Raw genomic sequence first — 56907 nt, forward strand, 5'->3', positions numbered from 1 at the left:
CTCCGCCGCTGGATCCACGGCCAGCACCGCGCGTACTTCAGCTCCTTCGCGAGCCGCCGGGTGGTCCTCGAGGCCTTCCGCGCCTCCATCTCCGGGACCGTCCGGGACCGCGCCCGCGACCTGCAGCTGCCCGTGCTGCTCGTCGCCGCAGCGGAGGACGACATCGGGTCGGTGGCGAGCCAGCGGGAGCTCGCAGCGCTCATGCCGACCGCGACCCTCGAGATCCTTCCCGCCGTCGGCCACCTGGTCCACTACGAGAAGCCGCGCGAGGCGGCGCTCCTGATCGGGAGATTCCTGGAGGCCGTCCCCGCATGAGGGTCCTGTTCGACGCGCGCTTCACCCGCACCGACCACCACGACGGCATCAGCCGGTACGGCGCGAGCCTGATCGCCGCACTCGCCGCCACCGACGACGTCGTGATGCTCATCAGCGACCTGCGCCAGCTCGCCCTCCTGCCGGAGGTCCCGCACGTCCTGATCAACAGCCCGCTCTCCCCCGCCGAGCTGTTCGTCGCCGCACGCATCAACCGGCTGGAGCCCGACGTCGTCGTCTGCCCGATGCAGACCATGGGCTCCTGGGGCCGCCGGTACCCCCTCGTGCTCACGCTGCACGACCTGATCTACTACCAGAATCCGACGCCGCCGTCCTTCCTGCCGCTGCCGGTCCGTGTGCTCTGGCGGCTCTACCATCTGGCGTACTGGCCCCAGCGGCTCCTGCTGGACCGGGCGGACGTCGTCGCCACGATCTCCGCGACGACGGCGGGGCTGATCGGCCACCACCGCCTGACCCGCCGGCCCGTCGTGCTGGTGGGCAACGCGCCCCAGCCGACGCAGCGCCGTCGCGACCCCGCCGCCCCGCGGTCGGCGTCGCTGCTCTACATGGGATCCTTCATGCCGTACAAGAACGTCGAGACGATCGTCCGCGCCATGGAGTTCCTCCCCACGCACACCCTGCACCTGCTGAGCAGGATCTCGCCCGCGCGCCGGTCGGAGCTCGAGGCGCTCTCCCCCGCGGCGGGGGGCGTGGTCTTCCACGACGGCGTCACCGACGCCGAGTACGAGGATCTGCTCGGTGACTCGACCGCGCTCGTGACCCTCTCCAGGGCCGAGGGCTACGGTCTCCCGCTCATCGAGGCGATGGCTGCCGGCACGCCCGTGATCGCCAGTGACATCCCGATCTTCCGCGAGGTCGGCGGAGCAGCAGCACTGTTCGTGGACCCCGATGATCCCGGCGCGCTCGCGGACGCCGTCCGGTCCCTCGACGAACCCGGCCGCTGGGCCGCGGCCTCCCGTGCGGGGCTCGAGCGGGCGGCCACGTATTCGTGGGGGGATTCTGCCGGCCAGCTCAGGGACGCCTGCCGCCGAGCGGTCGCGGAATACGCACGACGACGGACCACGCGGTCGTTCCCTACGCCGTCCCGGATGATGTCCCGCACGTCATCCGGTGCGTCATCCGGTGCGTCATCCGACACGTCGTCCGGGAGGACCGCCCCTTGACCGATCTGCAGTGCCCGGCCACGGCGATCCTCCTCGCGGAGGGCGCCGAGCCGCCGTCCTGGCTGGACCGCCGCAGTGTCGCCGCGCGCTTCGAGCTCGCGGATCCCTGTGACGTGTCCGCCGTCGTCGAGGAGACGGCGGACCGGTTCCGGGGCGAGACATTCGTCATCGCTGCGCCGGCCGAGGCCATCGCGCGCGCCCTCCGCCGCCGGGGGCTGCCGGGCGGACCGCCGCTGATGGTGGACGTCGACGCGGAAGGCTGGCGCCTCGCACCCTGACCGGAGGAGGCCCCCACGGTCGTGAGGCCGGAGGCGTGCAGGACCGATCCGGGACCCGGCTACGGCCGCGCGGAGGTCCACCCGCGGGCATGGAGGCCCTCGACGCCGTCCAGCAGCAGGTCCAGGGCGAACTCGAACTCGAACTGGTCATCGCAACCGCGCCCCACCACGCCCTCGCCGTGTGCCGATGCCGTCGCGATCCGCAGGATGTTCGGGAACCGCCGGGCCATCTCCTCGAGCTGGGCTGATCCGGGCTGGGCCGGCCCGGACTGAACGGATCCGGGCTCTGGGGCGTCGAAGAGTTCCTGGGTGAAGCCCCACATGCGGCTGCCCAGGGCGTGCATGACGTGGTGCGTCAGATCGACGGAGAATCCGCGGTCGAGGAACATGCCGATGAACGAGTCCGTGTAGGCCAGCACCGCAGGAGTCCTGGTGGTTCTGGTCTCCAGGACCTGGCGTGCCCAGCGGTGCCGCTGGAGCACGGTCCTGGCCGAGAGGATCCTGCTCCGGACGGTGGTCCTCCACGCCCGCTCCCCGAGTGGCGGATCGATCTCGGCCACGATCACGTCGACCATGCCGTCGAGCAGGTCCTCCTTGCTGGAGACGTGCTTGTAGAGGGCCATGGGGACCACGCCGAGCTCCTCGGCGAGCGTCCGCATGCTCAGCCGGGCCACACCCTGCTCGTCCGCCAGGGCGACGGCGGCACGGAGCACCGCCTCCCTGCTCAGCCGCATCCGCGACGACGTCCCGCGTCCTGCCACCGTCAACCACCTTCCATTCCCGACCGAGGACCCCTTGACGGGTGTACAACGTACACCTATGGTGGGGCGCAAGAAGTGTACGCCGTACACTCTACGCCACGCCGGTGGCCCCCGGACCAGGATCGGCAGCACCGGTGGACACCAGGGAAGGGCAGGACGACCGTGAAGAGCACCCGACGATCCGAGCAGGCCACGACCACGACCGCGCCGCCGACCCGCACCCCGGGCAGGCCGTCCTGGCTGGTGCCCGTGGGCCTGATCCTGCTCAGCCTCATTCCCGTCCTCGCAGGCGCCGCCCGCCTCACGGAGCTGGCCGCCGGGCCCGAGGTCACCGTCCGCAATGCGCGATTCGTCGCATTCCCCGTTCCCGTCGTCCTGCACATCCTCAGCGCCACGCTGTACACCGTGCTGGGGGCCTTCCAGTTCGTCCCCTCCCTGCGGCGAGGCGGGCGGACCTGGCACAGGGCCGCCGGCAGGATCCTCTTTCCGGCGGGACTGGTGGCGGCGCTCACGGGCCTCTGGATGGCCTCGTTCTCCGCGCTCCCGCCCAGCGACGGCCGGCTGCTCCTCGCCTTCCGGCTCCTCTTCGGGACCGGGATGGTCCTCAGCCTCCTCCTGGGCGTCCGTGCCGTGATGCGCGGCGACACCAGCACCCACGGCGCATGGATGACCCGCGCCTACGCGATCGGCCTCGGCGCCGGGACCCAGGCCCTCATCCTCATCGTCCCGGAGCTCCGCGGCACACCGCCCGATGTGACGATGCGGGCCCTGCTGATGGGTGCCGGATGGATCATCAACCTGGGCGTCGCGGAGGTCGTCATCCGCCGGCGGGCCCGGTCGCGGGCTCCCCGTCGACCCTCCGGCGGCGATGGCCCACCCCCGGGCGGGCGACGGCCACCGCATGTCGGGTCGCCACCTGTCCGCGGCCGGCAGTACGGCTAGAGCACGTCGAGTGCGTCGAGCCGGACGTGGACCGGCTCGCCCGTCCGCCTCGCGGACAGCGCCGCCCGGCGGGCCCGCAGCACCCTCGTGACGCCCGCGGCCGCGCGGTAGGAGAAGAACAGCAGCATACGATGGCTGCCCTGCCCCGCCAGCGCGTCCGGTGCGGCGTTGCCGCGGTCGGTGCCGCGCTTCGGGCCGGCGAGGGCGCGGGCGGCCAAAACGGCGTCACGGCGGACATCGGGAGGGACGGGCGCCGGACCGACGACACGCACGGTGCCCTCGGTGCCCTCGGTCTCCAGGCCGTCGAGGAAGTGGGTGAGGGCTTCCCTGGTCCCCGTGAGCACCGCATACCGGACAGCCGGCGGAAGCCCGAGTTCGTGGCGTTCTGCCAGTTCGCGGGACGCTGCTCCCGCCGGATCCCACCGTACGAGGTGGCCGACGGCGACGTCGTCGTCGCCGGTGATCACCACCGTCCCGCCGGCGGTGGCGGGACGCGCGAGGATCGCCGCGGAGAACCAGCGACGCAGCGCGTCCTCCCCGGCGCGCATCGATTCACGGCTGAGCATGGCGTTGCCGTCGAGCAGGATGACGGCGGCGTATCCCCCCGCGGCCACGGGTTCCGCCCCCGGGGTGGCGACGACGACGGCGGGCACGTCCCGGACGTCGTCGACGATGTGCTCGCCCGCCGAGGAGATGACCGGGACCCCGGGGAAGGCCCGTCCCAGTTCCTCGGCGGTCCGGGTGGCGCCCGTGACGGTGGACCGCATCCGGGTGCCGCCGCATTCCGGGCAGGCCCAGTGGGGGTCCGGGCGGCCGCACCACCGGCAGGCGGGCGGTGCGTTCCGCCCCGACTGCGCCAGCGGCCCGGCGCAGACCGGACAGCGGGCCGCGTGGCGGCACCGGTCGCAGGCCAAGGCCGGGGAGAAGCCCGTGCGGGCGACCTGCAGGAGGACGGGGCCGGTCTTCAGCCCGGCCTGCGCCGCAGCCCAGGCGGCGTGGGGGATACGGGCCTGGGCGGCCAGCGGGTCGCGCTCCATCTGGTAGGCGTCGGCGGCGTGGAGGACGCGGGGCGCCGAACGGCGCACCTCGCTGCGGTCGGCCTGGATGGCATGCGCCCAGCCGGTGTCGACGAGGCGCTGCGCCTCGGTGGTGCGGGCGAAGGAGGAGAGCAGCATCGCCGCCCCGGCCTGCTCGGCACGCAGCAGCAGGACGTCGCGGACGTGCTGGTACGGCGCGCGCTGCTCGACGTGCTGGTCGTCGCCGTCGTCCCACAGGCAGACGAGCCCGAGGTCCCGCACGGGCGCGTAGGCGGCCGACCGCGTACCGACCGCCACGGTCGCCGTCCCGTGGAGGATGCGCAGGAAGTTGCGGTACCTGGGGGTCGCGCCGTCCTCGCCCGTCAGCCGGGCCACCGCCGGTGCCCCGAGGCGGCCCACGAGGGCGGCCTCCATGCGCGCCAGGTCCCGCTGGTCGGGGACCACGACGACCGCTCCCCTGCCGGAGGACACCGCAGCCGCGACCGCGTCGGCGATCTCCTCGTGCCAGGCCGTGGCACCGTACCCGCCGAGGCTCGTCAGCACGGCCCGGGGCGATTCGCCGGAACAGAGGTGCTGCAGGTAGGCGGGGCCGTTCGGGTAGCGCCGGAAGCCGCCGGAGGGCGGCGGTTCCGCGGCGACGGGCAGCACCGTGGAGGACGTGCCCGGGGCGCCTCCGACGCCCGATGCGGCGGCCGCCCCGGAGGGCCGCGGCATGGACTCCCCGTGGGCCGCGGCGGCGGCACCCGGGTCGTCGAACTCGGCCTCGACCCGGGCCATGCGCGGGGGTACGGCCGACCGCAGGACGTCGCTCACGGTGCCGACCGACCGCGCGGCGACCGCCGTCGCGAGGGCGAGGACCTCGGGGGTGAGTACCCGCTGCGGGGAGAGGACCTTCGCGAGCGGCAGGAGTGTCGCCGTCGTGCTGGCCTCCTGGATCCGCTCCGCGAGGAAGCCTGCGTGCTCGCGCCCGGCGAACCGCACCTTCACCCGGACGCCGGGCTGCGCCTCGGCGTCCATGGCGGCCGGGACCGCGTAGTCGAAGTACCGGTCGAGATGGGGAAGCTGCGCGTCCAGGATCACCCGTGCGATAGGCAGTGACGACGCCCGCGCGGGATCGGCCTGCGGCAGCTGGGCGGCCCCAAAGCCGTGCAGCAACGACAACTGGCCGTCCGTGCCATCCGGCAGGCGGGTGGTGTGCGTCATGATGCTCCGGCCGGGCCTACGGCCGCCTCCTCCCGTGTCAGGCGTTGAAGTAGCTCCTGAGCTTGTCCACGCGGTCGGTGCGCTCCCAGGTGAAACCGTCCTCCTCGCGGCCGAAGTGGCCGTGGGCCGCGGTGCGCTGGTAGATCGGGCGCTTCAGATCGAGGGCGTGGATGATGCCGAGCGGGCGGAGATCGAACACCTCGCGGATGGCGGCACCGATCTTCAGCGGGTCCACGGTCTCGGTGCCGAAGGTCTCCACGTAGATCCCGACGGGCTGTGCCATGCCGATGGCGTAGGCGATCTGGATCTCGGCACGGCGGGCGAGCCCGGCCGCCACGACGTTCTTCGCGACCCACCGCATGGCGTAGGCCGCCGAACGGTCCACCTTCGACGGGTCCTTGCCGCTGAACGCGCCGCCGCCGTGGCGGGCCGTGCCGCCGTAGGTGTCGACGATGATCTTGCGGCCGGTCAGTCCGGCGTCGCCCACGGGGCCGCCGATGACGAAGGCACCGCCGGGGTTGAGGATGTGGCGGACCGACGAGGCGTCGAGGTCGGAATCGGCCAGGACCGGGGTGACCACGTGCTCGACGAGACCGGCGCGCAGCTCCTCGAGGGACACCTCGGCGGAGTGCTGGGAGGAGATGACCACGGAGTCGATCGAGACGGGGCGGTCGCCGTCGTAGCCGATGGTGACCTGCGTCTTGCCGTCCGGGCGGAGATACGGGAGGGTCCCGTCCTTGCGGACGGCGGTGAGGCGCTCGGACAGCCGGTGCGCCAGCCAGATGGGGGCGGGCATGAGCACGGCGGTCTCGTCGCTCGCGTAGCCGAACATGATGCCCTGGTCCCCCGCGCCCTGGGCGTCGTAGGGGTCCAGGCCCGTCCCCTCACGGGTCTCGAGCGAGGTGAACACGCCGGAGGCGATCTCGGCGCTCTGCTGCCCGATCGAGACGGACACGCCGCAGCGGGCGCCGTCGAAGCCGTTGGCCGAGGAGTCGTAACCGATGCCGAGGATGGTCTTGCGGACGATGTCGGGGATCTCGACGTACGCCTCGGTGGTGACCTCGCCCGCGACATGCACGAGCCCGGTGGTCACGAGGGTCTCCACCGCGACGCGCGAGTCGGGATCCTGGGCGAGCATGCCGTCGAGGATGGCGTCGCTGATCTGGTCGCAGATCTTGTCGGGATGGCCCTCCGTCACCGATTCCGAGGTGAAAAGGCGCAGGGGGGAATCGATGCTGGGAGAATTCACGTGCTCACTCTACTTGGTTGGAGGGACAGTCCTGCATGGATCAGCGGGACAGCAGGCGCGCGGCATGGGCGATCACGGCGTCGGCGACGACCCGCTTGGAACCATGCACCGCGGCTGGTTCGCTGCCGTCCGCGTCGAGGATGGTCACCTCGTTGGAGTCCTTGCCGAACACCCGGTCCGCGCTGACCACGTTGAGCACCAGGAAGTCGCAGCCCTTCCGGGCGAGCTTCGCGCGGGCGTGCGTGAGGGGATCGGCGGCGGCGTCGCCCGTCTCGGCCGCGAAGCCGGCGATGACCTGCGGCTGTGCGCCGGCGTCCCGGGCGAGCACCGCCTCGCGGAGCACATCGGGGTTGCGGACGAGGGTGATGACAGGGTCGGTCCCGTCGTCGTTCTTCTTGATCTTGGTGGTGGCCGGCTCCGCGGGACGGAAGTCCGCGACGGCGGCGGCCATGACCAGCACGTCCGTGGTGGGCAGCGCGTCGAGGACGGCCTCGCGCAGCTGGAGGGCGGACTCGACGCGCACGACGTCGCAGCCGGCGGGCGGCGCGACCTCGGCGTGGGCGAGGACGAGGGTCACCTGGGCGCCCTGGGCGAGGGCCGCCTCGGCCAGCGCCATGCCTTGCTTGCCCGAGGACCGGTTCCCGAGGAACCGGACCGGGTCGAGGGCCTCGCGCGTGCCGCCCGCGGAGATGGTGACGCGCCTGCCCCGCAGGCTGCCACCGTTCCCGGCGCGGGTGACGACGGCGATGGCCGCCGCGAAGATGTCCGCCGGCTCCGGGAGCCTGCCGGGGCCGGAGTCCGCACCGGTGAGACGGCCGGTTGCCGGTTCGAGGACGGTCACGCCTCGCGAACGGAGGGTCTCGACGTTCGCGCGGGTGGCCGCGTGCTGCCACATCTCGGTGTGCATCGCGGGAGCCATGACCACGGGGCCGCGCGCCATGAGGAGCGTGCCCGTGAGGAGGTCGTTCGCGAGACCCGCGGCGGCGCGCGCCAGGACGTCCGCGGTGGCAGGCGCGACGACGACGAGATCGGCCTCGTGCCCGAGGCGCACGTGGTTCACCTTGTCGACGTCGTCCCAGACGCTGTTGCTCACGGGATGGCCCGAGAGCGCCTCCCAGGTGGCGGTGCCGACGAAGCGGGTGGCGGCGTCGGTGGGGATGACGGTGACGTCATGGCCCGACTCCGTGAAAAGACGGAGGAGGGATGCGGCCTTGTAGGCCGCGATCCCTCCTCCGACACCGAGGACTACGCGCACCGGCGGTCCGTGTTCCGGGCTGCCGTGATTACTCGGACGGTTCCATCGGCGTGGACACCAGCATGCCCTCGTTGATCTCGCGCAGGGCGATGGAGAGGGGCTTCTCGTTCAGCCGGGTGTCGACGAGCGGGCCGACGTACTCGAAGAGGCCTTCGTGGAGCTGGGAGTAGTACGCGTTGATCTGGCGGGCACGCTTGGCACCGTAGATCACGAGGGCGTACTTCGAGTCCGAGGCCTCCAGCAGAGAATCGATCGGCGGGTTGATGATGCCTTCGGGCTGAGTTGACACAGAGTTCTCCAAAAAATAAGGCGGGACCGGCCGGATCAGCGCTCCTCAGCGCTCCAGCGGACGCAGTCCCATCAGTGATACGAGCTCGTCTGCCGCATGCTCCACGGTGTCGTTGACGACGGTGTGGTTGAATTCCGGCTCGGCGGCAAGTTCCAGTTTAGCGGTTTCCAGCCGCTGCCGCTGTTCCTCGGCCGTTTCGGTGCCGCGTCCCGCGAGCCGGCGCACCATCTCGTCCCAGCTGGGGGGCGCGAGGAACACGAAGGTTGCCTCCGGCATGGTCTCCTTCACCTTGCGCGCTCCCTGCAGATCGATCTCCAGGAGTACGGTCCGGCCCTCGTCCATCGCGGCCTGGACGGTCCGGCGCAGCGTACCGTAGCGGTTGCGGCCGTGGACCACGGCCCACTCCAGCAGCTGCTCCTCGCCGACGAGCCGGTCGAACTCCTCCGGGGAGACGAAGAAGTAGTGCACGCCGTCGATCTCCCCCGGGCGCGGCGGGCGGGTGGTCGCCGATACGGACAGCCACACCTCGGGATAGTTGTCCCGGATGTAGGTGGACACCGTTCCCTTGCCGACCGCCGTCGGGCCCGCCAGGACTGTCAACCGGGGCTGTGACACTACCGCTTCCTTACTTTCTGGCCGAGCCAGACTGGTGTTGTTCGAGATAGGTGACGAGGGCCTTGCGCTGGTGGATGCCGAGCCCGCGTACGCGACGGGTCCCCGCGATGCCCACCTCCGCCATGATGGCGGCTGCCCGCACGTCGCCGACGCCGGGCAGGGCCTTGAGGAGGTCGAGGACTTTCAGGCGGCCCACGGCGTCGTCGCCGTCGGGATTCTCGATCACATCCGCCACGGAAAGCTTACCGGTCCTCAGCCGGGACTTGACGTCCGCCCGCACCGCGCGCGCCGCCGTCGCCTTCTCGCGCGCCCGCGTCCGCTCGGCATCCGTCAATGGCTTCAGGCTCACTGCTGCTCCCTACGCTGGACGGCACCAGGGATGGCGGCGACCGCTCGTCGTGTGGCTGGGTCGGGTGGATCGGCGGACACGCCTGGACGTCATCCGGGGTCGGTGGGGGGCCGGCAGGCCCGGTGGAACGAACCTACCGGGCCTGCGCCTCCGAAATCAATGCGGCCCCGCGCTCAGACGAGCAGGTCGCGCGTCCGTTCCGCCTCCGCGCGCAGTGCTGCCGGGTGCGGGCCCGCGGCGAGGATCGCCCGGCTCGACGTCGGCAGCACGAACGGCAGCGCCGCCCCGAACGCGGTTTCCAGTTCGCGGCGCCCGGCGCCCTGGGCGCCGACCCCGGGGGCGAGGACGGGGCCGTTGAGGGAGGGCAGGTCGAGGCCGAGGCGCTGCGCGGCATCGCCGACCGTGGCTCCGACCACCAGCCCCACGTGGCCCGGCCCGGGACCCGCGTTCTCGGCGGCGGCCGCATGCGCGACGGACCGTGCCACGGACGCGCGCCCACCCACGTGCTGCACCGAGCGGCCTTCGGGATTGGACGTCAGCGCGAGGACGAACACCCCGCGTCCCGTCGCGGTGGCGAGGTCGAGGGCGGGCCGGAGGGATTCGAACCCGAGGTACGGGTTCAGGGTGACGGCGTCGGCGGCCAGCGGGCGGCCCTCCCCCAGCCACGCCTCGGCGTAGGCCCGCATGGTGGACCCGATGTCGCCACGCTTGGCGTCCGCGATGGTCAGGACCCCGGCATCGGCCGCGCGTGCCAGCAGCGTCTCGAGGACCGCGAGTCCGCGCGCGCCGTGTCGTTCGTACAGTGCGACCTGCGGCTTGAGGGCCGCGGCGACCGGCCCGACGGCGTCGAGCACGGTGAGGGAGAACCGCTCGAGGCCCGCCGGGGAGTCCTCCAGCCCCCAGGCAACCAGCAGCCCGGGATGCGGGTCGATGCCGACGCAGAGGCTCCCCCGGGCCGCCCGGGCCGCCGCGAGCCGTTCCCCGAAGGGGGCGCGGGGCACGGCTGCGCCTGCCTCAGGAGGCATCGCGGGCCGCGGTGGACGCCCGGAGGTTCGCCGCGTGCTCCTGGAGGCTCGTCACCGACCACTCGTAGGAGCGCATGGCCTCGATCGCCTGCACGGCGGCCCCCACCTCGGGGATCGTCGTGATGACCGGGAGCCCGTAGGAGGTGGCGGCCGCGCGGATCTCGTAGCCGTCGCCGCGCGCCTGTCCGCCGGACGGCGTGTTGATGATCATGTCGATCCCGCCCTCGGTGATGAGGTCGACGACGGTGCCCTCGCCGTGGGCTCCTGCGCCCTCGGCGACCTTGCGGACCGTGGTCGCCTGGATGCCGTTGCGCCGCAGGACGTCGGCCGTGCCGCCCGTGGAGACGATCTCGAAGCCGAGGTCCACGAGCCGCTTGACCGGCATGATGATGGCGCGCTTGTCCCGGTTGGCGACGGACACGAAGACCTTGCCCTGCACCGGGAGGGCCGCGTTCGCGGCGGCCTGGCTCTTCGCGAAGGCCGTGTCGAAGTACTTGTCGATGCCCATGACCTCGCCCGTGGAGCGCATCTCGGGCCCGAGCAGGGAGTCGACCACCGTGCCCTCCGGTGTGCGGAAGCGGCTGAAGGGCAGCACGGCCTCCTTGACGGAGACCGGTGCGTCCAGCGGCAGGGAGCCGCCGTCGCCCCGGGCCGGCAACAGGCCGCGCCCGCGCAGTTCCGCGACCGTCACCCCGGTGCCGATCAGGGCGGCACCCTTGGCCAGCTGCACGCCGGTGGCCTTCGAGACGAACGGTACGGTCCTCGAGGCACGGGGGTTGGCCTCGAGGACGTACAGGACGTCGGAGGCCAGCGCGAACTGGATGTTGATGAGTCCGCGCACCCCGACGCCCTCGGCGATGGCGAGGGTCGCCTCACGGACGCGCTGCAGGACGTCGGCGCCGAGGGTGATGGGAGGAAGCACGCAGGCCGAGTCGCCGGAGTGGATGCCGGCTTCCTCGATGTGCTCCATGATCCCGCCGAGGTACATCTCCATGCCGTCGTAGAGCGCGTCGACGTCGATCTCGATCGCGTCCTCGAGGAAGCGGTCGATCAGCACGGGGTGAGCCTCGGTGATCTCCGTGGCGTTGGTGATGTAGCGGGACAGGTTCGCCTCGTCGTAGACGATCTCCATGCCGCGGCCGCCGAGCACGTAGGACGGACGGACCAGCACGGGGTAGCCGATGTCGTCGGCGATCTTCTTCGCGTCCTCGAAGGACACCGCGGTGCCGTTCTTCGGGGAGATCAGGCCCCCGGCGTCGAGCACGCGGCTGAACGCCCCGCGGTGCTCGGCGAGGTCGATGGCCTCGGGGGACGTGCCGAGGATCGCGATCCCGGCGTCGGCCAGTTCCTGGGCGAGCTTGAGCGGTGTCTGCCCGCCGAGCTGGACGAAGACGCCGAGGACCCCGCCGGTGCGCTGCTCCGCCGCGATGACCTCGAGGACGTCCTCGAGGGTCAGCGGCTCGAAGTACAGGCGCGTGGAGATGTCGTAGTCCGTGGAGACCGTCTCGGGGTTGCAGTTGATCATGACCGTCTCGTGGCCGGCCTCGCGCAGTGCCATCGTGGCATGGACGCAGGAGTAGTCGAACTCGATGCCCTGGCCGATCCGGTTGGGCCCGGAGCCGAGGATGATCACCGAGGGCTTCTCGTGCTGCGCCACCTCGTCCTCCTCGTCGTAGGACGAGTAGTGGTAGGGCGTGTAGGCGGCGAACTCCGCCGCGCACGTGTCCACGGTCTTGAAGACCGGGCGGATGCCGAGCGCGTGCCGCACCCCGCGCACCACGGCCTCCGGCGTGGAGGTGAGGGAGCCGATCTGCTCGTCCGAGAACCCGTGGCGCTTGGCATGCCGCAGCACCTCCTCCGTCAGGTTCGGCGCCGAGCGCACCTCCTCGGCGATCTCGTTGAGGAGCACGAGCTGGTCGAGGAACCACGGGTCGATCGCCGTGGCCTCGTAGAGCCGCTCCACGGTGGCACCGCCGAGCAGGGCGCGCTGCACCTGGGAGAGCCGTTCGGTGGTGGGACGCCTGGCCGCCTCGACGAGGGCGTCGACGTCGTCGGCCGGGACGGGCGCGAAGGACAGCTGCGAGCCCTTCTGCTCGAGGGAGCGGAGCGCCTTCTGCAGCGCCTCGGTGAAGTTGCGGCCCATCGCCATCGCTTCGCCCACGGACTTCATGGTGGTGGTGAGCGTGGGGTCCGCGGCGGGGAACTTCTCGAACGCGAACCGCGGGACCTTGACCACCACGTAGTCGAGGGTGGGCTCGAAGGACGCCGGGGTCTTCAGCGTGATGTCGTTGGGGATCTCGTCGAGCGTGTAGCCGAGGGACAGCTTCGTCGCGATCTTGGCGATGGCGAACCCGGTGGCCTTCGACGCGAGGGCGGAGGAGCGCGAGACGCGCGGATTCATCTCGATGACCACCACACGGCCCGTGGACGGTTCGATGGCGAACTGGATGTTGCAGCCGCCCGTATCGACGCCGACCTCGCGGATCACGGCGATCGAGATGTCCCGCAGGCGCTGGTACTCGCGGTCCGTGAGCGTCAGGGCGGGCGCGACCGTGATGGAGTCGCCGGTGTGCACGCCCACCGGGTCGACGTTCTCGATGGAGCACACGACCACGACGTTGTCGTTCCGGTCGCGCATCATCTCGAGCTCGTACTCCTTCCACCCGAGGATGCTCTCCTCGAGGAGGACCTCGCTCGTGGGGCTGTATTGCAGGCCCTGGCCGACGATCCGGCGGAGGTCCTTCTCCGTGTACGCGAGGCCGGAACCCAGGCCGCCCATCGTGAAGGACGGCCGCACCACCATCGGGTAGCCGAGGTCCTCGGCGGCCGCCAGGGCCTCGTCGATGGTGTGGATGATCGAGGACCGGGCCGATTCGGCGCCGCACCGTGCAACGACGCCCTTGAACTTCTCGCGGTCCTCGCCGAGCTCGATCGCGGCGATGTTCGCGCCGATGAGCTCCACGCCGTACTTGTCAAGGACACCGTTCTTGTCGAGGGCGATGGCCGTGTTCAGCGCCGTCTGGCCACCGAGGGTGGGCAGCAGGGCGTCCGGGCGTTCCTTCGCGATGATCTTCTCGACGACGTCGGGGGTGATCGGCTCCACGTAGGTGGCGTCGGCGAACTCCGGGTCGGTCATGATGGTGGCCGGATTGGAGTTCACGAGGATGACGCGCAGTCCCTCCTCGCGCAGGACGCGCAGTGCCTGCGTGCCCGAGTAGTCGAATTCGGCGGCCTGCCCGATGACGATCGGCCCTGAGCCGATCACGAGCACGCTCTTGAGGTCGGTTCTGCGGGGCATCAGTTCTCTTCCTGGGTTGTGCTGTCGGGGCGGGGCTGGGTGGCCGCGCCTTCCTTCTCGGACCGCATCAGGTCGATGAAGCGGTCGAAGAGGTACGCCGAGTCGTGCGGGCCGGCCGCCGCCTCGGGGTGGTACTGGACGGAGAAGGCGGGGAGGTCCAGGCACGCCAGTCCCTCGACGACGTCGTCGTTCAGGCTCACATGGCTCACCTCGACGCGGCCGTAGGTGCCGGCGGGCGCCTCGACGGGGCCGTCCAGCGGTGCGTCGACGGCGAAACCGTGGTTCTGCGACGTGATCTCGACCTTGCCGGTGCGGCGGTCCAGGACCGGCTGGTTGATCCCGCGGTGGCCGTAGCGGAGCTTGTACGTCCCGAAGCCGAGCGCGCGGCCGAGGATCTGGTTGCCGAAGCAGATACCGAAGAACGGCACGCGCGCATCCAGCACACGGCGCAGGAGGTCCACCTGGGCGTCGGCGGTCGCGGGATCGCCGGGCCCGTTGGACATGAAGACGCCGTCCGGCCGGGCGGCCATGACGTCGTCGAACGACGCCGAGGCGGGCAGGACGACGGTGCGCACGCCGCGCTGGGCGAAGTGCCGGGGCGTCATCGTCTTGATGCCGAGGTCCAGGGCCACGATGGTGGCCACCGCGTCGCCGGTCCAGCCGTGGTCGGCGGGGTCGACGACGTATGCCTCGTCGATGCTGACCTCCTCGGCGAGGCGGGAGCCCGCCATGGACGGCTGGCCGAGGACCATCCCGACGAGCCGGTCCTCGGGCAGTGCGGCGTCGGCACCGGAGAAGATGCCGGCGCGCATGGCGCCGCGCTCGCGGAGGTGCCGGGTGACGGCGCGCGTGTCGACGCCCTCGATGCCGACGATCCCCTGCTCGCGCAGCTGGTCGTCGAGGCTCTGCTCGGCGCGCCAGTTGGAGGGACGGCGTGCCGCGTCGCGGATGATGTACCCCGCCACCCAGATGCGGCGCGACTCGGCGTCGGCCGCGTTCACCCCGGTGTTGCCGATGTGCGGCGCCGTCTGGACGACGAGCTGGCGGGCGTAGGACGGATCGGTGATGGTCTCCTGGTACCCGGTCATGCCGGTGGCGAAGACGGCCTCGCCGAGCGTGGTGCCCTGGGCGCCGTAGGCGCGGCCGCGGAAGGTGCGGCCGTCCTCGAGGACGAGCACCGCGGGTGCCTGTCGGTGGACCGGTGCCGTTGTTGGAGCGTGGCTCACAGCTGTTCCCTGCCTTCGGGGGTCGATGGGGTGCGGTCGGGGGTGGTGTCTCTGCGGGGGGTGTCCGGGCGGGCGGTGTCCGGGCGGGCCGTGCCCGGGCGTGCGGGGCCGGCCGGGACGAGCGCGGCGATGGCGGCGACCAGCTGGGCTTTGTTCGCGGCGTGGCGGGTGCGGAACCCCGTGTCGACGCGCTGCGCGCCGAGATCCCAGGTGAGGATGACGAGCCCCTCCTTCTCGACGAACTTGCCGGTCATGCCGCCCGCGAGCTGCACCGAGGTGAGGTCGCCGCGCGGGATGAAGACGGTGCGGGCGCCCGTACGCGAGATCAGCACCCCGTCCTCGTGGACGGCGGCGACGGCGTTGCCGCGCAGGCCGAGGCCGTGGACCGCGATGCGGTCGAGCCAGTCTCCCGCCGTCGTCGTCGCGACGTACTGTCCCTCTGCCTCGTAGAGGACGGGGCCCGGGTCCGCGGGCGGCTCGTGCGGTTCGGGGACGTCCGACTGGCGACGCAGCCGGTTGCGCCACCCGAGCCCCATGAGCGCGACGATCACGGCGATGATGCCGACGGTCAGGGCGACCCAGCCTAGAGATTCCATGCGTCCGCCCCTTCGGTAGCGAGCGCCGCGGACGCCGGACGGGGTGAGGCGAGGCGCCCGTCGAGGACGGTCGGGTGGCCGGCGTAGAACGTGGCCCGGACGCTGCCGGGCAGTTCGAGGCCGCGGAAGGGGCTGTTGCGGCCCTTTGTGGCCATCGTGGACGGATCGACGGTCCAGCGTGCGGCCGGATCGACGAGGATCAGGTTGGCCGGCTCACCGGCGGCGATCGGCCGGCCCTGGTGCCCCAGCCGTCCGATCCGTGCCGGATTGCCCGACGTGACGCGGGCGAAGCCCTCCCAGTCCAGCAGCCCGGTCTCCACCATGGCGTGCTGCACGACGGACAGGGCGGTCTCGAGGCCCGTCATGCCCATGGCCGCCTGCGCCCACTCGCATTCCTTGTGCTCGCTCGGGTGCGGGGCGTGGTCGGTGCCGACGACGTCGATCGTGCCGTCGGCGAGGGCCGCCCGCAGCGCATGAACGTCCTCGGACGTGCGCAGCGGCGGGTTGACCTTGTAGACCGGGTCATAGCTGCGGACGAGCTCGTCGGTCAGGAGCAGGTGGTGCGGGGTGACCTCGGCGGTGACGTCGATGCCGCGGGCCTTCGCCCACCGGATGATCTCCACCGATCCGGCGGTGGAGACGTGGCAGACGTGCAGGCGCGACCCGACGTGCTGGGCGAGCAGGACATCGCGGGCGATGATGCTCTCCTCCGCGACGGCCGGCCAGCCGGTCAGGCCGAGCACGGCCGAGACCTCGCCCTCGTTCATCTGGGCGCCCTCGGTGAGGCGCGGTTCCTGCGCGTGCTGCGCGATGACGCCGTCGAACGCCTTGACGTATTCGAGCGCTCGGCGCATGAGGACGGGGTCGTGCACGCAGACGCCGTCGTCGGAGAAGACGCGGACGGCCGCCCGGGATTCTGCCATGGCGCCGAGCTCCGCGAGCCGCTCGCCGCCCAGGCCCACGGTCACCGCGCCCACCGGGCGCACCTCGACCCAGCCGGAGGCCAGGCCGAGGCGGTACACCTGCTCGACGACGCCGGCCGTGTCGGCGACGGGTGAGCTGTTGGCCATGGCGTGCACGGCGGTGAACCCGCCGAGCGCGGCGGCGCGCGACCCGGTCTCGACCGTCTCGGCGTCCTCCCGGCCCGGCTCACGGAGGTGCGTGTGCAGGTCCACCATGCCGGGCAGGGCGACGAGCCCCCGGGCGTCGACGGTCTCGGCGTCCGCCGGGGCGTCGGCCGTCGCCGCGGCGCCGACGGCGGCGATGACCCCGTCGCGGACGAGGATGTCCTGGATGTCGCCGCCCAGGATGGCGGCATCGCGGATGAGGTACGCGGGCGGGGTGGGGCCGGTGGTGCTGGTGCGGGTCGTCACAGGGTGCGGCCTTCCGGGATCGGGGCGGGCTGGTCGGCGGGCTGGTCGGGCTGGTCGTCGGGTTGATCGTCGTGCGGGTCCCCGGCGAGCAGCAGGTACAGCGCGGCCATGCGCACGGAGACGCCGTTGCGGACCTGCGCGAGGACGGTGGAGCGGGGCGAGTCCGCGGCTGCGGAGGAGATCTCCAGGCCCCGGTTCATGGGCCCGGGGTGCATGATCACGGTGTCGTCCAGGCCCATCGTGTCGAGCAGCGCGAGCCGTCCGTCGTCGAACCCCCAGCGCCGTGAGTACTCGCGCGTCGAGGGGAAGAAGGCGGCGTTCATGCGCTCGGCCTGCAGGCGGAGCATCATGACGGCATCGGGCCGCTGCGCGAGGGCCTCGTCGAGGTTGTAGAACACGGTGCAGGGCCAGGACCCGATACCGACCGGGAGCAGGGTGGGCGGGCCGGCGAGGAGGACCTCCGCGCCGAGCGTCGTCAGCAGCCAGACGTTGGAGCGCGCCACCCGCGAGTGGAGGACGTCCCCGACGATCAGGACCTTCATGCCGGCGAGGGTGCTCCCCGCGCTGGGCGTGCCCGCGATGCGTGCCCAGTGCCGGCGGAGCGTGAAGGCGTCGAGCAGGGCCTGGGTGGGGTGTTCGTGCGTCCCGTCGCCGGCGTTGACAACGGCGGCGTCGATCCAGCCCGACGCCGCGAGCCGCGCCGGGGCGCCGGAGGCCGGGTGGCGGATGACGACGGCGTCAGCGCTCATGGCCTCGAGGGTCTGCGCGGTGTCCTTCAGCGACTCGCCCTTGGACACCGAGGACCCCTTGACGGCGAAGTTGATGACGTCGGCGGAGAGGCGCTTCGCCGCGGCCTCGAAGGAGATGCGGGTGCGCGTGGAGTCCTCGAAGAAGAGGTTCACCACGGTCCTGCCCCGCAGCGCGGGGAGTTTCTTGATCTCCCGCTCCCCCACCGCCGCCATCTCCTCGGCGACGTCCAGCAGGCGCAGGGCGTTCCTCGCGGAGAGGTCCTGGGTGCTGAGCAGGTGCTTCACGCGCGGTCCTCGATGACGACCTCGTCCACGGCCGAGCCGCCGATCAGGTCGATCTCCGCGAGGTGCACACGCACGCGTTCCCGGGACGACGTCGGGAGGTTCTTGCCCACATGGTCCGCGCGGATGGGCAGCTCGCGGTGGCCCCGGTCCACGAGGACCGCCAGGCGGACGGCGCGCGGACGGCCCAGGTCGGCGAGGGCGTCGAGGGCCGCCCGGATGGTGCGACCCGAGTAGAGGACGTCGTCGACGAGGACCACGACCTTGTCGTCGATGCCCGACGGCGGCAGCTGCGTGGCGAGGGGGGATCGCGTGGGGTTGCGGCGGAGATCGTCCCGATACAGGGTGACGTCCAGCTGGCCGGTGATGAGGTCCGGGTCCACCGAGGCGTCGACGGACGCGATCTTCTGGGCGAGGCGCTGGGCCAGCGGGAAGCCCCTGCGGGGGATGCCCAGGAGCACGAGGTCCCGGGATCCCTTGTTCGCCTCGAGGATCTCGTGGGCGATGCGGGTGAGGGCCCGGTCGATGTCTGCTGCTGCGAGAACGACGCGCTTGGTGATGCCGGATTCCGAGGCAGGCATGGTCATAACACGCTTCCTCCTTCCCCGCCTCACTGGACGGAACTTAAAGGGTGGTTGCGCCTTCAAAACTACCACAGGGGCGCTTGCCCCTAGGGTTGGATCATGGCGATGAACAACCAGGGAACGAACGCGGGGGGCCCGCCGGACTACGGACGACCGGCCGACTCCCACCGCACACAGCAGGACCCGCAGTGGCACCCGCAGCGCGATCAGGGGTGGTGGAGCGACACCACCGTGCGGCACCCCCAGGCGGCCCCGCCGCGCGGCGCCGGCCACCCCCTGCATCCGGTGTGGATCCGGCCGCCGCGACGCGGGCGCGTCCGCGACGTCCTCCTCGTGCTCGTCGCGGCCCTCGTGGTGGCGGCCGTCCTCCTGGTCCTCTCGCTGTCCCTCGGGCCCTCGGCCTTCGTCCTCTGCGGGATCCTCGCCCTGGTACCGCTGGGGATCTGCCTGCTCGGGCTGCGCTGGATCGACCGGTGGGATCCGGAACCCCGCGGGGCGCTGCTCTTCGCGTTCCTGTGGGGCGCCGGAGCCTCCGTCGCCGTGACCCTGCTGCTCGGCACCTATGTGGTGGAACTGCTGGGAGACGCGTTCACCACGACGTCGCCCGAGGTTCTCGCGCCGGTGCTGCAGGCCCCGCTCGTCGAGGAGTTCGCCAAGGGCCTCGGCGTGCTGATCCTCGTGTACACGCGCCGCAGCCACTTCGACGGGCCCGTGGACGGCATCGTCTACGCCGGAACGGTCGCGGCCGGTTTCGCGTTCACCGAGAACATCCTCTACTTCGGCTCGGCCGTGCTGGATTCCGGCAGTGCCGGCGCCCTCGTGGGGGTGTTCGTCCTGCGCGGCCTGTTCTCCCCGTTCGCCCATGTCATGTTCACCGCGCTCCTGGGGTTCGTCCTCGGCTCCGCACTGAACCGGGGCGGCGGGAACGCGCGGATCCTGGGCGCCTTCGTGCTCGGGCTCCTGCCGGCGATCGCCGGGCACATGCTCTGGAACGGCGGCACGATCCTGCTGTTCGACAACTTCTTCCTCTTCTACTTCGTCGTCCAGGTGCCCCTGTTCATCGCCGCCGTGATCGCGGTCGTCCTCCTCCGTCGGGCCGAGCAGCGCCTCACCGAGGCCCGCCTCGGCGACTACGCGCGGGCGGGGTGGTTCACCCCCGAGGAGGTGCGCATGCTCGCCACCCGGCCCGGCCGGTCACAGGCCCTCGCCTGGGCACAGTCCATCGGGGCGAAGGAGGACATGCGCGCATTCATCCGGACGGGGTCGCGCATCGCGTACACGCGTCAGCGGATGCTGGGCGGACGGCGCGACGGCGACTACGCGGCCGAGGAACGCGCACTGCTGGCCGAGGCGTCGCAGCGGCGGGCCAGGATCTTCCAGCTGGCATCGGTCGGTCGCTGAGCGGCGCCCGGTCGGTCGATCCCGCCGTCGGCGGGCCCGAGAGCGCAGCCATGGTCGGTGCCGGACGGCGGAACCCGCCACCCGTGTGCACGGACGGCCTACGTGCTCCGGAAACGCCGAAGCTCCCGCAGGCCGTCGACGGCCTGCGGGAGCTTCCGGAGGGGTTACGCGGGGACGCTCAGGCGAGCAGGGTCGGCTTGAGCTGCTGCAGCCGCCCGAGGAGGCCGTTGACGAACTTCGGCGACTCGTCGGTGGAGAGCATCTTCGCGAGCTCGACCGCCTCACTGACCGCGACGCCGTCGGGGACGTCGTCGTTGTAGAGCAGCTCCCAGCTGCCGATCCGCAGGATCATGAGGTCGACGGCGGGCATGCGGTCGAGGGTCCAGCCCTGCGAATAGGTGCTCAGGAACTCGTCGATCTGCTCCTGACGCTCCAGGACGCCCTCGACGACATCCATCGTGTAGTCGGCGATGATCATGTCGGTCTTCTCGCGGCGTGCACGGATGACCTCGAGGGCCGGCATGTCGCGCTGCGCGGACTCGAAGAGGATGTCGAGGGCCCGACGCCGGGCCTTGCTGCGTGCGCTCACTCGTTGACGCGTCCCAGGTACTCGCCCGTGCGGGTGTCGACCTTGACCTTGGTACCGGTGCCCAGGAACAGCGGGACCTGGATCTCGTGGCCGGTCTCGACGGTGGCGGGCTTGGTACCGCCCGTGGAGCGGTCGCCCTGCAGGCCCGGCTCCGTGTAGGTGATCTCCAGCGTCACGGAGGCGGGGAGCTCGACGTACAGCGCGGAGCCCTCGTGCATGGCGATGGTGGCCATCTGGCTCTCGAGCATGAAGTTCGCGGCGTTGCCGACGGTCTTGCCCGGCACCGTGATCTGGTCGAAGTCCGTGGTGTCCATGAAGACGAAGTCTTCGCCGTCCTTGTACAGGTACTGGTAGTCGCGGCGGTCCACGGTGGCCGTCTCGATCTTCAGTCCGGCGTTGAAGGTCTTGTCGACCACCTTGCCGGAGAGGATGTTGCGGAGCTTGGTGCGGACGAAGGCGCCACCCTTGCCGGGCTTGACGTGCTGGAATTCGAGGACGTTCCAGAGGTTGCCTTCGAGCTTCAGAACAGTGCCGTTCTTGATGTCGTTCGTGGTCGCCACAGGTTCACTTTCGTCGGGTTCGCGGATGGATGGGCCGGCCGAGGCACAGCGGGCGCGCGGGGGCACACCAAAAGTCCAGACCCAAGTCTACCCCGTGCCGCACAGGGGCCCGTCGGCGGTGATCAGGTCGCCATCAGGATCCGCTCAGGACGCGATCTCCTGGTAGGCGGCGAAGAGGAGCGACGTGTCGGGGACCTCGAGCATGCCCGGCTTGCCGATGCCGTCCAGCACCACGAAGCGGAGGAGGTCGCCCCGGGACTTCTTGTCGCGGCGCATCCCGTCCAGGAGCGAGACCCAACGGTCGCGCCGGTAGGTGACCGGCAGCCCGAGGGACTCGAGGATGCTCCTGTGCCGGTCCGCGTCGGCGTCGCTGAGCCGCCCGACCATCCGCGAGAGTTCCGCGGCGAATACGAGGCCCACCGAGACGGCCGCGCCGTGGCGCCAGGAGTACCGTTCGGCGAGTTCGATGGCGTGGGCCAGGGTGTGACCGTAGTTCAGGTACTCCCGGCGGCCCGACTCCCGGAGGTCCTCCGACACGATGTCCGCCTTCACGCGGATGGACCGTTCCACGACGTCGCGCAGCACGGGCGAGGCCGCGTCGGTCGCCGCGCTCTGGTCCTGTTCGATCAGGTCGAGGATGACCGGGTCCGCGATGAACCCGCACTTCACTACTTCGGCGAGTCCCGTCACGAGCTCGTTCTTCGGCAGCGTCCCCAGCGCGTCGAGGTCCACCAGGACGGCGGCCGGGGGGTGGAAGGCTCCCACGAGGTTCTTGCCCTCGGCGGTGTTGATACCGGTCTTCCCGCCGACGGCGGCATCGACCATGCCGAGCAGGCTCGTGGGCAGGTGCACCACCCGGACCCCGCGCAGCCAGGTCGCCGCGACGAAACCGCCCAGGTCGGTCACCGCTCCCCCGCCGACCGTGACCACGGCGTCCGAGCGGGTGAAGTCGTTCTGCCCGAGGACCTGCCAGCAGAAGGCGGCCACCTGGATGTGCTTGCCCTCCTCGGCGTCGGGGATCTCCGCGGTCACGGCGGTGAAGCCGGCATCGGCGAGCTCGTCACGGACGGTGTCGCCGGTCGCACGCAGCGCCCGCGGGTGGATCACCAGGACGCGCCGCACGCGCTCCCCGAGGATCGCGGGCAGGCGCCCGAGGAGTCCACGCCCGACGACGACGTCGTACGAGTCTCCGGGCGCGCTCCCGGTGACCGGGATGATGGTGGGGGTCTCAGTGTCCATGGGGGGTCGTCCCGCTCTCGTGGTTCAGGTCGTGTGTCGGATCGTGTGTCGCCGCCGGGGTGCTGTCGGTCTGCTCACCGAGCCGGCTCTGCAGTGCCGGCAGGGCCTGGAGCACCGCCGCGGTGACCGCGCGGACGGAGAGGCCGCGGGTGTCGACGACGGTCGTGGCCAGTGCGGCGTAGACGGGCCGCCGCTCGTCGTAGAGCTCCTGCCACCGTTCCGCGGGGCGCCCGGCCAGCAGCGGTCGGCCGGAATCAGTCCTGATGCGCGGGAGGACGGCGGCGACGTCGGTGTCGAGGAAGACGACCGTCGTGTCCTGCAGCAGGTCCCGCGTCTGCGGGTGGAGGACGGCCCCGCCGCCCAGGGAGACGACGGCGTCCTCGGCCAGGGCGGCACGGACGACGTCGGCCTCGACGGCCCGGAAGGCCTCCTCGCCCTCGCGGGCGAAGATCCCGGCGATGCTGCCGTGCCGCTCGACGATCGTCCGGTCCGTGTCGATGAAGCGCGCGCCGATCCGTTCGGCGAGCATCCTGCCCACCGCCGTCTTGCCGACCGCCATGGGCCCCACGAGGACGACGGGATGGTCCCGCCGCATCAGGCTCCGGCGGAGCCCAGGAACTCCGGGATGTTCTCGAGGTAGCTGCGCAGGTTGCGGGCGGTCTCGGCCAGGGAGTCGCCGCCGAACTTCTCGGTGACGGCCTCGGCGAGCACGAGGGCCGTCATGGCCTCGGCGACGACGCCGGCAGCGGGGACGGCGCACACGTCCGAGCGCTGGTGGTGCGCGCGGGCCGCGGCGCCGGTGCTGACGTCGACGGTGCGGAGCGCCCGGGGCACGGTGGCGATGGGTTTCATCGCGGCGCGGACCCGGAGGGTGTCCCCGATGCTCATGCCGCCCTCGATCCCGCCGGCGCGGTTGCTGGCGCGGACGATCTTGCCGTCCTCGTTGCGCAGGATCTCGTCGTGGGCGGCCGTGCCGCGGCGCGCGGCGGTCTCGAACCCGTCGCCGACCTCCACGCCCTTGATGGCCTGGATGCCCATGAGGGCCGCGGCGAGGCGGGCGTCGAGCCGGCGGTCCCAGTGCACGTAGCTGCCCAGGCCCGGCGGGAGCCCGTAGGCCACCACCTCGACGACGCCACCGAGCGTCTCGCCCTCCTTGTGGGCGGCGTCGACCTCCGCCACCATCGCGTCGGAGGTGTCCCGGTGGAAGCATCGCAGCGGATCGGCGTCGAGGGCGATCACGTCGTCGGGGGTCGGCAGGACGGCGTCGTCCGGGACCGAGACGTAGCCGACGGCGACGGTGTGGCTGACGAGGCGGATGCCGAGGCCCTCGAGGAACTTCGCTGCGACGGTGCCGAGCGCCACCCGGGTCGCGGTCTCACGGGCGCTGGCGCGTTCCAGGACGGGACGGGCCTCGTCGAAGCCGTATTTCTGCATGCCGGTGAAGTCGGCGTGGCCGGGGCGTGGGCGGGTCAGGGGGGCGTTGCGCGCCGAATCGGCGAGCTCCGCGGCGTCCTGCTCCCCCAGGGGGTCGGCGGACATGATCTTCTCCCACTTGGGCCATTCGGTGTTCGCCACCTCGATGACCACCGGACCGCCCTGCGTCAGCCCGTGCCGGACGCCGCCCATGATGCGCACCTGGTCCCGCTCGAACTTCATGCGGGCGCCGCGCCCGTAGCCGAGCCGACGGCGGGCCAGGGCGTCCTGGATATCGGCACTCGTGATGCCCACCCCCGCGGGCATGCCCTCGATGATGCCGACCACGGCGGGGCCGTGCGATTCTCCTGCCGTCAACCAACGCAACATGGCTTCCATACTGCCATGCGGCGCGGCCCACCTCAGCGCCGGGTGGCACCCACCGCGTCATACATCACGCGGAGGACGGCTGCTCGGTCCTGGCCGGCCTCGGGGAAGAACAGGGCCACCTGCTCCACGGCCTGGTGGATCAGCATGTCGAGACCGGGCACGATACGCCCACCGGCCTGCTGCCACGCCGCGGCCAGCCGACTGGGCCAGGGGTCGTAGGCGACGTCGAGCAGCGTGCCGTCCGTGCGGAAGCCGGCGTGCGCCGCGAGCTCCCCTGCGAGCGGATCCGCGGCGTGCGGCGGCAGGGTGGAGATGACGACGTCGGACGCGGACACGGCCTCGGCCGCCTGCGACCAGGGCGAGAGGTCCACCTCCACGCCGAGGGCCTCGCCGATGCGCCGGAGGTCGGCCGCTGCTGCGGGACGGCGCACGAGGACGCGTACCGCGCCGGCTCCGAGCTGCGCGAGGCCGGCCACCGCGGCGGCTGCGGTGCCCCCGCCGCCCAGGACGACGGCACGTCGGGGCGTCACCACGCCGGCCGCGGCCAGGGCGTGGGCCACTCCTGCGACGTCGGTGTTGTGGCCGGTGAGGGTGCGGCGCGGGCCGTCGCCGCCGACGACGACGGTGTTGACGACGCCGAGCACGGCCGCCTGCGCCGTCGTGCCGTCGACCAGCCGTGCGACGGCACCCTTGAGGGGCATCGTCACGGACAGTCCGCGCCACGCACCGCCGGTGCGCATTTCATCGACGAACACGTCCAGTCGCGCCTCGTCGACGTCGATCGCGGAGTAGGAGCAGTCGATGCCGAGCACCCGGTACGCCGCCGTGTGCAGCAGGGGCGACTTCGAGTGGGCGATCGGCGAACCGATCACGGCGGCCCGCCATGCCTGGGCCGCCGCGGTCCCCGGAGGCACCACCTACTGGCACCGTCCGGGATGATCGGCACACCAGGCCTCGTACTCGGCGACGTAGCGCAGGTGCTCCGCATACGTCTCCGAGAACTTCGTCTCCCCCGTGTCGAGGTCCACCGTCACCCAGAAGTAGAACGGTACGTCCGCGGGCTCGACGGCCGCGTCGATCGCCTCGTCGCTCGGAGAGCCGATCGGCCCCTTCGGGAGCCCGGGGTTGGCGTACGTGTTGTAGGGGTTGGAGGTGTCGGTCTTCTCCTCGTCCGTCAGCTGGTACGTCCGGGTCCCGAGCCCGTAGGTCACCGATGCATCCGACTGGATGAAGCCGTTGGTCTCCGTGTTGCCGGGCTTCAGCCTGTTGTAGATGGACCCGGCGACCGTCGCGTAGTCGCCTTCCTGCGCTTCCGCCTGCACGATGCTCGCCACGGTCAGGATCCGGTACTGCTCGGCGGGGTCGGTGACACCGTCCTCGGCGAGCCGGTCGGTCGTCGCCGTGACCATCTCGGTGATGATGTCGGTGGCGGTGGCCTCGACGTCGAAGCGGTACTCGCCGGGGTGCAGGTACCCCTCGAGGGAGAGCGCCTGGGCGGGGAGCCCGAACTGCGCCGGGTCCTTGGCGAGGGCGTCGAATTCGGCGCGCGGGATCCCCGTGGACTCGCTGAGGATGTCGAAGACCTCGCCCTGCCGCAGGTCGCGTGCGACGGCGGCGTAGGAGACCATGGTCGGGTCCTCGCCGAGGAGCGCCTCGGCGGCGGCGGCGGAGGACATCTGCAGGCGCATCTCGTACTCGCCCGGCTGGACCTCGCGGCCCTCGGCGATGGCGCTGAGCGCCGTGACGAACGTCGCGGAGTCCGCCACGATGTCGGCGCTCTCGAGTCCGGTCCCGATCGCCAGTGCTCCGGCGCCCTCAGGAACCGAGAACACCGTCTCCTCGCCGCCCGGGCCCGCATAGTCCTTCACGTCGTTGAGGCCGAGGAACTCGCGCAGCATGAGGGCGGCGCCGTACACCGTGCCGGCGAACAGGGCGAGGACCACGAGCATGATCACGGTGCGGCGGATGCGGCGGCGCCGTTTCGCCTGCGAGGACGGGCGCCTGGTGTTGGGGCGTGGGACGTCCTGCGCCACGAAGAATTCCTCGACGGGTTCGGGATGCGTGGGGCCGTCCTCGTGCGCCTCGTCGTAGTAGCCGTCGTCGGGCTGGTCCGCAGAGTGGTCGGCCGGGTGGTCTGCGGCACCCTGGGGGGTGGAATGGCGGTCGCTCACGACTCGGATTCCCTCCTGCTGGGCGAACTGTGTTTGATGACTGGCTCCTTTGTAGGGGTCAGCAGCGGGCCCTGAGCGCCCGTTGCTGCTCGCGCAGGAACCGGATCCCCCACATCCCGTCCACGTGAACGTTGCGTGTCGATGGCATGCTGGAGTATTTCGACGGCAGCCACCTGATCCACCACCATACGATGATCACGGCTCCCGAGACCAGCAGCGTGCAGCGAACGGTGCGCCGAGACCGTGCTCAATCTCTCGTCGACCAGGCGTACCGGTAACGGATGGGACTGGCGGACGAGTTCCTCCACGAGCAGCCCTGCGTACTCCCGCGCCATCTCCGCGGAGGCGCCTTCCCGGCCGCTGAGGTTCTTCGGGAGTCCCACGATGATCTGCACGGCGCCGCGTTCGACCGCCTCGCGGACGAGGATCCGCACGTCGTGGTTCTTCCGCGCATCCCGCTTGAGCGTGCGGATGGGCGTCGCGATCAGGCCGTCACGATCGCACCCGGCAAGGCCCACCCGGACCTGCCCGACGTCGACGCCGAGTTTCGGTCCGAAGGGGTAGGGAGCGCCGCCGGACAGGCCGGGCACCGCTCCTCCGCCGTTCTCCTCCACGGGGGCCGTCAGCGCTCCGCGACCGTTGCGCGGATCGCCGTCAGCGCCTCGGGGATACGTGCGGCGTCGGAGCCGCCGCCCTGTGCGACGTCGTCCTTGCCTCCACCGCCGCCGCCGAGGATCTTCGCGGCGGTCCGTACCAGCGCGCCGGCCTTGACCCCGGCGGCCCGCGCCGCCTCGTTGGTCGCGACCAGGACGAGCGGACGGTTCTGCGCGACACCGGTTGCCGCGACGACGGCGGGCTCGGATCCGAGGCGGCCGCGCAGGTCCAGCACGAGCGTGCGCAGTTCGTCCGCGCTCCCGATCTCGCCGGCGTCGTGCGCTACCAGGCGCACGCCGTCGACATCGACCGCGGTGTCGACGAGCGACCCCGCGGTCAGGGCGAGCTGCTCCCGGCGGAGCCGGTCCAGTTCCTTCTCCGCGGCCTTGAGCTTGTTCAGGGTCGCCGCCAGGCGTTCGGGCAGTTGCACCGAAGGCACCTTGAGCATGTCGGAGAGCTCGGTGACGAGCGCCCGCTCCGCGGCGAGGTGACGGAACGCGTCCAGGCCGACGAGGGCTTCGATGCGCCGGTTGCCCGAGCCGACGGACTGCTCGCCGAGCAGCGTGAGGCTGCCGATGAGCGACGTCGATGGGACGTGCGTGCCTCCGCACAGTTCGCGGGAGAACTCGGCGTTCATCTCGACGACGCGCACCGTCTCGCCGTAGGCCTCGCCGAACAGCGCCGTGGCGCCGAGCGCCTTCGCGTCCGCGAGGGACATGATCTTGGTCTCGACCTCGTAGTTGTCGCGGATCGCGATGTTCGAGACCTCCTCGATCTCCGAGCGGGCGCCGGCGCTGATGCCCTCACCCCAGGAGAAGTCGAAGCGCAGGTAGCCGGCCTTGTTGAAGGAGCCGCGCTGCAGCGCCTCGGGGCCGAGGATCTCGTGGAGGGCCGCATGGACGATGTGCGTACCCGAGTGCGCCTGCTCCCCCGCGCGGCGGCGCGGGCGGTCGACGGCGGCCGTCACGACGGCCCCCGGGAACACCTCGCCCTCGCGGACGACGGCGCGGTGCACGATCAGGCCCTTGAGGGGACGCTGGACGTCGAGGACTTCGGCCACGAAGCCGTTGCCCGTGATGAGTCCGATGTCCGCGGCCTGCCCGCCGGCCTCGGCGTAGAACGGGGTCTGGTCGAGGACGAGTTCCACCTCGCTCCCCTGGAGGGCGCTCGGGACGGACTGGCCCTGGTCCAGGACGGCGACGATCGTGGCCTCGGAGGTCAGTTCGTCGTAGCCCGTGAAGACGGTCTGGCCGCGGCCGAGCAGTTCGGTGAACACGGACAGGTCGGCGTGGCCGGCCTTCTTCCCGCGGGCGTCGGCCTGCGCGCGCCGGCGCTGCTCGAGCATGAGCGTGCGGAAGCCCTCGGCGTCGACGGCGAGCCCGGCCTCCTCGGCCATCTCCAGCGTCAGGTCGATCGGGAAGCCGTAGGTGTCGTGGAGCGCGAAGGCGTCCTGGCCCGACAGCGGACGCTGCTCGGAGAGGGACTCCCGCACGGCCTCCTCGAGGCGCGCGGTACCCGACGCTATGGTGCGCAGGAACGCCTTCTCCTCCGCGTAGGCGATCCGGCTTATGCGCTCGAAGTCGGATTCGACCTCCGGGTAGACGCCCTTCATGGCGTCCCGTGAGGCGGGCAGCAGGTCGGGCAGGCAGGCCTTCTCGACGCCGAGGAGCCGCATGGCGCGGACGGCGCGGCGGATCAGTCGGCGGAGCACGTAGCCCCGGCCCTCGTTGGACGGGGTGACGCCGTCGGCGATGAGCATGAGCGAGGAGCGGATGTGGTCGGCGACCACGCGCAGCCGGACGTCGTCGGTGTGGTGCGGGTCCGCCGCGGACTCGGAGCTGGTGTAGGTCTTCCCGCTGAGCGCGGCGGCGCGGTCCAGGACGGGACGCACCTGGTCCGTCTCGTACATGTTCTCGACACCCTGCAGGATCATCGCGAGGCGCTCGAGCCCGAGGCCCGTGTCGATGTTCTTCTTCGGGAGCTCGCCGAGGATCTCGAAGTCGTCCTTGCCGGTGCCCTCGCCGCGCTGGTACTGCATGAAGACGAGGTTCCAGATCTCCACGTACCGGTCGTCGTCGGCCTCGGGACCGCCGTCGACCCCGTAGGCGGGACCGCGATCGTAGAAGATCTCCGAGCAGGGACCGGCGGGGCCGGGCTGGCCGGTGGACCAGTAGTTGTCCTTCTTGCCCATCTTCTGGATGCGCCCGGCGGGGACGCCGATGGCGTCGCGCCAGATCTCCAGCGCCTCGTCGTCCTCGTGGTACACCGTGATCCACAGCCTGTCCGCGGGCAGGCCGAACCCGCCGTCGGCGACGTCGCTGGTCAGCAGTTCCCACGCCATGCGGATGGCGTCGGCCTTGAAGTAGTCACCGAAGGAGAAGTTGCCGCACATCTGGAAGAAGGTGCCGTGGCGGGCGGTCTTGCCGACTTCCTCGATGTCGCCGGTGCGGATGCACTTCTGGACGCTCGTCGCACGACTGTAGGGGGCCGTCTCGCGGGCGGTCAGGTACGGGATGAACGGCACCATACCGGCAACGGTGAACAGGAGGGACGGGTCCGAGGAGACCAGCGACGCCGAGGGCACGACCGTGTGCCCGTTCTTCTCGAAGTAGCTCAGCCAGCGGCTGGCGATCTCGTGGGATTTCATGGGGGCAGATCCTTCGGTGGGTGGTCCGGACGCTGTGGTCCGGACGCTGTGGACCGGACGGGGAGGTGGGGCCGGCGGGGTCGCTGTCGGACACGGCGCCGGGCCGGACCTGCCGGCCCGTGGCGCGGACCGGCCGGTCATGGCGACGGCGGTCGGGCCCGCGGCGCCGGCGGTGATCCGTCCTAGCGGAGGGAGCGGCGGGACGCGGGGGCGGCGCTGGCGGCGGGAGCCGCGTCGGCGGCGGCGTCCCTGGCCGGGGCGGGTGCCGACACGCCGAGGGCGGAGCGGAGATCGTCCTCCCGCTCGCTCATGGCCGAGCGCAGGGCATCGGCGAAATCAGCGATGCTGTCGCTGATCTGGCCGACCGCACGGTTCAGGCCCTCGGGTCCGAGGTTCGACTTGGCCTGGGTCACCTTGCGCACCGCGACCACGCCGATCGTGATGCCGGCTGCCAGCCAGAATGCTCGTCTGATCATCGTTATCTCCGGTTCGTCGTTGGGTTAGCGGCTGCGGCGGCGGCGTGCCGGCGAGGTCCGGCCGGCGAAGGCCGAGCGGACGCCGTAGGAGAACGCCGAGACCTTGATGAGCGGAGCGCCGACGGTGGCGGCGATCAGCGACGACAGCGCGGAGATGTTCGCCGACGCGTCGGAGACGTTCGAGGTGATCCCGTCGACCGTCTTCAGCTGCCGGTGCGTGGTGCTCACGGTGCTCGTGACCTCTTCGAGCAGCGGCGTCGTCTCGTCGGTGACGGTGCGGATGGCCTTGCGGAGCTCGTCGAACACGCGTCCGAGCTTCCAGATCGGAACGGCCAGCAGCAGGACCAGGACGGCGAACACGCCCGCAGCTATCAGGCCTGCAATATCTCCACCTGACATGGGCGGTCTCCTTTACGCATGAGTGGACCGCCGGAAGGGGCGGGCAGGGAATTTCGTGCTCTTAGTACCTTACAGACCGAAGAGCCCGCGGCGGGTGCCACGGGCTCTTCGACCATGCTTGTCGTTCAGGACCGCGGGTGGACCCGCGGACACGGACGCCTAGCGTGCGTAGTACTCGACGACGAGCTGCTCTTCGCAGGTCACGGGGACCTCGGAGCGCTTCGGGCGACGCACGAGGCGCGCCTGGAGCTTGTCGAGCTGGACGTCCAGGTAGCCGGGGACGGCGGGGAGGACGTCGCGGTGCGCGCCGGCGGCGGCAACCTGCAGCGGGACCATGGTCTCGCTGCGGCTGTGCACGTGGATGAGCTGGCCTTCGGCCACCCGGAACGACGGGCGATCGACGCGCGCGCCGTCGACCATGATGTGGCGGTGGACGATGAGCTGGCGGGCCTGGGCGCTCGTACGGGCGAACCCGGCACGGAGCACGAGCGCGTCGAGACGCATCTCGAGCAGTTCGATCAGGTTCTCACCGGTCAGGCCCGAGGTGCGGCGTGCTTCTTCGAAGACGCGGGCCATCTGCGCTTCGCGGATGTTGTACTGGGCGCGCAGGCGCTGCTTTTCGCGCAGGCGCACGGCGTAGTCGCTGTCCTGCTTGCGACGCGCACGGCCGTGCTGGCCCGGCGCGTACGGCCGGCGCTCGAGGTACTTCTCGGCCTTGGGGGTCAGGGCGATGCCGAGGGCACGCGAGATGCGGACCTTCCGGCGGGCACGTGTGTTGTTAGCCACGTCTACCTTTCGATGTTTTTGCGGCGAAGAGGCGGACTCACGCCACGGGGGCGTCCGCACTTCCGGTGTCGCTGGCCTCCACTTGCGGAGAGCCGGGATTGGCCGCTTCCCGGTACTACAGTCCGCCGCGACCCTGGCCGCCACCCGCACACTGCAGCGGGGAACCCGCTGGAGGCACGAAGGAAGGCTGGTACACGACGACTTGCCAGTCAGCGGTCAATGCTAGCAGCGCGAGGGGCGGTGGGCCGAATCCCGCGTCCCGCCCTACTTCCCGCGGATGATCCGTCGGAGCCGGGACAGGCGGGACCCGATGTCCCGCTCCGCCCCCCGGTCCGTCGGCTCGTAGTAGTCCCGGCCCACCAGGTCGTCCGGCGCGTACTGCTGCGCCGCGATCCCGTGCGGCTCGTCGTGGGAGTAGACGTACCCCTTCCCATGACCGAGCTGGGAGGCACCGGGGTAGTGCGCGTCCCGCAGGTGCGCCGGGATACCCTGGCCGCGGCCCGCCCGCACATCGGCGATGGCGGCGTTGATGCCGTTGTAGGCAGCATTCGACTTCGGCGCGGTGGCGATGTGCACGACCGCCTCGGCGAGGATGATCCTGGCCTCGGGCATGCCCACGAGCTGGACGGCCTGGGCAGCGGCGACCGCCGTCTGCAGTGCCGTCGGGTCCGCCATCCCGACGTCCTCCGACGCCGAGATCATGAGCCTGCGGGCGATGAACCGAGGGTCCTCCCCGGCCTCGAGCATCTTCGCCACGTAGTGCAGCGCGGCGTCGACGTCCGATCCGCGCAGGGATTTGATGAACGCGCTCGCGACGTCGTAGTGCTGGTCGCCGGCACGGTCGTAGCGCAGGGCGGCGACGTCGACCGCCTTCTCCGCGTGCTGCAGCGTGACCAGCACGGGCAGGACACCCTGCCCGTCCTGCTCGTCCTCGGCCGTCGCCTCATCGATCGGGCCGGGCCGCGCGTGCCCGACGGCCGGGACGTCCCTCTCGGACTGCGCGACGCCGGCAGCCGCCTCCAGCGCGGTCAGGCCACGCCGGGCGTCGCCTGCGGCCAGGCGGACGAGGTGTTCGAGCGCTTCCTCGGACACCTCGACGGTGCCGGCGAGCCCGCGCTCGTCGTCGACGGCCCGCTGGAGCAGGCCGCGGATGTCCGCCTCGTCGAGCGGCCGCAGGGTCTGCAGGAGCGATCGGGAGAGCAGCGGCGACACCACCGAGAAGGACGGGTTCTCCGTGGTGGCCGCGATGAGGACCACCCAGCCGTTCTCCACCCCGGGCAGCAGGGCGTCTTGCTGGGCCTTGTTGAAGCGGTGGATCTCGTCGAGGAACAGGACGGTGGTCTGCCGGTACAGGTCGCGGGAGGTCAGGGCGTCGTCCATGACGCGGCGTACGTCCTTGACGCCGGCCGTGATGGCGGACAGTTCCACGAACTTCCGGCCCTGGCCGCGCGCGATCACGTGGGCGAGCGTCGTCTTGCCCGTCCCGGGCGGGCCCCACAGGATCACGGACGACGGCGCCGCGTGGGCTCCCGGATCGTGCTCCCCCGCGAGCGTCCGCAGCGGCGATCCCCGGCCCAGCAGGTGCTGCTGGCCGACGACCTCGTCCAGGCTGCGCGGTCGCATCCTCACGGCGAGCGGGCTGCGGGGACGCAGGCCGGCCGAACCGCGCACACCGCCGGCGGGCGCGTCGTCCGGTTCGTCGTCGTCGGCCGCGGCACTGAATAGATCATTCACGGCCTCAACGTTACTGTGGGCCACTGACGTGCAGGCACCCGCCGGGGCTCCTCCGGAGGACGGCGGCCGGACCGCGCACCCCCGACGAGAGGAAGCCGATGACCCCCAGCAGGTCCGTCCTCGTCGAGGCCCGGCGCCTCGACGGGTGGCTCGAGCGCTTCCAGGCCCGCAACGGCCCGTTCGGCGCGCAGGCCCTCCCCGAGCGCGCCGACGGCTCCGTCACCGTCACCGCCGCGAACGGCTGCATCGCGGTCCTGACCCCGCCCCTGCCGCCGGGCACCATCCCCGGTCCTGTCCCAGGTGGCGGATCCCGTCGTGCGGAGGACGGATCGGCCGGAGGCGCGGTCGAGGCCCCCGGGGACGCCGGCCTCATCGCGGACCTGCTCTCCGCGGTCGACCCGACGATCACCGTGGGGCTGCTGCTCATCCGGCGTGGCGGCTATTCCGTGGGCGTCGCGCGGGACGGCGGGATCGTCGCCTCGAAGACGGGCACGCGCTACGTCCAGGGCAGGACGGCCGCCGGCGGCTGGTCCCAGCAGCGCTTCGCGCGGCGGAGGGCCAACCAGGCCGACGCCCTCGTCGAGGAGACAGCGGCCCGCGCCGCCGCCCTCTTCGCGGCCCACCCGCCGTCGTGCCTGCAGCTCGGCGGCGACCGGACGCTGGCCACGGGCACCCTCGGCGAGGCCGCCCTCTCCCGGTTCGCGGGGCTCCCCCGGGTCCCGTTCCTCACGGTGCCGGACCCCCGCTTCGCGGTGCTCAAAGAGGCGGCCCGCACAGCCCTGTCCATCCGGATCACGGTGACGGACCCGCCCGCGGAGAGCGTCGACCCGGCCCCTGGCGCGGATTCCTGAGCGCGACACCATTCCCCCGGCGGCGCGATCACCGACAGCGCCACCCGACGGCGTCGCCGATCGGCGACCCTTCAGACCTCCCGGACGGCTGCCGCACGGAGGGCGGTGATCGCCGCGGCGGCGTCGTCCGCCCCGTAGACCGAGGAACCGGCGACGAAGACGGTCGCCCCGGCATCGGCGGCGCGCAGGATCGTCTCCTCCGTGATGCCGCCGTCCACCTGGATGGCGAGCGGTCGGTCCGCCCCCCGGACGGCCTCGGCGGCCCGGCGGATCTTCGGGAGGGTCAGGTCGAGGAAGGACTGCCCGCCGAAGCCGGGCTCAACCGTCATCACGAGCAGCAGGTCCAGCTCGCCGAGCATGTCCAGGTAGGGCTCCACGGGCGTGGCCGGCCGCAGCGCCATGCCGGCCTTCGCGCCGGCGTCCCGCAGCTCACGGGCCAGCCTGACCGGGGCCGCCGCTGCTTCCGCATGGAAGGTCACCGACGCGGCGCCGGCCTCCGCGTAGGCCGGCGCCCAGCGGTCGGCGTCCTCGATCATGAGGTGCACGTCGAGCGGCAGCGGGCTGACCTGCTGGATCCTCCTGACGATCGGCAGACCGAGCGTGAGGTTCGGTACGAAGTGGTTGTCCATCACGTCCACGTGCACGGCGTCGGCCGACGCGATGCGCTGCAGTTCGGTCTCCAGGTTCACGAAGTCCGCCGAGAGGATGCTCGGATTGATACGGAGATGCGCCATTGCCGTTCCTTTCGTTCCTCTGTCCTGACGTCCTGACGTCCTGACGGCCCTCAGGGATTCTTGCGGATGAGCGCGAGGTACATCGCGTCCGTGCCGTGCACGTGGGGCCAGAGCTGGGCGCTGGTCCCGTGCCCGGCGTCGAGCGGTCCCCCGATGCTCACGGCGTCGAGCGCGGATCCGGCGTCGAGCCGCTCGAAGCCCGGGCGCTTGCGCAGGCAGTCGTCGACGACGGCGTCCGTCTCCGCGTGGTGCGGCGAGCAGGTCACGTAGGCCACGACGCCGCCGGGGGCGACGGCGTCCAGCGCGGAGGTGAGGAGCTCACGTTGCAGGGGTGCGAGGCCCACGAGGTCCGACGGCTTCCGGCGCCAGCGGGACTCCGGACGACGGCGCAGCGCGCCCAGCCCCGTGCAGGGCGCGTCGACGAGGACGCGGTCGTAGTGGTCCGGCTGCTCCTGCCCGATGTCCCGGCCGTCCCCGACGCGGACGGTCCAGGAATCCTCCGGCAGGGGCCGCAGCGCCTGCCGGACCAGCTGGGCGCGGTGCGGGACCGGCTCGTTCGCCGTCAGGTGCACGCCGGTGTCGAGCCCGATCGCCGCGAGGAGGGCGGTCTTGCCGCCGGGGCCCGCGCACAGGTCGAGCCACTGCTCGGCTCCGCCCGGCCGGCTGCCGTGGAGGTCGACGGCGGCCAGGGCGCGCGCCACGAGCTGCGACCCGGAATCCTGCACACGGAGGGTGCCCGTGGCGATTCCGGGGAGCCTGCTGACGTCGCCGCCCGAGTAGTAGGCCGATCCCGGTGCCAGCCGGCCCGGCTCGGCCCCTTCCTCGAGGGCGTCGTCGAGCGTGCCGAGTCCCGGCAGGGCGACGAGATGGACCATGGGTGCGGCATTGTCCGCCGCCAGCAGGGCGTCGATCTCCGTGACGTCCCGGCCGTGGGCGACGAGCGCCTGGCGCATCGCGCGGACGATCCACTCGGGATGGCTGTGCGTCAGGGCCGCGATCGCCGTCGGGTCCGTCAGGCCCTCGACGAGTGCGGCGGTCCAGCCCTCCCGGTCATGCGCGGTGACCTTGCGGAGCACGGCGTTCACGAGCGAGGAGGGCCCTGCACCAATCACGGCACGCACGAGGCCCACGGTCTGGTCGAGCGCCGCGTGGGCAGGCACGCGCATCGCCAGGAGTTGGTGCACGCCGAGCCTCAGGGCGTCCAGGACGGCGGGGTCGAGCTGGTCCAGTGGACGGTCGACGCAGCGGGCCAGGACGGCGTCGTAGGTGCCCTGCCCCCGCAGGGCACCGTAGGTGAGCTCCGTCGCGAAGCCTGCGTCGCGACGGTCGAGGCGGTGCTTGCGGATGCTGGCCGGCAGGACGAGGTTCGCGTACGCGTCCTCGCCGGCGACGGCTCGCAGGACCTCGAACGCCACGAGGCGCGCCGGATCGGCGCGCCGGGTGCGCTGCGACGGCGCGGCCTGGGAGAACCGGCGTTCGCCGCCGCGGTTCCGTTCCCGGCCCTGGTCGTCGCGACGCCGGGTGCCGCCGGCCTGGCCGGCGCCCTGGCCGTTGCCTCCACCCTTGCCCGCGGCGCCCGGCCTGCGCTCACTGCGCCCGCCTGATCCTTTGTCCGTTCCTCCGGTCGTGCTCACTCGAACACCAGCTTTCCGCGCGTCGCCGCGCCCCGCGCCCAGTCGAGGGCGCTCATCATCTTCTTCCCGGCCGGCTGCAGGTCGCCGAGGACCAGCGCGTCCGTACCGGTTCCCACCAGGACCTGCCGCCCGACGACGTCGACCCGGCCGGGTGGGAGGGCAGGCTGTCCAGGGTCCGCGCCTCCGTCCCCGCTGCCGGGGACGGGCGCGACGGGCCCGAGTTTCACCCGCTGCCCGTCGAGCGTTGTCCACGCCCCGGGTTCGGGGGTCACCGCGTTGATGCGGCGGCGCACGGCGACGGCCGGTTGCGACCAGTCGATCCGCGCGTCCTCGATCGTGAGCTTCGGGGCGAGGCTGACGTCGCCCGTCTGCGGCGTCGCCGTCACGCGGCCTGCTTCGAGGCCGGAGAGGGTCTGCACGAGCAGGACCGCGCCGCTGTGGGAGAGGCGTTCGAGGACTGCCCCACTCGTGACGCCCGGGCCGAGCGTCTCCGTCATCACACCGAAGACGGGCCCCGTGTCGAGCCCCTCCTCGAGGAGGAACGTCGTCGCGCCCGTGACGTCGTCCCCGGCGAGGACGGCGTGCTGCACGGGCGCCGCGCCCCGCCAGGCCGGCAGGACCGAGAAGTGCAGATTGATCCAGCCGTGCCGCGGGACGGCGAGTCCGGCCCGCGGGACGATGCCGCCGTAGGCGACGATCGCCGCGGCGTCGAGATCGAGGGCGCCCAGCCGTGTGACCAGTTCGGGGGTGAAGCGGTTCGCCTTGATGACGGGCAGCCCGAGCTCCTCGGCCGCGGCGGCGACCGGGCTCGGGGTCAGGACCTTCCGGCGTCCCACGGGCGCGTCGACCCGGGTGAGGACGGCGACGACGTCGAACCCTGCGTCCACGAGCGCCCGCAGCGACGGGACGGCGACCCCGGGCGTCCCCGCGAAGAGGATCCTCATCGGCCGGTCCGGCCCGCTGCGCCGGCGCCTCCGCTGCCCGACGGCGCCGCGGAACGGGTGAAGCTGGACCCGAGGGACCGTGAGCGTTCTTCCGCGGTCCGTGAGGTGACGCGGTTGTAGTCGGCACTCCTGATGGCCCTGAGGGCGTTCTTCCGGTCCTCGCCCGCGAGCCGGTCGATGTACAGCGTCCCGCGGAGGTGGTCGGTCTCGTGCTGGAGCGCGCGCGCCAGCATGCCGGTGCCCTCCACCGCGATGTCCTGGCCGGACGCGTCCTTGCCGGTGACGCGTGCCCAGTCGGATCGGTCGACGAAGCTCCCGAGGCCGGGTACGGACAGGCAGCCTTCGACGTCGGACTCCCCCTGGGAGGCACCGCCGACCTCGAGCACCGGGTTCACCACGTGCCCCTCGGCGCCGTCCACCCGGTAGGTGAAGACCTGGAGCCCGATGCCGACCTGCGGCGCGGCGAGGCCGGCCCCCTGCACGTCGATCATCGTCTCGGTCATGTCCTCGACCAGCCGGGCGAGCTCGGGCCCGAACTCGGTGACCTCCGCGGCGGGGGTACGGAGGATCGGATCACCGATCATGCGGATACTCAGGACGGCCATCGGTGCTCTGTTCCTCGCTTCGGTCATTTCGGATGCTTCGGATGCTTCGACTGCTTCGATCGCTTCGGACCGGATGCGCGGTGCCGCGCCGGTCGGAGGATGTCGTGGGGCCCGCACCCTGATCGGGGGGCGAGGTTCCCGTCAATCCTAGTGGCGCGGCGCCCCGGGCAGAATCCGGCCCGGGACGGCGGCCGGGCGGTCGACGGCTCCTGGCCGCGGGCCGTGCCTCAGGCGGGCAGGGCGGTCTCGACGGGGACCACCCGGCCGGGCGGCGGACCGAGCGGCAGGAGCGCGCGACCCGCCTCGTCGGCGTCGAGCCCCGCTTCCCACGCCCGGCGGAGCGCGCAGAACCGCAGCCAGTGATTCTTCAGCACGGCGGGATTGGCCCTCATGGCCCGCACCTCTGTCTGGCCCACGGCCACCCCGAGCAGCAGCGGCTGGTCCCCGTGCGCCCACGGCCGCCACTCGCCCTTCTGGGGGTCGACGACGGACTCCTCCGCCTTCATCCCCGCCACGAGCTGCATCACCACCTTGTCGTCCAGCGCCTTCACGAAACCGTCGCGGTCGGTGTTCTTGGTCTTGTAGTCGATCAGGCATGTACGTCCACCGATCGTGGCGACGAGGTCCAGGGTGCCCGCATAGCCGAGTTCGCTGTTCCAGACCGTCAGTTCCGGCTCCACGGGACGCACGTCGTACAGCTCCCACCATTCGTCGAACCGCTGGGCGAAGCCTGCCTCGCCCGCCTCCTCGAGGGCCAGGCGGGCGGTGTCGAGCTCGTCGGGACGCCCGAGGGCCCGCAGCGCCACCTGTTCGCAGTAGTGGTGGACGCGCGTTCCGCGCACGGCTGCCTCGTCGCGGTAACGTTCGGCTGCCGACGCGGCCTCCCGGACCGCCGTGCGCAGCTCCGAGGGATTCCCCAGGGCTCCCGGCAGGCGGGCGTCCCGCGAGAGGGCGCTGGCCGCCATGTGGCCGTACCAGCCGCCGAGGGAGGTGGGGAGCTGCGAGATGACGGTGGTGATGGACGGGACGGCGGGCTGCTCCGACGTGGAGCGGGCGTACATCCGGCCGTGCGGTGTTGCGTGGGCGAGGAGCGGGGCGGTCATGGCTCCAGTCTCTCAGGTACCTCCGACACAGCGCTCCCCCGCCGATTGGACGAACCCCCGAACGTCCTATAGAGTTTTCTCTCGTTGGAAAACGACGAAACACCGCGAAATGCACGGCGTGGAGCAGGGGTTTCGGGTTCGTTTTTCTCTTGCGGACGTAGCTCAGCTGGCTAGAGCACCACCTTGCCAAGGTGGATGTCGCGGGTTCGAATCCCGTCGTCCGCTCGCAAGTCACTGTATGGCCGGATCCGTCCGGTGGTCGGAGCAATCCGACCATGGTGGGGTGGCCGAGAGGCGAGGCAGCGGCCTGCAAAGCCGTATACGCGGGTTCGAATCCCGTCCCCACCTCGTTGCAGGACGAGCATGAATACCCATGGCAATGGGCGATTGGCGCAGCGGTAGCGCGCTTCCCTGACACGGAAGAGGTCACTGGTTCGATCCCAGTATCGCCCACTACGGCGCCCCCTCGTGGGCGCTTTTTGCGGACGTAGCTCAGCTGGCTAGAGCACCACCTTGCCAAGGTGGATGTCGCGGGTTCGAATCCCGTCGTCCGCTCTCAGGCCGGTTGTCGGCCGTTGCCCGGTCCTGGCGAGGACCGGGCATTTTTTATGCTCCGCCGTCGGTGAACCGCACCCTTCCGCGCGAGCGCTCCTCCTGGTCCTCCCCTATGCTGGATGCAGCGGAAACGGACTGCGTTTCCACGACCGAAAGGAGGAGTCCGTGGGTTTATTTGACGGGCTCAAGGGCAAGGCCGGCACCCTCGCGGGTAAGGCGACCGAACTGATTGGCGACAATTCCGACAAGGTGAAGAACGGCATCGGGAAAGCTGGCGACTTCGTCGACAGCAGGACCCATGGCAAGTACTCGCACCACATCGACGGAGTGCAGACGAAGGCTTCGGAGATGGTCGACAAGGTCGACAAGAAGGACGGCAAGGGCGGCTTCGGCCCCACCTCCCCGCCGGCCGTATAGTACCCAGCCTGGCAATAAGGAAGCGCCGGTCCCGCCGAGAGGCGGTACCGGCGCTTCTTGCGTACGGGACCCCGGGGGTCCCGTACGGGGGCTAGGAGGCCACGTCGTCTAGGAGGCCACGTCGCTGCCCTGCCGGGCGAGGGCCGTCAGGCGGGAGACCGCCCGGTAGTACTTCTTCATGTAGCCGCCGTGCATCATCTCCTCGGTGAAGAGGTGATCGAAGGTCGTGCCGCTGGCCATGATGGGCACGTCGCGGTCGTACAACCGGTCCGCGAGGACCACGAAGCGCAGCGCCACGGCCTGTTCCGTGATCGTCTCCACGTTGTGCCATGCCACCGCGTCGATCCCGTCCAGCATCTGGCGGTACCGGCTCGGGTGCACGTCGGAGAGATGACGGAGGAGGGCCCCGAAGTCGTCCTCGGCGAGGACCCCGCCCGCATAGGAGGCGACCCTCTCCCGCAGGCCGGCGTCGTCCATCGCGTCGGGAGCCTGCGGCAGTCCGCGGTGGCGGAAGTCCTCGCCGTCGATCCTGGCCACCTCGAACTGGTCGGCGAGCACCTGGATCTCCCGCTGGAAGTCCTGGGCGGCGAACCGCCCGTCCCCCAGGGAACCCGGCAGGGTGTTGGAGGTCGCAGCGAGCTTGACGCCGGCGTCCGCGAGTTCACGCATCAGGCGCGACATCAGGACGGTGTCCCCCGGATCGTCGAGCTCGAACTCGTCGATGCACACGAGGCTGTAGCCGCTCAGTGCGTCGACGGTCTTGCGGAAGCTGAGGGCTCCCACCAGGTTCGTGTATTCGACGAACGTCCCGAAGGCCTTCAGCCCCGACGACGCGTGCCACAGGGACGCCAGGAGGTGGGTCTTGCCCACACCGAAACCGCCGTCGAGGTAGATGCCGGCCCGCGTCTCGGGCTTCTTCGCCCCGCCGAAGAACCTGCGCAGACCCGACGGCTTCGGCTCGTCCACGGTGGCCGCGAAGTCACGGAGCTTCGAGACCGCCGCAGACTGCGAGGGCTGCTGTGGATCCGGACGGTAGGTGTCGAAGGACACCTCACCGAAGCGGGGTGACGGGTAGAAGCCGCCCAGCAACTCATCGACGGAGAGCCTGGGGCTGCGCTCTGTGAGGTGTTCGATGACTGGCACGGATGTGGACCGCTTTCTCTCTCCGGTTGGTGGTGGCGGCGGCAGGCCCGCGGGGCTGCCGTTCCGCTACGCAAGACTACGGCACCCCCCGCCCGCGCGACGGTCCCGGCGCATGCTCGCGGCGACCCTTGACGCGCGGCGACCGCCGGAAGCAATTGTCCGGTCGCGTCGTTAGGCTAGGTGGAACCACGACCGCCCGTCCCAGGACGTCCCGCGGTCGTGCCCGGACAGCTGACAGCTACGCGAAAGGCCGCAATGACCCTGGCTCCAGATCCGCAGGACAAGTTCGCCGAGTACGCCCACCCCGAGCGACTCGTCTCGACCGACTGGCTCGCCGCGAACCTCGGCGCCGAGGGACTCGTCGTCGTCGAATCGGACGAGGACGTCCTGCTGTACGAGACGGGCCACATCCCCGGTGCCGTGAAGATCGACTGGCACACGGAACTCAACGACGAGGTGACGCGGGACTACATCGACGGTGAGGGCTTCGCGCGCCTGATGGCGTCCAAGGGCATCTCGCGTGGATCCACCGTGGTCATCTACGGCGACAAGAGCAACTGGTGGGCCGCCTACGCGCTGTGGGTCTTCACGCTCTTCAGCCATGCGGACGTCCGCCTGCTCGACGGCGGCCGGGACAAGTGGGTCGCCGAGGACCGGCCGCTCACCACCGACAAGCCCGAGGTCGCCGCCGGCGACTACCCCGTCGTCGACCGCGACGACGCCTCCATCCGCGCCTACCTCAGCGACGTCCTCGACCACCTGGGCAATCCGCTCATCGACGTCCGCTCCGGCGACGAGTACACGGGCGCCCGCACCACCATGCCGGCCTACCCCGAGGAGGGTGCCCTGCGCGGAGGCCATATCCCCACCGCGCGGTCCGTGCCGTGGGCACGGGCCGCCGCCGAGGACGGGACCTTCCGCACGCGCGCCGAACTGGACGCCATCTACCGGGACGAGGCAGGACTGCAGGACGGCGACGACGTCGTCGCATACTGCAGGATCGGGGAACGGTCCAGCCACACGTGGTTCGTCCTCACGCACCTGCTCGGCTTCGACAGGGTCCGCAACTATGACGGCTCGTGGACCGAGTGGGGCAACGCGGTGCGCGTACCCATCGTCCGCGGCACCGAGCCCGGAGACATGCCGGTCGTGTCCCGGAAGTCGGCACGATGACCACGGAGACCGTCCCGGCGAAGCTCGCCGCGATCATCGACGACTTCCAGGACCTGTCCGAACCGGACCGGCTGCAGCTCCTCCTCGAGTTCTCGAACGGGCTCCCGGCGTTGCCCGAGCGGTACAGCGCCCACCCGGAGCTGCTCGAGCAGGTCGTGGAGTGCCAGAGCCCGCTCTTCCTCACCATGGAGATCGGCGGAGGGCCGGACCGGCTGGTCCACCTGTTCTTCTCGGCCCCGCGCGAGGCCCCGACCACGCGCGGGTTCGCCGGCGTCCTGCTGGAAGGACTCGACGGGCTGCCGGCCGCGGACGTCCTCGCGGTGCCGGATGACGTCCCCGACCGCCTCGGCCTGACCCGTGCCATCACTCCCCTGCGGATGCGGGGCATGTCCGCGATGCTGGGACGGATCAAGCGGAAGATCAGGGAAGCTCAGTAGCCGCCGCGCCGGGCATCTTCCCGCCGGGGAGCGTGCGGCCGAAGAGGCGGCCGTCGAGCCAGCGTTCGACGACGGACTCCCACCGCTGCGGATCGATGTTCCACTCCTTCGTGTGCCGGGCCCGGTGGAACCGTTCGAGCGTGACGAACGACGGGTTCTTGGCTGCCAGTTCGGCCGAGGCGCCGATGGGGACGAACTCGTCGTCCTCGCTGTGGAGGACCAGGGTGGGCAGGGTCAGCTGCTCCGCGCGCGCGATCCAGTCCATGCTCTGGAGGTCCAGCGGGGCGGCGAGGCCGGTGATCCTCCGTGCCCGCTGGCTCGCCAGCAGGTACTGGCCGAGCCGCCCGACGCGGGCCGGGATCCGGTTCAGCGCGGCATGGTGCGCGAGCACCTCCATCCAGTTGATCACCGGTCCGTCCAGGACGAGCGCGGTGATCCGGCTCCGGTGGCGGGAGAGGTCCGCGGTCTGCAGGACGATCGCCCCGCCCATCGACCACCCGAAGAGCACCACGTCCCGGGCGCCGTGCGTCATCGCGAAGTCGATGGCGGCGTCGACGTCGTGCCATTCCGTCATGCCGAGGCCGTAGCGTCCGTCCGGCGCGGCGGGGGCCTCGCCGTCATTGCGGTAGGAGATGACCAGACTGGTCAGGCCGAGGCGCCGCGCCGGGGTGAGCGCGCGCAGCGCCTCGGCACGGGAGGCGCCACGACCGTGCACCATGATCGCCCAGGTGCCGGACGGCGCCTCCGGGCGGACCAGCCACGCCGGAGCCGTCCCGCCCTCGACGGGGATGAGCACCTCCTCCTCCGCGAAGCCCATGGCGGAGGGCGAGGGGTACACGGCGCCGCCCCACCAGCCGCGGGTCGCCGACGCCAGGTCTCCGGCATCGACCCGCTCCACCCGGCGCTCCACGGTGCCCTCGCGGGGGACATAGGAACGGATGGCGCCGATGCGGGCGTGGCCGGCCCCGCGGTCGAAGTGCAGGCTGTAGGTCCCCTCGACGGTCGTGTCGTCGGTGGCGGGGAGGATGACCGTGCGGTCGCCGGCAGATCCCACGACGGCCAGGATGTCGAGGTTCTCGTCGCGGACGCGCGCCGGCGTCACGACCTGACGCGCGAAATACACCGCGAGCCCTGAGACGGCGCCGGCCGCGGAGGAGGCGAGCGCGGCCCCCGCGCCCACGCCGAGCGCTGTCCACTTGAGCCAGGGTGCGGTCCCCTGCCGCCCTGCGGCCGCCGGCGTCTTCGATGTCATGGTTCCATTTCTACCCTGCGGTGCCGAGGGCCGTCGATTCGCGGACCGTTGCGGTCCCGACCCGGATGGCGTACAGGACCGCGCAGTACAGTGGCGCCATGACGCAGACAATCCTCGTACTGAGCGAAGAAGCACTGACCGGCCCGGATCTCCGCAACCTGCAGACGCTGCAGGGAGACGAGCAACTGGTGGAGATCGTCGTGCTGATCCCCGAGGACGCCAGCGAGTCGGTGCTCAGCGAGTTCTTCCGCCATCTGAGCCTGTTCGAGGTGGGCGAGGCGTTCCGCACCTTCTCCCCCGACGACCGCCGCCATGACGAGGCTACCGCCCGGGAGGCCCTCGCGACGTCGCTGCGGCTGCTCGAGGACGAGGGCTTCACGGCCCGCGGACGGACGACGGGGGAGAATCCCGTGGACGCCATGATCCAGGAGGCGAAAGCCAGCGGAGCCACCCAGGCGGTGGTCATCACCCGCCCCCACGCGATGGCGGACACGTTCCACACCGACTGGGCCAGCAAGGCCCAGGCCAAGCTCGGCATCGCTGTCCTGCACCTGTACTCGGGGTCGGGATTTATTGGCGACTCGTAGGCGTTGCAGAGGCTATGACCACTGAACGCGAGAGCTACCGCCCGGAGATCGAGAAGTCCGACGACGAATGGCGGCAGGAGCTGACCTCCGAGGAGTTCCAGGTCCTGCGGAACGCCGGCACCGAACGCCCGTACACGGGCGAGTACTACGACGCCAAGACGGCGGGCACCTACGCGTGCCGCGCGTGTGGCGCCGAACTGTTCACGAGCAACGAGAAGTTCGATTCGCACTGCGGCTGGCCCTCCTTCTGGGCACCGCTCGCGGAGGGCACGGTCCGCTACCTGCACGACCGCTCGCTCGGCATGGAGCGCATCGAGGTGCGGTGCAGCCGCTGCGACTCCCACCTCGGCCACCTCTTCAAGGGCGAGGGCTTCGACACGCCGACGGACCAGCGGTTCTGCATCAACTCCATCTCCATGAAGCTGGTTCCCGCCGAATAGTGGCGACGGCTCCAGGAGGACGACGGCGAAGGCCGGCCCCCGGGGCCGGTCTTCCTGCGTCAGGGATGCTGTGAAGGCCGACTGGTCCTCCCCTGCGCGGAACTCCTGAGAAGCATAAGGAAATCTGAAGCTCAGACTCTCTGCTTGTAAGAGTTGCTGTTCTCGTTGCTAGGCTCACCGCATCACGGAACAGCAGTCGTCCCGGCCAGAGAGAGCAGAAGCCATGACCGTCACCCCCCTCGTTCGAGCGGACAGCATGCCGCAGCACACCGACGCCTGGAAGGCGCTCAAAGCGGCGGCACAGGAGTTGCGGCTCCTGCAGGTCAAGGACGGTTCCATCCCGGAGGCCGAGCACCACCCCGCGGCCTCGGCGCACGCCCTCAGGATCACCACGGCCGTCGAGGAGCTCGCTCCCCTGTTCCCGCACGACGCCGACTACCTCGCCCGCACCGTGACGGCCTTCGAGGAATGGCGTGCCGGAGGCTTCGCCGTCCCCGACTTCCTCGAACCGCTGCTCGCCTTCCAGCCGCAGCTGGATCGCACGGACGGCCTCCAGCACCTCGTCGTCTTCCCGATGTACACCCAGAACGGCAGCACCAGCCGGCTCGTCGAGGCCGTGCTCGTCGAGGTGCTGTGGCCGGAGTTCGTCGCCGAACTGGAGGAGGGCGACTACTCCAACGCCCTTTTCGTGCCGATCAGGTTCCTCGACTTCACCGACGGCTACAGCACGAATTCCGCGGTGCTCTTCCCCGAGACCGTCGCCGTCAGCCGGACGCCGACCTTCACCTGGGGGGCCATCTTCGCGGACAGGGAGGCCGCGCGTTTCCGTCGCGTGGTGCGTGCGGCTGCCGGGATCACCCGCCTCGACCTGCCCGGCGAGGCGCTCGAGCTGCTGGAGGACCAGCAGCTCGCCGAGGAGACCTTCGTGATGTGGGACCTCATCCACGACCGCACCCACATGCGCGGCGACCTCCCGTTCGATCCGTTCATGATCAAGCAGCGCATGCCGTTCTTCCTGTACTCCCTCGAGGAACTGCGCTGCGACCTCACGGCCTTCCGCGAGTCCGTGAGGATCGCGAAGGACGAGGACGCCTCGCCCGAGGCTCGCCGGCATGCCCGCCTCGTGCAGTACGCCGTGATCTTCGACCGCATCTTCCGCTTCAGCATCACGGGCAGCCGCGTACGCAACTACGACGGCCTCGGCGGCCAGCTCCTGTTCGCGTGGATGCACCAGCATCGTGTGCTCCATTGGACGGACACCAAGCTCACCATCGACTGGGACGAGGTGGCCGACGTCGTCGTCGCCCTCGGCGAGCAGATCGAGCAACTGTACTGGCGTTCGATCGACCGCCCCAAGATCGCGCACTGGCTCGCCGCCTACGAGCTCGTCTCGGCCACGGTCACACCGCATCCCGCGTCCGTGTGGGCGAAGGGACCGGACGCGCTCGAGCTCATGGGCCCTCCGCGCGCCCTCACCGACGCCGTCCTGGACGACGAGTTCCCCCTGTCCATGTTCTTCGAGGCCCTGGACCGCAAGATGAAGCCCGTCATCGAGTCCACGGCCGGCATCACGGCGGACGCGGCATGAGCGCCGGCGCCGGTACGCGCACGGCCGTCGTCGCCGGTGCCACCAGCGCCTCCGGGGTCGCCCTGGTCCGGCGGCTGGTCGCGGACGGACTGACCGTCGTCGCCGTCGGATCCCATGCCGGCCGCCTCGACGCGGCCTTCGCGGACCTCGGCGGGGTCGACCGGCAGGCATGCGACCTGACGGACGAAACAGCCGTCCTCGCCCTCGCCGACCGCGTACGCACCGACCACGGCGGCGTCGACGCACTCTTCCACCTCGTCGGCGGCTGGCGCGGCGGCAAGGGCATCACCACGCAGACCACCGAGGACTACGGCTTCCTGCACCGCTCGGTCTTCACGACCCTGTTCAACACGAGCCGGGCGTTCTACGACCAGTTGGCCGCGCGCGGTGGCAGGCTCGCCGCCATCTCGGCCACGGCCGTCGCCGCGCCCACTGCGGCGAACGCGTCCTACGCCGCGGTGAAGGCCTCCGTCGACGCCTGGGTGCAGGCCGTCGCCGACGGCTTCGCCCGGGACGGCACGACGGCGGCCGCGAGCGTCGTCGTCGTCAGGGCCCTCGTGGACGACGCCATGCGCGCGCAGCATCCGGACCGGCCGTTCAAGGGCTACACGCACGTCGACGACCTGGCGGCGATCCTCGCCGGCCTGCCCGGGGCGCCCGCCGCGGAGGTCAACGGGACGCGCATCGACGCGGTTCGGGGATAATAGGACGGTGACCGACACCCTGACCCCCGTGGCCCCTCCCGCCTCCCTGCACGACCGCACCCGGCGCAGCTTCGCGTCGGACAACTACTCGGGAGTGCATCCCGAGGTCCTCGCGGCCGTCGCCGCAGCGAACGAGGGACACCAGGTCGCCTACGGCGAGGACCAGTACACGGCGCGGCTGCTGGAGGTGATGGAGCACCACTTCGGCGAGGGGATCTCCATCTACCCCGTCTTCAACGGCACCGGAGCGAACGTCCTCTCCCTGCAGTCGGTCCTGCCGCGCTGGGGCGCCGTGATCTGCCCGCAGACCGCCCATATCAACGTCGACGAGAACGCCGCGCCCGAGCGCGTGGGCGGCATTAAGCTCCTGACCGTGCCCACACCGGACGGCAAGCTCACGCCCGAGCTGATCGACCGCGAGGCGTGGGGGTGGGGCGACCAGCACCGCGCGCAGCCCCTGGCCGTCTCCATCACGCAGACCACGGAGCTCGGCACGCTCTACTCGGTCGCCGAGATCAGGGCCATCGCGGATCACTGCCACGCCCGCGGGATGCGCCTGCACATGGACGGCGCCCGGCTCGCGAACGCCGCCGCGGCGCTCGGCCAGCCCCTCCGGGCCTTCACGCGGGATGCCGGCGTGGACATCCTGTCCTTCGGCGGCACCAAGAACGGCCTCATGTTCGGCGAGTGCGTCGTCGTGCTGAACCAGGAGGCGTCCACGGGACTGGAGTACCTGCGCAAGCTCAACATGCAGCTCGCGTCGAAGATGCGCTTCGTCTCCGCCCAGCTCATCGCCCTGCTCGACGGCGACCTGTGGCTCCGTTCCGCGTCCCACGCGAACGCCATGGCGGCCCGGCTGACGGAGGGCGTCCGGGGGATCCCCGGCGTCACGCTGACGCAGGAGACCACCGCGAACGCGGTGTTCGCGATCCTGCCCCCCGGGACCGCGGATCGCATCCGCGAGAGCTTCCGGTTCTACGACTGGGACCAGGCCACGGGCGAGGTCCGCTGGATGTGCTCGTTCGACACCACCGAGGACGACGTCGACGCCTTCATCGAGGCCATCCGCCGGGAAGTGTCCGCCTGACGGTCCCGGCGCGCCGCACCTGCGCGCCCGTCGGCAGGGCATAGCCTGCGGGGGTGAGTGCTATCGGTGGCGTGTCAGAGCTTCCAGCCGAGTTCCTCGACGCCCTCGCGGGTTTGAGGAGGGCAGGACACCGCAGCGAGATCCGCCTCGAGGAGATCCCCGCCCCGTCGCGCCTGGCCCCGTTCGCCGTCGCCCTCGGCGCCGAGGTGTTCGAGGCGACGCCCGCGCCGCCGCTACCCGTCCACGGCCCGGCACGCACGCTCATCCTCCCGCCCGACCCGGAGGAACTGGCGACGGGCCGCTTCATCCTCCTCTACGACCCGGCGGGGTCCGAGGTCTGGAACGGTCGGTTCCGGATCGTGACCTACATCCGCGCCCAGCTCGAGGCGGACATGGGCAACGACGCCCTCCTCGGCTCCGTCGCGTGGACCTGGCTCGTGGAAGCCCTGCAGAACCACGGCGCCCGCCACTGCAGCGCCGGCGGGACGGCGACGAGGATCCTGTCCGAGAGCTACGGCACGCTCGAGGAGCGCGCGGACACCATCGACATCGAACTGCGGGCGTCCTGGACACCCGACACATCCGACGTGCGGCGCCACCTCGAGGCCTGGACCGACATGGTGTGCACCTTCGCCGGCCTGCCACCCCTGCCCGACGGCGTCCTGCACCTGCCGCACCGCAGGTCCTGAGGCCGCGTGCGAATCGCCGGGCGAGGAGGCCGTCAGGCCGCGGAATGCTCCGGGATAGACTGAAAACACCATGAGTTCCCACACTTCCGAACAGACGGACCGCGCCGCAGCATCCGATCCCGCCGACGCAGGCACACCAGAAGCACTCCCCCTCCTCACCGAGCCACGCGACGGCGTGCCCCTGGTCATCGACACGCGGACGGGCCTCGAACGCGCCGCTGCGGCCCTCGCGGCCGGGACGGGACCGGCGGGCGTCGACGCGGAGCGGGCCTCGGGCTTCCGGTACGGGCAGCGCGCCTTCCTCGTGCAGATCCGCCGCGAGGGGGCGGGCACCTGGCTCATCGACCCGGAGCCCTTCGACGACCTGCGCATCATCGACGACGCCCTCGACGGCGTCGAGTGGATCCTGCATGCCGCCAGCCAGGACCTGCCCTGCCTCTCCGAGCTCGGCATGTGGCCGGACCGGCTCTTCGACACGGAGCTCGCGGCGCGACTGGCCGGACTGCCCCGGGTGGGCCTCGCCGCCGTCATCGAATCGCAGCTCGGTTTCAGCCTCGCCAAGGAACACTCGGCCGCGGACTGGTCGAAGCGGCCGCTGCCGGAGCCCTGGCTCCGCTACGCGGCGCTCGACGTCGAGGTCCTCACGGAACTGCGGGACAAGCTGGCCGCGCTCCTCGAGCAGGACGGCAAGCTCGGTATCGCCGAGGAGGAGTTCGAGCACATCCGCCAGACTCCGCCCGCCGAGCCGCGCGTCGACCCGTGGCGCCGCACCTCCGGGCTGCACCAGCTGCGCGATCGGCGACAGCTCGCGGCCGTGCGGCAGATGTGGCTCGAGCGCGAGGACCTCGCGCAGCGCCGCGACGTCGCCCCCGGCCGGCTGATCCCCGACTCCGCCATCGTCGCCGCCGCCAAGGCCATGCCCTCCACCGTCCCCCAGCTGCTGGCGACCAAGGGGTTCCACGGCCGGGCAGCGCAGAAGGAGGCGCCGCGCTGGATCCGGTGCATCAGCGAGGCGGGGAAGCTCACCGACCTGCCGCCCCTGCATGTCTCCTCGAACGCTCCTCCCCCTCCGCGCGTCTGGGCGGAGAAGGACCCCGAGGCCGCGGCCCGGCTGCAGACCGCCCGCCCCCGCGTGGCACAGTGCGCCGAGAAGCTGGGGATGCCGGTGGAGAACCTGCTGACCCCGGACTACCTGCGCCGCATCGCCTGGCGCCCGCCCGCGGAGATCTCGCTCGAGTCCGTGACGGCGTCCCTCGCCGATCTCGGCGCGCGGCCGTGGCAGATCGAGCAGGTCGCCGCGATCATCACGGTCGCGTTCCTCGACCCGGACCCGCTGCCCGCCAAGGGCGGACAGGGAACCCAGGACGCGGCCGCCGACTAGCCCACCCCCACCTGGGCGGCCGCTTGCACGCTATGTTACTGACCAGTAACATGTTCGCGGATCAACATCTCAAAGAGGAGTACCAGGTGAGCCTAGAAACCGGGACCACGCCCACGGCCAGAACATCACGTGCACGCGCCGTCCGCGACGTCGTCTTCGTCGACGGAGTACGGACCCCCTTCGGCAAGGCGGGCGACAAGGGCATCTACGCCGGCATGCGCGCCGACGACCTCGTGGTGAAGTGCATCCGCGACCTGCTGCGCCGGAACCCCTCCCTGCCGCCCGAGCGCATCGACGACGTCGCGATCGCCGCCACCACCCAGACCGGAGACCAGGGCCTCACGATCGGCCGCACGGCCGCCCTCCTGGCAGGGCTCCCCCGCACCGTCCCCGGCTTCGCGATCGACCGCATGTGTGCGGGCGCCATGACGGCCGTGACCACCACGGCGTCCGGCATCGCGTTCGGAGCGTACGACGTCGTCATCGCCGGCGGCGTCGAGCACATGGGCAACCACCCGATGGGCGTCGGGACGGACCCGAACCCGCGGTTCATGTCCGAGCGCATCGTCGACCCGGCGGCCCTGAACATGGGCAACACCGCCGAGAACCTCCACGACCGGTTCCCCGCGATCACGAAGGACCGCACGGACGCCTATGCCGTGCGCAGCCAGGAGAAGCTCGCCGTGGCCTACGAGGAAGGGCGCATCCAGCCCGATCTCGTGCCGGTCGCCGGGAAGAAGCCCGGTGCGGGCTGGACCCTGAACAGCGTCGACGAACCCCCGCGTCCCGGCACCACCGTCCAGGACCTCGCGACGCTGCGTACCCCGTTCCGCGCCCACGGGCGCGTCACCGCGGGCAACGCGGCCGGACTGAACGACGGCGCCACCGCGGCCCTCCTCGCCTCCGCCGACGCGGCGGCGGAACTGGGACTGCCGGTACGCATGCGCCTGGTGGCCTACGCCTTCGCCGGCGTCGAGCCGGAGGTCATGGGCATCGGGCCCGTACCCGCCACGGAGAAGGCACTGCGCCAGGCCGGGCTGGACATCACCGACATCGGGCTCTTCGAGATCAACGAGGCCTTCGCCGTCCAGGTCCTGAGCTTCCTCGACCACTTCGGCATCGACGACGACGACCCGCGCGTGAACCGCTACGGCGGCGCCATCGCCGTCGGGCACCCGCTCGCCTCCTCCGGCGTCCGCCTGATGAACCAGCTCGCCCGCCAGTTCGAGGAGGACCCCTCGGTGCGCTACGGCATGACCACGATGTGCATCGGCCTCGGCATGGGCGCCACCGTCATCTGGGAGAACCCCCACCACGAGCACTACGGACAGGATGCAGCATGAGCTTCGAACGCTACGACGAACTGGCCGCGCTGGTTCCCACCGAGATCGTCACCCACTCGTACGTCCAGGACATCAGGCTCCCCGAAGGCGCCGGCGTGCTCGCGCTCATCACCCTCGACAACGACCTCGACCACTCGAAGCCCACGACCCTCGGGCCGAACACGCTGATCGAGTTCGGCCGCACCCTCGAGGGCCTGAAGGAACGCGCGGCGCGCGGCGAGATCGCCGCCGTCGCCGTGACCGGCAAGCCCTACTTCCTCGTCGCAGGCGCGGACCTCAGCACCGTCAAGAACGTCCGGTCCGAGCACCTCGGCCGCCTCATGGCCGAGCTCGGCCATGAGGCCTACGACCTCCTCGCCGACCTGGGCGTGCCGAGCTTCGCCTTCATCAACGGCGTGGCACTGGGCGGCGGCCTGGAGATCGCCCTCGCGGCGACCTACCGCACCGTGTCCTCGGGCGCCAACGGCATCGGCCTGCCCGAAGCCTTCATCGGCCTCGTCCCGGGCTGGGGCGGCGTCTACCGCCTGCCCCGCCTCATCGGCCCCGCCAACGCGGTGAAGGTCATGATCGAGAACCCGCTCAGCAACAACCGGAGCCTGAACGGCCGGGCTGCCTACGACCTCGGTATCGCGGACGCCCTCTTCGAGCCCGCCGACTACATCGAGCAGTCCCTGCTCTGGGCCGCACGGGTACTCCGCGGCGGCGAGGCCGCGGACGCCGTCGAGCAGCGGCGCGCCGGGCTCGCCCGGTACGACGACGATGCCTGGACCGGTGCCGTCGCGGCCGGCCGACGATTCGTCGAGGCGAAGACCAGCAACGCCGCTCCGGCGCCGTCGCGGGTACTCGACCTGCTCAAGGCGGGCCTCACCCTGTCCCGCAAGGAGTCGGCGGCCGCGGAGTGCACCGCCCTCGCCGAGCTCATGCAGACGTCCGAGTTCCATGCCACGGTCTACGCCTTCCTGGACCTGGTCCAGAAGCGCGGCAAGCGCCCCGCAGGTGCCCCCGACAGGAAGCTCGCCCGCCCGGTCTCGAAGATCGGCGTCGTGGGCGCCGGGCTCATGGCAAGCCAGCTCGCACTCCTGTTCGCCCGGCAGCTCAAGGTGCCGGTGGTCCTGACGGACATCGACCAGGCCCGTGTGGACAAGGGCGTCGCGTACGTCCACGCCGAGATCGACAAGATGCTCGACCGGAAGCGGCTGACGCAGGACGCCGCGAACCGCACCAGGGCGCTCGTCTCCGGCTCCGTGTCGAAGGAGGTGTTCGCCGACGCCGACTTCGTCATCGAGGCGGTCTTCGAGGAGCTGTCGGTCAAGAAGCAGGTATTCGCGGAGGTGGAGGCCGTCGTCTCGCCCGAGTGCATCCTCGCGACCAACACGTCGTCGCTGTCCGTGGCCGAGATGGCGGCGGACCTGGTGCACCCAGAACGCGTGGTCGGGTTCCACTTCTTCAACCCGGTCGCGGCCATGCCGCTGCTCGAGGTGGTCCGCGCGCCGAAGACCGACGACGCCGTGCTCTCGACCGCCTTCGTCCTCGCTAAGGGCCTGAAGAAGAACGCGGTCCTCGTGCAGGACGCGCCCGCGTTCGTGGTCAACCGGATCCTCGGCCGCATGTTCGGTGAGATCACCGCGGTCTTCGACGAGGGGACGGACGCGGAGACTGCGGACAACGCGCTCCGTCCCATGGGCCTGCCCATGACGCCGTTCCGCCTGCTCGCCCTCGTGGGCCTGCCGGTCGGGCAGCACGTGCAGGAGTCGCTGCACACCGCCTTCGGTGATCGCTTCCATGTCTCGGCGAACCAGCAGAAGCTGATCGATGCCGGGGTGAAGGGACTGTGGGAGAAGCAGGAGGACGGCTCCTTCCTGGTCCCCGAGCAGACGCTGGCGCTGATGGAGCGCGGTGACAGCCCGTCGACGTCGGACGGAGTGCTGCACCGCACGCAGGACGCCCTGGCGGACGAGATCGGACGCATGCTCGACGAGGGCGTCGTCGCGGCCCCGGAGGACATCGACCTGTGCATGATCATGGGCGCCGGATGGCCGATGCACCTGGGCGGCATCACCCCGTACCTGGACCGCGTCGGTGCGTCCGAGCGCGTCAACGGGAAGCGGTTCCACCAGGCCTGACGCAGTACCTCAGCCGCCCCTGCGCGGCGTCTCACAGACAGAAGCGGCGTCTCACAGACAGAAAAGGCCTCGATCGAAGGATCGGGGCCTTTTCTGCTTTCTGTTGCGCCGTCGACGTCGACGGCGAGGGTGGGCGGGGTGCACACGGCGGAGACCGCTCGAGGGTGGGATTCCCCGGTGGTGGATCTTCCCTGCCGGCCTCTGCGTGATGGGTCAGGCGAAGAGCAGTTCAGCTCGTCGAGAGCGTCGCGTGGTGAGGTATGTCGGCGTGCTGGGATCGTCCGGTGCCTCGTTCGGGGGCGTCGGCGTGTGGGCCTGTCCCTCCAGACCCTGAGCGCGTTGCAGTTCGTGCTCTCGTTCGTGCTCGAGTTCGTTCGGACCGCTGCCGGGGAGGGGTGGTGCGGTGGAGTGGTATGTGTGGCCGGTGGGCGTGCGGAGCTCGAGGGCATGCCGGGCCTCTGGACCGGGGTTGGGAGGGGCTGTTGCCGTCCAGCCGGCGAGTTCCTTGGTGTGGTTGCAGGCCTCACAGAGCCCTGCGCCGTTGGTGAGGCTGGTGGTCCCGTCATTGCGCCAGCGGATGATGTGGTCGTAGTGGCGGATCGGCGCATCACAGTACGGGGTCCGGCACAAATGATCCCGGGCCTCGATGAAGCGGCGCTGCCCTGGCGTGAAAAGTCTCGCTCTGGAGTCGGCCGCGATCAGCTCCCCACTCCTCGGAGCGGTATAAAGGCGCCGCAGCCAGACCTCGAACTCCCGTTCGGCATCTGAATTAGCAGCGTTCCCTGCGGCGGCTCCGGCTGGCGGCACGGCTGCGCGCTGGAACGCCTGCCCGGTGGGCTGCCCGGCTGACTGATCGGTGGGTTGATTCCTGGGCTGACCCGCGGGCTGGTCGAATGGGTGCTTTGTGGTGTTCCGGGTGGCGAGGAGGTCCCTCGCCCAGCCGGCCGGGACGATCCCGTAGCCGGGCAGCCGAGCCGGTTCGCTATCACCCTGGAGGAGGGTCCTGTCCGTTATGATCAGCTGCACCTCCACCCGGGAGAACCCGCCCGGTGTGCCCGTGGTCCGCTCCACCAGGGCATCAGCCATCACCTGACCCCGGCTGCGCTGATCGCCTTGCGCCCGGCAGGCGTCGGCGTGCCGGGTCAGTTCCGCGTGCACCGCCACCCCCTGGGCGACGGGCAGCAGGGCGGTCAGATAGGTCATGGTGTCCGGGGCCGGACGCAGACTCACATGCCGCTCCGACGCCGCGTGACTGGCCCGCTGCGTGACCGAGCGGGGATCCCGCCGATACGCGGCCGCCCGCGCCGCGGCGGCGATCTGCCGGTCACCGGCCCCGTCGAAGGTGCCGGTATCCGCGGCCAGCTCCTCGTCGACCGCGCACCGATCCGCAGCACTCAGGCAGCCGGTCTCCCGGACCAGCAAAGTGGCCCGCCATTCATAGAGTCGCCCGGCCTCGAGGGCGGCCATCGTGTGGGGCATCTCCGTCACCAACGCCCTGGCCAACCCCAACAACCGGCCGCCGCGGGCCGGGGACTCCCTCCGGGCCAGGGCGATCTGCGCGGCCACACCCTTGCCCTGCTCCGCGGCCGGGACACCGGCCGCGGTCTGGGACCGACGCTGGTCGACGTCGAAGGCGACCGTATCCCGGGCCTGCCGACCGGCGATCATGGACTTCAACTCCTCTGAATCACGCACCTCATCGATCAGCTCGACACCATCCGCAGGCATGGGGAGAGAGGCCAAGGCATCGGCCAGATCCCGTACACACCCAACCCGCACGAAACCCCCCGGGACAGCACCAGTGGCAATCGGGACATCCGCGGACGGGGCAGCAGAAGGGACAGCGGCGCGCACTGGAGCGTCACCGGGAAGCATGGTCCTGAGCTGATCGGTCAGCGCCTGCAGCCGGTCCACCAGGTCGACAGTGACCGCGCCCGTTGAAAGGGACGCCATCGCGCCAATCAGATCCCGCACACCGTCCGCCGAAACCGCAGTACCCACTGGAGCGCCGCCGGTTACGGCGGTTTCGAGCGGAGCATTCTGGCTGCTGTCCATACTGAATTATCCCAACCACCACCGACATTATGCGGCCGCCCGCACCCGACGCCGAGGGCAGAGATCACCAGCAACTGAGGGGTTCTCAAGCCTTTGATTCGTCGATCCCGAGACAGCACAACTCAGTCCGGACCAGAAGCACCGTAGGAGCATGTGGTCCGTCCGAGACTTCTGAACGGGCAGTACCGGAGCCCGCAGAGGGTCTGCCAAGGCATCGGCCACCGCGTGACTCAGCTCACAAGAAGGTCAGTGGTGCCCGAGATACTGCGCCATGGAAAAGAACCAGAATCTCCAGCCGAACCAGATCGGCACGCTACCCGAGGGGGTCGTTCCGAGCGGCACCGGACCGAGCAATGCTGCCCGCAGTGGTGCTGCATTCTTCCGTAGCCCGGCCCAACACATCCTGGCTGTGGTCCGCTCACTGGAACCAATGCCTCTCAGCTCGGATCCGGAGGAGCTCCTCCGTCAGATGCAAGTGCTCGACGACCTGCAGGACGCCCTCGCCCTCGCTGAGGCCCGGATCATCCTGTCGATCGCCATGGACGAGTTCCATGCCCGAGCTGCGTCGAGGTCCCCCGCAGCAGATCAAAGGCGGCGATAGCCGCGCAGGCGCCCTTGCCCGCCACGAGTAGTACTTCAGCTGGGAGCGCTGCTCGCGGGCAGTCGTGGCCGCGCGCGGGCCGTTTGCTGCTCGGCTCAGCCGATCGGGCTCGGCCGCTCGAGCTCAGGCGGCCAGTTTCGACCGACCGGTACCAGGCCGCCCGGCTCAGGCCGCTGGGCGGGGGAAGATTCGGTCGAGTTCGGTGAGGTCGTCGTCCGACGGCGTCCAGTCGGCCGCCGCCGCATTCTGCCGCACCTGCTCCGGCGAGGTGGCGCCGGCGATCACGGATCCGACGGACGGCTGGGCGGCGAGCCAGGAGAAGGCCACCTGGACCTCGGTGAGTTCCCGTTCGGCAGCGAACGCGGTGAAAGCCTCGAGCTGGTCCCAGTCCGCGG

At 71.1% G+C, this 56907-nt stretch carries 55 protein-coding genes and 4 tRNA genes (2 of these 59 only partly in view); 23 read left to right on the forward strand and 36 right to left on the reverse strand.

Features of this window, described 5'->3' with window-relative positions; genetic code table 11:
- The 3 genes in view from IWX63_RS10650 to IWX63_RS10660 are tightly spaced (each overlapping or abutting the next) and all read left to right on the forward strand, a layout consistent with a single transcriptional unit that may run on beyond the window.
- Positions 1–315: the 3' end of an alpha/beta fold hydrolase gene (locus IWX63_RS10650; protein ID WP_199278157.1), read on the forward strand. Its footprint begins 558 nt before the window's first position; 315 of the gene's 873 nt are visible here — the last part of the coding sequence; its start codon lies beyond the left edge, outside the window; the stop codon is at positions 313–315.
- On the forward strand, positions 312–1496 hold the full coding sequence (locus IWX63_RS10655) for a glycosyltransferase family 4 protein (RefSeq protein WP_199278158.1): 1185 nt from the start codon (positions 312–314) through the stop codon (positions 1494–1496). The genes IWX63_RS10650 and IWX63_RS10655 overlap by 4 nt, the downstream gene beginning before the upstream one ends.
- Positions 1493–1774: a hypothetical protein gene (locus IWX63_RS10660; protein WP_199278159.1), complete on the forward strand. Its 282-nt coding sequence runs from the start codon at positions 1493–1495 to the stop codon at positions 1772–1774. The genes IWX63_RS10655 and IWX63_RS10660 overlap by 4 nt, the downstream gene beginning before the upstream one ends.
- Positions 1775–1833: 59 nt before the next feature.
- Here the strand turns inward: IWX63_RS10660 and IWX63_RS10665 are convergent, their stop codons facing one another.
- A complete protein-coding gene (locus tag IWX63_RS10665; RefSeq protein WP_199278303.1) occupies positions 1834–2508 on the reverse strand; it encodes a TetR family transcriptional regulator in 675 nt (224 codons plus the stop codon).
- A gap of 189 nt (positions 2509–2697) precedes the next feature.
- Between IWX63_RS10665 and IWX63_RS10670 the strand changes: the two genes are divergently transcribed.
- The gene (locus IWX63_RS10670) at positions 2698–3477 is read left to right on the forward strand and encodes a DUF2306 domain-containing protein (protein WP_199278160.1); all 780 of its coding nucleotides are present in this window, start codon (positions 2698–2700) and stop codon (positions 3475–3477) included.
- Here the strand turns inward: IWX63_RS10670 and IWX63_RS10675 are convergent.
- The 13 genes from IWX63_RS10675 to pyrR form a co-directional block, all read right to left on the reverse strand.
- On the reverse strand, positions 3474–5717 hold the full coding sequence (locus IWX63_RS10675; protein ID WP_199278161.1) for a primosomal protein N': 2244 nt from the start codon (positions 5715–5717) through the stop codon (positions 3474–3476). The genes IWX63_RS10670 and IWX63_RS10675 overlap by 4 nt on opposite strands.
- Positions 5718–5754: 37 nt before the next feature.
- Entirely contained in the window at positions 5755–6966 is a 1212-nt protein-coding gene (gene metK, locus IWX63_RS10680; RefSeq protein WP_334685797.1) for a methionine adenosyltransferase, read from the reverse strand.
- A 40-nt stretch (positions 6967–7006) separates the two neighbouring features.
- Positions 7007–8221: a bifunctional phosphopantothenoylcysteine decarboxylase/phosphopantothenate--cysteine ligase CoaBC gene (coaBC, locus tag IWX63_RS10685; RefSeq protein ID WP_199278162.1), complete on the reverse strand. Its 1215-nt coding sequence runs from the start codon at positions 8219–8221 to the stop codon at positions 7007–7009.
- A gap of 28 nt (positions 8222–8249) precedes the next feature.
- On the reverse strand, positions 8250–8510 hold the full coding sequence (gene rpoZ / locus IWX63_RS10690; RefSeq protein WP_199278163.1) for a DNA-directed RNA polymerase subunit omega: 261 nt from the start codon (positions 8508–8510) through the stop codon (positions 8250–8252).
- 45 nt (positions 8511–8555) lie between these two features.
- Positions 8556–9125, reverse strand: a complete 570-nt coding sequence (gene gmk / locus IWX63_RS10695; protein ID WP_199278164.1) for a guanylate kinase — start codon at positions 9123–9125, stop codon at positions 8556–8558.
- 10 nt (positions 9126–9135) lie between these two features.
- Entirely contained in the window at positions 9136–9474 is a 339-nt protein-coding gene (gene mihF, locus IWX63_RS10700; protein WP_199278165.1) for an integration host factor, actinobacterial type, read from the reverse strand.
- Positions 9475–9647: 173 nt separating this feature from the next.
- On the reverse strand, positions 9648–10499 hold the full coding sequence (pyrF, locus tag IWX63_RS10705; protein ID WP_199278166.1) for an orotidine-5'-phosphate decarboxylase: 852 nt from the start codon (positions 10497–10499) through the stop codon (positions 9648–9650).
- The gene (gene carB / locus IWX63_RS10710) at positions 10489–13797 is read right to left on the reverse strand and encodes a carbamoyl-phosphate synthase large subunit (RefSeq protein ID WP_199278167.1); all 3309 of its coding nucleotides are present in this window, start codon (positions 13795–13797) and stop codon (positions 10489–10491) included. Before carB ends, pyrF begins: the two co-directional genes overlap by 11 nt.
- On the reverse strand, positions 13797–15023 hold the full coding sequence (gene carA / locus IWX63_RS10715; protein ID WP_199278168.1) for a glutamine-hydrolyzing carbamoyl-phosphate synthase small subunit: 1227 nt from the start codon (positions 15021–15023) through the stop codon (positions 13797–13799). The genes carB and carA overlap by 1 nt, the downstream gene beginning before the upstream one ends.
- Positions 15020–15619, reverse strand: a complete 600-nt coding sequence (locus tag IWX63_RS10720; RefSeq protein ID WP_334685799.1) for a PH-like domain-containing protein — start codon at positions 15617–15619, stop codon at positions 15020–15022. The genes carA and IWX63_RS10720 overlap by 4 nt, the downstream gene beginning before the upstream one ends.
- Positions 15607–16992 carry a dihydroorotase gene (locus IWX63_RS10725; protein WP_199278169.1) on the reverse strand — a complete coding sequence of 462 codons (1386 nt, stop codon included), beginning with the start codon at positions 16990–16992 and terminating at the stop codon, positions 15607–15609. The genes IWX63_RS10720 and IWX63_RS10725 overlap by 13 nt, the downstream gene beginning before the upstream one ends.
- The gene (locus tag IWX63_RS10730; protein ID WP_199278170.1) at positions 16989–18026 is read right to left on the reverse strand and encodes an aspartate carbamoyltransferase catalytic subunit; all 1038 of its coding nucleotides are present in this window, start codon (positions 18024–18026) and stop codon (positions 16989–16991) included. Before IWX63_RS10730 ends, IWX63_RS10725 begins: the two co-directional genes overlap by 4 nt.
- On the reverse strand, positions 18023–18604 hold the full coding sequence (gene pyrR, locus IWX63_RS10735; protein WP_442859125.1) for a bifunctional pyr operon transcriptional regulator/uracil phosphoribosyltransferase PyrR: 582 nt from the start codon (positions 18602–18604) through the stop codon (positions 18023–18025). Before pyrR ends, IWX63_RS10730 begins: the two co-directional genes overlap by 4 nt.
- Positions 18605–18706: 102 nt before the next feature.
- On the opposite strand from pyrR, the gene IWX63_RS10740 reads away from it, so the two are divergent.
- Entirely contained in the window at positions 18707–20008 is a 1302-nt protein-coding gene (locus IWX63_RS10740; RefSeq protein ID WP_199278172.1) for a PrsW family intramembrane metalloprotease, read from the forward strand.
- A 178-nt stretch (positions 20009–20186) separates the two neighbouring features.
- On the opposite strand, the gene nusB is transcribed toward IWX63_RS10740, so the two are convergent.
- The 13 genes from nusB to IWX63_RS10805 all read right to left on the reverse strand — a co-directional run bounded on the left by nusB (position 20187) and on the right by IWX63_RS10805 (position 33066).
- On the reverse strand, positions 20187–20597 hold the full coding sequence (gene nusB, locus IWX63_RS10745; protein WP_199278173.1) for a transcription antitermination factor NusB: 411 nt from the start codon (positions 20595–20597) through the stop codon (positions 20187–20189).
- A complete protein-coding gene (gene efp / locus IWX63_RS10750; RefSeq protein ID WP_199278174.1) occupies positions 20594–21157 on the reverse strand; it encodes an elongation factor P in 564 nt (187 codons plus the stop codon). The genes nusB and efp overlap by 4 nt, the downstream gene beginning before the upstream one ends.
- A gap of 144 nt (positions 21158–21301) precedes the next feature.
- Entirely contained in the window at positions 21302–22396 is a 1095-nt protein-coding gene (aroB, locus tag IWX63_RS10755) for a 3-dehydroquinate synthase (RefSeq protein ID WP_199278175.1), read from the reverse strand.
- The gene (locus IWX63_RS10760; protein ID WP_199278176.1) at positions 22386–22991 is read right to left on the reverse strand and encodes a shikimate kinase; all 606 of its coding nucleotides are present in this window, start codon (positions 22989–22991) and stop codon (positions 22386–22388) included. The genes aroB and IWX63_RS10760 overlap by 11 nt, the downstream gene beginning before the upstream one ends.
- Positions 22991–24199, reverse strand: a complete 1209-nt coding sequence (gene aroC, locus IWX63_RS10765; protein ID WP_199278177.1) for a chorismate synthase — start codon at positions 24197–24199, stop codon at positions 22991–22993. Before aroC ends, IWX63_RS10760 begins: the two co-directional genes overlap by 1 nt.
- Positions 24200–24231: 32 nt before the next feature.
- Entirely contained in the window at positions 24232–25116 is an 885-nt protein-coding gene (locus IWX63_RS10770; protein WP_334685800.1) for a shikimate dehydrogenase, read from the reverse strand.
- Complete coding sequence (gene mltG, locus IWX63_RS10775) at positions 25117–26370, reverse strand: endolytic transglycosylase MltG (protein ID WP_199278178.1); 1254 nt, start codon at positions 26368–26370, stop codon at positions 25117–25119. It lies immediately after the preceding gene.
- Positions 26367–26960: a Holliday junction resolvase RuvX gene (ruvX, locus tag IWX63_RS10780; protein ID WP_199278179.1), complete on the reverse strand. Its 594-nt coding sequence runs from the start codon at positions 26958–26960 to the stop codon at positions 26367–26369. Before ruvX ends, mltG begins: the two co-directional genes overlap by 4 nt.
- A gap of 32 nt (positions 26961–26992) precedes the next feature.
- The gene (gene alaS, locus IWX63_RS10785) at positions 26993–29671 is read right to left on the reverse strand and encodes an alanine--tRNA ligase (RefSeq protein ID WP_199278180.1); all 2679 of its coding nucleotides are present in this window, start codon (positions 29669–29671) and stop codon (positions 26993–26995) included.
- Positions 29672–29853: 182 nt separating this feature from the next.
- Positions 29854–30147: a hypothetical protein gene (locus IWX63_RS10790; protein ID WP_442859121.1), complete on the reverse strand. Its 294-nt coding sequence runs from the start codon at positions 30145–30147 to the stop codon at positions 29854–29856.
- Between the two features lie 24 nt (positions 30148–30171).
- On the reverse strand, positions 30172–30546 hold the full coding sequence (locus IWX63_RS10795) for a DUF948 domain-containing protein (protein ID WP_199278181.1): 375 nt from the start codon (positions 30544–30546) through the stop codon (positions 30172–30174).
- A 159-nt stretch (positions 30547–30705) separates the two neighbouring features.
- Entirely contained in the window at positions 30706–31332 is a 627-nt protein-coding gene (rpsD, locus tag IWX63_RS10800; RefSeq protein WP_043445565.1) for a 30S ribosomal protein S4, read from the reverse strand.
- 264 nt (positions 31333–31596) lie between these two features.
- Positions 31597–33066, reverse strand: coding sequence for a replication-associated recombination protein A (locus IWX63_RS10805; RefSeq protein ID WP_199278182.1), 1470 nt, complete (start codon positions 33064–33066; stop codon positions 31597–31599).
- A gap of 98 nt (positions 33067–33164) precedes the next feature.
- Between IWX63_RS10805 and IWX63_RS10810 the strand changes: the two genes are divergently transcribed.
- On the forward strand, positions 33165–33917 hold the full coding sequence (locus IWX63_RS10810) for an acVLRF1 family peptidyl-tRNA hydrolase (protein ID WP_199278183.1): 753 nt from the start codon (positions 33165–33167) through the stop codon (positions 33915–33917).
- A 71-nt stretch (positions 33918–33988) separates the two neighbouring features.
- Here the strand turns inward: IWX63_RS10810 and rpe are convergent, their stop codons facing one another.
- The 5 genes from rpe to IWX63_RS10835 form a co-directional block, all read right to left on the reverse strand.
- The gene (gene rpe, locus IWX63_RS10815; protein WP_199278184.1) at positions 33989–34651 is read right to left on the reverse strand and encodes a ribulose-phosphate 3-epimerase; all 663 of its coding nucleotides are present in this window, start codon (positions 34649–34651) and stop codon (positions 33989–33991) included.
- A gap of 50 nt (positions 34652–34701) precedes the next feature.
- Positions 34702–36285, reverse strand: a complete 1584-nt coding sequence (locus IWX63_RS10820) for an RsmB/NOP family class I SAM-dependent RNA methyltransferase (protein ID WP_199278185.1) — start codon at positions 36283–36285, stop codon at positions 34702–34704.
- The gene (fmt, locus tag IWX63_RS10825) at positions 36282–37229 is read right to left on the reverse strand and encodes a methionyl-tRNA formyltransferase (RefSeq protein ID WP_199278186.1); all 948 of its coding nucleotides are present in this window, start codon (positions 37227–37229) and stop codon (positions 36282–36284) included. Before fmt ends, IWX63_RS10820 begins: the two co-directional genes overlap by 4 nt.
- Positions 37226–37834 (reverse strand): peptide deformylase, encoded by a 609-nt coding sequence (gene def / locus IWX63_RS10830; RefSeq protein WP_334685801.1) that lies wholly within the window; start codon positions 37832–37834, stop codon positions 37226–37228. Before def ends, fmt begins: the two co-directional genes overlap by 4 nt.
- Positions 37835–38061: 227 nt before the next feature.
- A complete protein-coding gene (locus IWX63_RS10835; RefSeq protein ID WP_199278188.1) occupies positions 38062–38937 on the reverse strand; it encodes a cytochrome in 876 nt (291 codons plus the stop codon).
- Between the two features lie 151 nt (positions 38938–39088).
- On the opposite strand from IWX63_RS10835, the gene IWX63_RS10840 reads away from it, so the two are divergent.
- From IWX63_RS10840 to IWX63_RS16825, 5 genes are all read left to right on the forward strand, one after another.
- Positions 39089–39162: transfer RNA gene (locus IWX63_RS10840), tRNA-Gly, on the forward strand.
- Between the two features lie 52 nt (positions 39163–39214).
- Positions 39215–39285 (forward strand) — tRNA-Cys (locus tag IWX63_RS10845).
- Positions 39286–39318: 33 nt separating this feature from the next.
- Positions 39319–39390: transfer RNA gene (locus tag IWX63_RS10850), tRNA-Val, on the forward strand.
- 28 nt (positions 39391–39418) lie between these two features.
- Positions 39419–39492 (forward strand) — tRNA-Gly (locus tag IWX63_RS10855).
- Positions 39493–39657: 165 nt separating this feature from the next.
- The gene (locus IWX63_RS16825) at positions 39658–39909 is read left to right on the forward strand and encodes an antitoxin (protein WP_334685802.1); all 252 of its coding nucleotides are present in this window, start codon (positions 39658–39660) and stop codon (positions 39907–39909) included.
- Between the two features lie 108 nt (positions 39910–40017).
- Here the strand turns inward: IWX63_RS16825 and zapE are convergent, their stop codons facing one another.
- Complete coding sequence (gene zapE, locus IWX63_RS10865) at positions 40018–41052, reverse strand: cell division protein ZapE (protein WP_199278190.1); 1035 nt, start codon at positions 41050–41052, stop codon at positions 40018–40020.
- A 255-nt stretch (positions 41053–41307) separates the two neighbouring features.
- Here zapE and IWX63_RS10870 point away from each other — a divergent pair, with 255 nt between their 5' ends.
- Together IWX63_RS10870 and IWX63_RS10875 are read left to right on the forward strand one after the other, a co-directional pair.
- On the forward strand, positions 41308–42225 hold the full coding sequence (locus IWX63_RS10870; RefSeq protein ID WP_199278191.1) for a sulfurtransferase: 918 nt from the start codon (positions 41308–41310) through the stop codon (positions 42223–42225).
- Entirely contained in the window at positions 42222–42662 is a 441-nt protein-coding gene (locus IWX63_RS10875) for a SufE family protein (protein WP_199278192.1), read from the forward strand. The genes IWX63_RS10870 and IWX63_RS10875 overlap by 4 nt, the downstream gene beginning before the upstream one ends.
- Here IWX63_RS10875 and IWX63_RS10880 read toward each other — a convergent pair.
- A complete protein-coding gene (locus tag IWX63_RS10880; protein WP_199278193.1) occupies positions 42646–43914 on the reverse strand; it encodes an alpha/beta hydrolase family protein in 1269 nt (422 codons plus the stop codon). The genes IWX63_RS10875 and IWX63_RS10880 overlap by 17 nt on opposite strands.
- Before the next feature lie 98 nt (positions 43915–44012).
- Here IWX63_RS10880 and IWX63_RS10885 point away from each other — a divergent pair, with 98 nt between their 5' ends.
- The 9 genes from IWX63_RS10885 (at position 44013) to IWX63_RS10925 (ending at position 53856) form a co-directional block, all read left to right on the forward strand.
- Positions 44013–44501: a hypothetical protein gene (locus IWX63_RS10885; protein WP_199278194.1), complete on the forward strand. Its 489-nt coding sequence runs from the start codon at positions 44013–44015 to the stop codon at positions 44499–44501.
- A 14-nt stretch (positions 44502–44515) separates the two neighbouring features.
- The gene (gene msrB, locus IWX63_RS10890) at positions 44516–44941 is read left to right on the forward strand and encodes a peptide-methionine (R)-S-oxide reductase MsrB (protein ID WP_199278195.1); all 426 of its coding nucleotides are present in this window, start codon (positions 44516–44518) and stop codon (positions 44939–44941) included.
- A 223-nt stretch (positions 44942–45164) separates the two neighbouring features.
- Positions 45165–46529 (forward strand): DUF6421 family protein, encoded by a 1365-nt coding sequence (locus IWX63_RS10895; protein WP_442859122.1) that lies wholly within the window; start codon positions 45165–45167, stop codon positions 46527–46529.
- Positions 46526–47233 carry an SDR family NAD(P)-dependent oxidoreductase gene (locus tag IWX63_RS10900; protein WP_199278196.1) on the forward strand — a complete coding sequence of 236 codons (708 nt, stop codon included), beginning with the start codon at positions 46526–46528 and terminating at the stop codon, positions 47231–47233. The genes IWX63_RS10895 and IWX63_RS10900 overlap by 4 nt, the downstream gene beginning before the upstream one ends.
- A gap of 7 nt (positions 47234–47240) precedes the next feature.
- Positions 47241–48320: a threonine aldolase family protein gene (locus tag IWX63_RS10905; protein WP_199278197.1), complete on the forward strand. Its 1080-nt coding sequence runs from the start codon at positions 47241–47243 to the stop codon at positions 48318–48320.
- A 62-nt stretch (positions 48321–48382) separates the two neighbouring features.
- Positions 48383–49009, forward strand: coding sequence for a DUF3000 domain-containing protein (locus tag IWX63_RS10910; RefSeq protein ID WP_199278307.1), 627 nt, complete (start codon positions 48383–48385; stop codon positions 49007–49009).
- Between the two features lie 70 nt (positions 49010–49079).
- On the forward strand, positions 49080–50390 hold the full coding sequence (locus tag IWX63_RS10915; RefSeq protein ID WP_199278198.1) for an HRDC domain-containing protein: 1311 nt from the start codon (positions 49080–49082) through the stop codon (positions 50388–50390).
- Between the two features lie 86 nt (positions 50391–50476).
- On the forward strand, positions 50477–51733 hold the full coding sequence (locus IWX63_RS10920) for a thiolase family protein (protein WP_199278199.1): 1257 nt from the start codon (positions 50477–50479) through the stop codon (positions 51731–51733).
- Positions 51730–53856, forward strand: coding sequence for a 3-hydroxyacyl-CoA dehydrogenase NAD-binding domain-containing protein (locus tag IWX63_RS10925; protein ID WP_199278200.1), 2127 nt, complete (start codon positions 51730–51732; stop codon positions 53854–53856). Before IWX63_RS10920 ends, IWX63_RS10925 begins: the two co-directional genes overlap by 4 nt.
- Positions 53857–54069: 213 nt before the next feature.
- On the opposite strand, the gene IWX63_RS10930 is transcribed toward IWX63_RS10925, so the two are convergent.
- The gene (locus tag IWX63_RS10930) at positions 54070–55584 is read right to left on the reverse strand and encodes a DUF222 domain-containing protein (RefSeq protein ID WP_334685803.1); all 1515 of its coding nucleotides are present in this window, start codon (positions 55582–55584) and stop codon (positions 54070–54072) included.
- A 598-nt stretch (positions 55585–56182) separates the two neighbouring features.
- Between IWX63_RS10930 and IWX63_RS10935 the strand changes: the two genes are divergently transcribed.
- Entirely contained in the window at positions 56183–56512 is a 330-nt protein-coding gene (locus IWX63_RS10935) for a hypothetical protein (protein ID WP_199278201.1), read from the forward strand.
- Between the two features lie 165 nt (positions 56513–56677).
- Here IWX63_RS10935 and IWX63_RS10940 read toward each other — a convergent pair whose 3' ends face one another.
- On the reverse strand, positions 56678–56907 hold the end of the coding sequence (locus IWX63_RS10940; RefSeq protein ID WP_199278202.1) for an aldo/keto reductase. It continues 736 nt past the right edge of the window; 230 of the gene's 966 nt are visible here — the last part of the coding sequence; its start codon lies beyond the right edge, outside the window — the gene reads right to left on this strand; its stop codon occupies positions 56678–56680.

It is taken from the genome of Arthrobacter sp. CAN_A2, from assembly GCF_015752045.1.
In the GTDB taxonomy this organism is placed as follows: Bacteria; Actinomycetota; Actinomycetes; order Actinomycetales; family Micrococcaceae; genus Arthrobacter_D.

Coding starts and splice junctions, on each gene's coding strand:
- IWX63_RS10655 (WP_199278158.1), top strand. CDS start 312: ATGAGGGTCCTGTTCGACGCGCGCTTCACCCGCACCGACCACCACGAC.
- IWX63_RS10665 (WP_199278303.1), bottom strand. CDS start 2,508: ATGCGGCTGAGCAGGGAGGCGGTGCTCCGTGCCGCCGTCGCCCTGGCG.
- IWX63_RS10675 (WP_199278161.1), bottom strand. CDS start 5,717: ATGACGCACACCACCCGCCTGCCGGATGGCACGGACGGCCAGTTGTCG.
- pyrF (WP_199278166.1), bottom strand. CDS start 10,499: ATGCCTCCTGAGGCAGGCGCAGCCGTGCCCCGCGCCCCCTTCGGGGAA.
- carB (WP_199278167.1), bottom strand. CDS start 13,797: ATGCCCCGCAGAACCGACCTCAAGAGCGTGCTCGTGATCGGCTCAGGG.
- IWX63_RS10720 (WP_334685799.1), bottom strand. CDS start 15,619: ATGGAATCTCTAGGCTGGGTCGCCCTGACCGTCGGCATCATCGCCGTG.
- pyrR (WP_442859125.1), bottom strand. CDS start 18,604: ATGCCTGCCTCGGAATCCGGCATCACCAAGCGCGTCGTTCTCGCAGCA.
- IWX63_RS10740 (WP_199278172.1), top strand. CDS start 18,707: ATGGCGATGAACAACCAGGGAACGAACGCGGGGGGCCCGCCGGACTAC.
- aroB (WP_199278175.1), bottom strand. CDS start 22,396: ATGGACACTGAGACCCCCACCATCATCCCGGTCACCGGGAGCGCGCCC.
- IWX63_RS10760 (WP_199278176.1), bottom strand. CDS start 22,991: ATGCGGCGGGACCATCCCGTCGTCCTCGTGGGGCCCATGGCGGTCGGC.
- aroC (WP_199278177.1), bottom strand. CDS start 24,199: ATGTTGCGTTGGTTGACGGCAGGAGAATCGCACGGCCCCGCCGTGGTC.
- alaS (WP_199278180.1), bottom strand. CDS start 29,671: ATGAAATCCCACGAGATCGCCAGCCGCTGGCTGAGCTACTTCGAGAAG.
- IWX63_RS10790 (WP_442859121.1), bottom strand. CDS start 30,147: ATGATCAGACGAGCATTCTGGCTGGCAGCCGGCATCACGATCGGCGTG.
- IWX63_RS10795 (WP_199278181.1), bottom strand. CDS start 30,546: ATGTCAGGTGGAGATATTGCAGGCCTGATAGCTGCGGGCGTGTTCGCC.
- IWX63_RS10810 (WP_199278183.1), top strand. CDS start 33,165: ATGACCCCCAGCAGGTCCGTCCTCGTCGAGGCCCGGCGCCTCGACGGG.
- rpe (WP_199278184.1), bottom strand. CDS start 34,651: ATGGCGCATCTCCGTATCAATCCGAGCATCCTCTCGGCGGACTTCGTG.
- fmt (WP_199278186.1), bottom strand. CDS start 37,229: ATGAGGATCCTCTTCGCGGGGACGCCCGGGGTCGCCGTCCCGTCGCTG.
- def (WP_334685801.1), bottom strand. CDS start 37,834: ATGGCCGTCCTGAGTATCCGCATGATCGGTGATCCGATCCTCCGTACC.
- IWX63_RS10835 (WP_199278188.1), bottom strand. CDS start 38,937: ATGACCGCCCCGCTCCTCGCCCACGCAACACCGCACGGCCGGATGTAC.
- IWX63_RS10870 (WP_199278191.1), top strand. CDS start 41,308: ATGACCCTGGCTCCAGATCCGCAGGACAAGTTCGCCGAGTACGCCCAC.
- IWX63_RS10875 (WP_199278192.1), top strand. CDS start 42,222: ATGACCACGGAGACCGTCCCGGCGAAGCTCGCCGCGATCATCGACGAC.
- IWX63_RS10880 (WP_199278193.1), bottom strand. CDS start 43,914: ATGACATCGAAGACGCCGGCGGCCGCAGGGCGGCAGGGGACCGCACCC.
- IWX63_RS10885 (WP_199278194.1), top strand. CDS start 44,013: ATGACGCAGACAATCCTCGTACTGAGCGAAGAAGCACTGACCGGCCCG.
- msrB (WP_199278195.1), top strand. CDS start 44,516: ATGACCACTGAACGCGAGAGCTACCGCCCGGAGATCGAGAAGTCCGAC.
- IWX63_RS10895 (WP_442859122.1), top strand. CDS start 45,165: ATGACCGTCACCCCCCTCGTTCGAGCGGACAGCATGCCGCAGCACACC.
- IWX63_RS10900 (WP_199278196.1), top strand. CDS start 46,526: ATGAGCGCCGGCGCCGGTACGCGCACGGCCGTCGTCGCCGGTGCCACC.
- IWX63_RS10915 (WP_199278198.1), top strand. CDS start 49,080: ATGAGTTCCCACACTTCCGAACAGACGGACCGCGCCGCAGCATCCGAT.
- IWX63_RS10925 (WP_199278200.1), top strand. CDS start 51,730: ATGAGCTTCGAACGCTACGACGAACTGGCCGCGCTGGTTCCCACCGAG.
- IWX63_RS10930 (WP_334685803.1), bottom strand. CDS start 55,584: ATGCCTGCGGATGGTGTCGAGCTGATCGATGAGGTGCGTGATTCAGAG.
- IWX63_RS10935 (WP_199278201.1), top strand. CDS start 56,183: ATGGAAAAGAACCAGAATCTCCAGCCGAACCAGATCGGCACGCTACCC.